Source organism: Brachyspira pilosicoli (genome assembly GCF_008016535.1).
Classification (GTDB): domain Bacteria; phylum Spirochaetota; class Brachyspiria; order Brachyspirales; family Brachyspiraceae; genus Brachyspira; species Brachyspira pilosicoli_A.
The window spans coordinates 1-57,671 of sequence record NZ_SAXY01000035.1 but is presented as its reverse complement, the minus strand read 5'-3'; the positions used below and the strand labels follow the sequence as shown (position 1 = coordinate 57,671).

The 57,671-nt window shown below is 29.6% G+C and carries 47 protein-coding genes, 1 tRNA gene and 2 pseudogenes (1 of these 50 running past the window's edge); 29 read left to right on the top strand and 21 right to left on the bottom strand.

Annotated elements, in window-relative coordinates:
• Nucleotides 1-579 carry the 3' portion of a UDP-N-acetylmuramate dehydrogenase gene (murB, locus tag EPJ72_RS05680; RefSeq protein ID WP_147731242.1) on the top strand. It extends 324 nt beyond the left edge of the window, so 579 of the gene's 903 nt are visible here — the last part of the coding sequence; its start codon lies off the left edge, out of view; it ends in the stop codon at nucleotides 577-579.
• Nucleotides 566-1,552 carry a radical SAM protein gene (locus EPJ72_RS05675; protein WP_147731241.1) on the top strand — a complete coding sequence of 329 codons (987 nt, stop codon included), beginning with the start codon at nucleotides 566-568 and terminating at the stop codon, nucleotides 1,550-1,552. Before murB ends, EPJ72_RS05675 begins: the two co-directional genes overlap by 14 nt.
• Before the next feature lie 18 nt (nucleotides 1,553-1,570).
• Here the strand turns inward: EPJ72_RS05675 and EPJ72_RS05670 are convergent.
• Nucleotides 1,571-1,645, bottom strand: a tRNA-Gly gene (locus EPJ72_RS05670).
• Nucleotides 1,646-1,788: 143 nt separating this feature from the next.
• Between EPJ72_RS05670 and EPJ72_RS05665 the strand changes: the two genes are divergently transcribed.
• The 4 genes from EPJ72_RS05665 (at nucleotide 1,789) to EPJ72_RS05650 (ending at nucleotide 4,465) form a co-directional block, all read left to right on the top strand.
• Entirely contained in the window at nucleotides 1,789-2,373 is a 585-nt protein-coding gene (locus EPJ72_RS05665; protein ID WP_147731240.1) for an OmpA family protein, read from the top strand.
• Between the two features lie 23 nt (nucleotides 2,374-2,396).
• Nucleotides 2,397-2,993 carry an OmpA family protein gene (locus EPJ72_RS05660; protein WP_147731239.1) on the top strand — a complete coding sequence of 199 codons (597 nt, stop codon included), beginning with the start codon at nucleotides 2,397-2,399 and terminating at the stop codon, nucleotides 2,991-2,993.
• A 90-nt stretch (nucleotides 2,994-3,083) separates the two neighbouring features.
• Nucleotides 3,084-4,187 (top strand): HEAT repeat domain-containing protein, encoded by a 1,104-nt coding sequence (locus EPJ72_RS05655; protein WP_147731238.1) that lies wholly within the window; start codon nucleotides 3,084-3,086, stop codon nucleotides 4,185-4,187.
• A gap of 5 nt (nucleotides 4,188-4,192) precedes the next feature.
• Nucleotides 4,193-4,465 (top strand): hypothetical protein, encoded by a 273-nt coding sequence (locus tag EPJ72_RS05650; RefSeq protein WP_147731237.1) that lies wholly within the window; start codon nucleotides 4,193-4,195, stop codon nucleotides 4,463-4,465.
• Between the two features lie 144 nt (nucleotides 4,466-4,609).
• Here the strand turns inward: EPJ72_RS05650 and EPJ72_RS05645 are convergent, their stop codons facing one another.
• The 6 genes from EPJ72_RS05645 to galT all read right to left on the bottom strand — a co-directional run bounded on the left by EPJ72_RS05645 (nucleotide 4,610) and on the right by galT (nucleotide 10,342).
• A complete protein-coding gene (locus EPJ72_RS05645) occupies nucleotides 4,610-5,314 on the bottom strand; it encodes a flagellar hook assembly protein FlgD (RefSeq protein WP_147731236.1) in 705 nt (234 codons plus the stop codon).
• Between the two features lie 42 nt (nucleotides 5,315-5,356).
• On the bottom strand, nucleotides 5,357-6,868 hold the full coding sequence (locus EPJ72_RS05640; protein WP_147731235.1) for a flagellar hook-length control protein FliK: 1,512 nt from the start codon (nucleotides 6,866-6,868) through the stop codon (nucleotides 5,357-5,359).
• A 119-nt stretch (nucleotides 6,869-6,987) separates the two neighbouring features.
• Nucleotides 6,988-7,596, bottom strand: coding sequence for a LemA family protein (locus EPJ72_RS05635; protein WP_147731234.1), 609 nt, complete (start codon nucleotides 7,594-7,596; stop codon nucleotides 6,988-6,990).
• An 85-nt stretch (nucleotides 7,597-7,681) separates the two neighbouring features.
• Nucleotides 7,682-8,335 (bottom strand): TM2 domain-containing protein, encoded by a 654-nt coding sequence (locus EPJ72_RS05630; protein WP_147731233.1) that lies wholly within the window; start codon nucleotides 8,333-8,335, stop codon nucleotides 7,682-7,684.
• Nucleotides 8,336-8,365: 30 nt separating this feature from the next.
• A complete protein-coding gene (locus EPJ72_RS05625; RefSeq protein WP_147731232.1) occupies nucleotides 8,366-9,361 on the bottom strand; it encodes a glycosyltransferase in 996 nt (331 codons plus the stop codon).
• A 6-nt stretch (nucleotides 9,362-9,367) separates the two neighbouring features.
• The gene (galT, locus tag EPJ72_RS05620; RefSeq protein ID WP_147731231.1) at nucleotides 9,368-10,342 is read right to left on the bottom strand and encodes a galactose-1-phosphate uridylyltransferase; all 975 of its coding nucleotides are present in this window, start codon (nucleotides 10,340-10,342) and stop codon (nucleotides 9,368-9,370) included.
• Nucleotides 10,343-10,476: 134 nt separating this feature from the next.
• Between galT and EPJ72_RS05615 the strand changes: the two genes are divergently transcribed.
• Both EPJ72_RS05615 and EPJ72_RS05610 read left to right on the top strand, forming a co-directional pair.
• Entirely contained in the window at nucleotides 10,477-11,580 is a 1,104-nt protein-coding gene (locus EPJ72_RS05615) for a hypothetical protein (protein ID WP_147731230.1), read from the top strand.
• A gap of 216 nt (nucleotides 11,581-11,796) precedes the next feature.
• Nucleotides 11,797-12,411 (top strand): hypothetical protein, encoded by a 615-nt coding sequence (locus EPJ72_RS05610; RefSeq protein ID WP_147731229.1) that lies wholly within the window; start codon nucleotides 11,797-11,799, stop codon nucleotides 12,409-12,411.
• A 94-nt stretch (nucleotides 12,412-12,505) separates the two neighbouring features.
• Here EPJ72_RS05610 and hydA read toward each other — a convergent pair whose 3' ends face one another.
• The gene (gene hydA, locus EPJ72_RS05605) at nucleotides 12,506-13,942 is read right to left on the bottom strand and encodes a dihydropyrimidinase (RefSeq protein WP_147731228.1); all 1,437 of its coding nucleotides are present in this window, start codon (nucleotides 13,940-13,942) and stop codon (nucleotides 12,506-12,508) included.
• 122 nt (nucleotides 13,943-14,064) lie between these two features.
• Nucleotides 14,065-14,969: pseudogene (locus EPJ72_RS13745) on the bottom strand (integrase core domain-containing protein).
• A 238-nt stretch (nucleotides 14,970-15,207) separates the two neighbouring features.
• Between EPJ72_RS13745 and EPJ72_RS05595 the strand changes: the two are divergent.
• A pseudogene (locus tag EPJ72_RS05595) lies at nucleotides 15,208-16,053 on the top strand (ankyrin repeat domain-containing protein); the annotation flags it as partial.
• A gap of 82 nt (nucleotides 16,054-16,135) precedes the next feature.
• On the opposite strand, the gene EPJ72_RS13410 reads toward EPJ72_RS05595, so the two are convergent.
• Together EPJ72_RS13410 and EPJ72_RS13405 are read right to left on the bottom strand one after the other, a co-directional pair.
• On the bottom strand, nucleotides 16,136-16,390 hold the full coding sequence (locus EPJ72_RS13410; protein ID WP_242004933.1) for a hypothetical protein: 255 nt from the start codon (nucleotides 16,388-16,390) through the stop codon (nucleotides 16,136-16,138).
• A gap of 45 nt (nucleotides 16,391-16,435) precedes the next feature.
• Nucleotides 16,436-16,957: a histidinol-phosphatase HisJ family protein gene (locus EPJ72_RS13405; protein WP_242004932.1), complete on the bottom strand. Its 522-nt coding sequence runs from the start codon at nucleotides 16,955-16,957 to the stop codon at nucleotides 16,436-16,438.
• 175 nt (nucleotides 16,958-17,132) lie between these two features.
• On the opposite strand from EPJ72_RS13405, the gene EPJ72_RS05585 reads away from it, so the two are divergent.
• A complete protein-coding gene (locus tag EPJ72_RS05585) occupies nucleotides 17,133-18,017 on the top strand; it encodes a restriction endonuclease (protein WP_147731226.1) in 885 nt (294 codons plus the stop codon).
• A 553-nt stretch (nucleotides 18,018-18,570) separates the two neighbouring features.
• Nucleotides 18,571-20,175, top strand: a complete 1,605-nt coding sequence (locus tag EPJ72_RS05580; RefSeq protein ID WP_147731225.1) for a peptide ABC transporter substrate-binding protein — start codon at nucleotides 18,571-18,573, stop codon at nucleotides 20,173-20,175.
• Between the two features lie 570 nt (nucleotides 20,176-20,745).
• On the opposite strand, the gene yqeB is transcribed toward EPJ72_RS05580, so the two are convergent.
• The 4 genes from yqeB to ssnA all read right to left on the bottom strand — a co-directional run bounded on the left by yqeB (nucleotide 20,746) and on the right by ssnA (nucleotide 28,659).
• Nucleotides 20,746-21,573 carry a selenium-dependent molybdenum cofactor biosynthesis protein YqeB gene (gene yqeB / locus EPJ72_RS05575; RefSeq protein WP_147731224.1) on the bottom strand — a complete coding sequence of 276 codons (828 nt, stop codon included), beginning with the start codon at nucleotides 21,571-21,573 and terminating at the stop codon, nucleotides 20,746-20,748.
• A 4-nt stretch (nucleotides 21,574-21,577) separates the two neighbouring features.
• Nucleotides 21,578-24,151 (bottom strand): selenium-dependent xanthine dehydrogenase, encoded by a 2,574-nt coding sequence (xdh, locus tag EPJ72_RS05570; protein ID WP_147731223.1) that lies wholly within the window; start codon nucleotides 24,149-24,151, stop codon nucleotides 21,578-21,580.
• Between the two features lie 108 nt (nucleotides 24,152-24,259).
• Entirely contained in the window at nucleotides 24,260-27,235 is a 2,976-nt protein-coding gene (gene ygfK, locus EPJ72_RS05565) for a putative selenate reductase subunit YgfK (protein WP_147731222.1), read from the bottom strand.
• 92 nt (nucleotides 27,236-27,327) lie between these two features.
• Entirely contained in the window at nucleotides 27,328-28,659 is a 1,332-nt protein-coding gene (gene ssnA, locus EPJ72_RS05560) for a putative aminohydrolase SsnA (protein WP_147731221.1), read from the bottom strand.
• A gap of 209 nt (nucleotides 28,660-28,868) precedes the next feature.
• Here ssnA and EPJ72_RS05555 point away from each other — a divergent pair, with 209 nt between their 5' ends.
• From EPJ72_RS05555 to EPJ72_RS05510, 10 genes are all read left to right on the top strand, one after another.
• Nucleotides 28,869-29,522, top strand: a complete 654-nt coding sequence (locus EPJ72_RS05555) for a helix-turn-helix transcriptional regulator (RefSeq protein WP_147731220.1) — start codon at nucleotides 28,869-28,871, stop codon at nucleotides 29,520-29,522.
• Nucleotides 29,515-30,708: a diaminopropionate ammonia-lyase gene (dpaL, locus tag EPJ72_RS05550; protein WP_147731219.1), complete on the top strand. Its 1,194-nt coding sequence runs from the start codon at nucleotides 29,515-29,517 to the stop codon at nucleotides 30,706-30,708. The genes EPJ72_RS05555 and dpaL overlap by 8 nt, the downstream gene beginning before the upstream one ends.
• Nucleotides 30,709-30,749: 41 nt before the next feature.
• Nucleotides 30,750-32,081: a YgeY family selenium metabolism-linked hydrolase gene (locus EPJ72_RS05545; RefSeq protein WP_147731218.1), complete on the top strand. Its 1,332-nt coding sequence runs from the start codon at nucleotides 30,750-30,752 to the stop codon at nucleotides 32,079-32,081.
• A 57-nt stretch (nucleotides 32,082-32,138) separates the two neighbouring features.
• Nucleotides 32,139-33,332, top strand: coding sequence for a knotted carbamoyltransferase YgeW (ygeW, locus tag EPJ72_RS05540; RefSeq protein ID WP_147731217.1), 1,194 nt, complete (start codon nucleotides 32,139-32,141; stop codon nucleotides 33,330-33,332).
• Nucleotides 33,333-33,460: 128 nt separating this feature from the next.
• The gene (gene arcC, locus EPJ72_RS05535; protein ID WP_147731216.1) at nucleotides 33,461-34,402 is read left to right on the top strand and encodes a carbamate kinase; all 942 of its coding nucleotides are present in this window, start codon (nucleotides 33,461-33,463) and stop codon (nucleotides 34,400-34,402) included.
• Between the two features lie 58 nt (nucleotides 34,403-34,460).
• Nucleotides 34,461-35,807, top strand: a complete 1,347-nt coding sequence (locus EPJ72_RS05530) for a uracil-xanthine permease family protein (protein ID WP_147731215.1) — start codon at nucleotides 34,461-34,463, stop codon at nucleotides 35,805-35,807.
• A gap of 31 nt (nucleotides 35,808-35,838) precedes the next feature.
• Nucleotides 35,839-37,974 carry a xanthine dehydrogenase family protein molybdopterin-binding subunit gene (locus tag EPJ72_RS05525; protein ID WP_147731214.1) on the top strand — a complete coding sequence of 712 codons (2,136 nt, stop codon included), beginning with the start codon at nucleotides 35,839-35,841 and terminating at the stop codon, nucleotides 37,972-37,974.
• Nucleotide 37,975: 1 nt separating this feature from the next.
• Nucleotides 37,976-38,461, top strand: a complete 486-nt coding sequence (locus EPJ72_RS05520) for a (2Fe-2S)-binding protein (protein WP_147731213.1) — start codon at nucleotides 37,976-37,978, stop codon at nucleotides 38,459-38,461.
• Nucleotides 38,455-39,300, top strand: coding sequence for an FAD binding domain-containing protein (locus EPJ72_RS05515; protein ID WP_147731212.1), 846 nt, complete (start codon nucleotides 38,455-38,457; stop codon nucleotides 39,298-39,300). The genes EPJ72_RS05520 and EPJ72_RS05515 overlap by 7 nt, the downstream gene beginning before the upstream one ends.
• Before the next feature lie 44 nt (nucleotides 39,301-39,344).
• Entirely contained in the window at nucleotides 39,345-40,724 is a 1,380-nt protein-coding gene (locus EPJ72_RS05510; RefSeq protein WP_147731211.1) for a uracil-xanthine permease family protein, read from the top strand.
• Between the two features lie 42 nt (nucleotides 40,725-40,766).
• Here EPJ72_RS05510 and yqeC read toward each other — a convergent pair whose 3' ends face one another.
• The 5 genes from yqeC to EPJ72_RS05485 form a co-directional block, all read right to left on the bottom strand.
• Nucleotides 40,767-41,951: a selenium cofactor biosynthesis protein YqeC gene (yqeC, locus tag EPJ72_RS05505; RefSeq protein ID WP_147731210.1), complete on the bottom strand. Its 1,185-nt coding sequence runs from the start codon at nucleotides 41,949-41,951 to the stop codon at nucleotides 40,767-40,769.
• 1 nt (nucleotide 41,952) lies between these two features.
• Nucleotides 41,953-42,822 carry an XdhC family protein gene (locus EPJ72_RS05500; RefSeq protein ID WP_147731209.1) on the bottom strand — a complete coding sequence of 290 codons (870 nt, stop codon included), beginning with the start codon at nucleotides 42,820-42,822 and terminating at the stop codon, nucleotides 41,953-41,955.
• 110 nt (nucleotides 42,823-42,932) lie between these two features.
• Entirely contained in the window at nucleotides 42,933-44,144 is a 1,212-nt protein-coding gene (locus EPJ72_RS05495; protein ID WP_147731208.1) for an FprA family A-type flavoprotein, read from the bottom strand.
• Between the two features lie 56 nt (nucleotides 44,145-44,200).
• Nucleotides 44,201-46,126: an acyl-CoA dehydrogenase family protein gene (locus EPJ72_RS13395; RefSeq protein WP_147731207.1), complete on the bottom strand. Its 1,926-nt coding sequence runs from the start codon at nucleotides 46,124-46,126 to the stop codon at nucleotides 44,201-44,203.
• Between the two features lie 52 nt (nucleotides 46,127-46,178).
• Nucleotides 46,179-47,528, bottom strand: a complete 1,350-nt coding sequence (locus tag EPJ72_RS05485) for a butyryl-CoA:acetate CoA-transferase (protein ID WP_147731206.1) — start codon at nucleotides 47,526-47,528, stop codon at nucleotides 46,179-46,181.
• Nucleotides 47,529-47,792: 264 nt separating this feature from the next.
• On the opposite strand from EPJ72_RS05485, the gene EPJ72_RS05480 reads away from it, so the two are divergent.
• A complete protein-coding gene (locus EPJ72_RS05480; protein WP_147731205.1) occupies nucleotides 47,793-48,623 on the top strand; it encodes an EFR1 family ferrodoxin in 831 nt (276 codons plus the stop codon).
• 46 nt (nucleotides 48,624-48,669) lie between these two features.
• Here the strand turns inward: EPJ72_RS05480 and EPJ72_RS05475 are convergent, their stop codons facing one another.
• Complete coding sequence (locus EPJ72_RS05475) at nucleotides 48,670-49,332, bottom strand: hypothetical protein (RefSeq protein WP_147731204.1); 663 nt, start codon at nucleotides 49,330-49,332, stop codon at nucleotides 48,670-48,672.
• 365 nt (nucleotides 49,333-49,697) lie between these two features.
• Here EPJ72_RS05475 and EPJ72_RS05470 point away from each other — a divergent pair, with 365 nt between their 5' ends.
• From EPJ72_RS05470 to EPJ72_RS05440, 7 genes are all read left to right on the top strand, one after another.
• Nucleotides 49,698-50,882 (top strand): acetyl-CoA C-acetyltransferase, encoded by a 1,185-nt coding sequence (locus EPJ72_RS05470; RefSeq protein ID WP_147731203.1) that lies wholly within the window; start codon nucleotides 49,698-49,700, stop codon nucleotides 50,880-50,882.
• An 83-nt stretch (nucleotides 50,883-50,965) separates the two neighbouring features.
• A complete protein-coding gene (locus EPJ72_RS05465) occupies nucleotides 50,966-51,742 on the top strand; it encodes an enoyl-CoA hydratase-related protein (protein ID WP_147731202.1) in 777 nt (258 codons plus the stop codon).
• 48 nt (nucleotides 51,743-51,790) lie between these two features.
• Nucleotides 51,791-52,630: a 3-hydroxyacyl-CoA dehydrogenase family protein gene (locus EPJ72_RS05460; RefSeq protein WP_147731201.1), complete on the top strand. Its 840-nt coding sequence runs from the start codon at nucleotides 51,791-51,793 to the stop codon at nucleotides 52,628-52,630.
• Nucleotides 52,631-52,750: 120 nt separating this feature from the next.
• Nucleotides 52,751-53,125 (top strand): group III truncated hemoglobin, encoded by a 375-nt coding sequence (locus EPJ72_RS05455; RefSeq protein WP_147731200.1) that lies wholly within the window; start codon nucleotides 52,751-52,753, stop codon nucleotides 53,123-53,125.
• Nucleotides 53,126-53,203: 78 nt separating this feature from the next.
• A complete protein-coding gene (locus EPJ72_RS05450; protein WP_147731199.1) occupies nucleotides 53,204-54,358 on the top strand; it encodes an ankyrin repeat domain-containing protein in 1,155 nt (384 codons plus the stop codon).
• A 129-nt stretch (nucleotides 54,359-54,487) separates the two neighbouring features.
• Nucleotides 54,488-55,210, top strand: a complete 723-nt coding sequence (locus EPJ72_RS05445; protein WP_147731198.1) for an outer membrane beta-barrel protein — start codon at nucleotides 54,488-54,490, stop codon at nucleotides 55,208-55,210.
• Nucleotides 55,211-55,439: 229 nt separating this feature from the next.
• A complete protein-coding gene (locus EPJ72_RS05440; RefSeq protein ID WP_147731197.1) occupies nucleotides 55,440-57,500 on the top strand; it encodes a hypothetical protein in 2,061 nt (686 codons plus the stop codon).
• Nucleotides 57,501-57,671: the final 171 nt, after the last annotated feature.

Genomic DNA, 57,671 nt, shown 5'->3' with positions numbered 1-57,671 from the left:
TTTACAGGTTTAGAGTTTTTGTATGGTCTTCCAGGAAGTATTGGAGGGGCTGCTTATATGAATGCTCGATGTTATGAACATTCTATATCGGAGTTTGTAGATAGTGTCGGCATTATAGATGACAATATTGAATATATGCATATAAAGGCAGATGAATGTAATTATGGTTATAAAAAAAGCATATTCCAAGATAAGAAATATATTATAATAGATGTAAGGCTAAAATTAAATAAAGGCTTAAAAAAAATAATTAAAAAAGATATGAATAAATATATAAGAGACAGAAAAAACAAAAATCAATATAAATATCCATCTGCAGGAAGCACTTTTTTGAATGATTATGAAACTAATATGATAGCGGGTAAAGTAATAGATTCACTTAATATGAGGAACACTAGGGTAGGGGGGGCTATCGTTTCACCTTATCATGCTAATTTTATTGTTAATTATAATAATGCTACGGGAAGAGATATTTTTGAATTAATGAAAAAGGTAAGAGAAGAAGTTTACACTAAAACAGGTATAAAGTTAAATGCTGAAGTACGTATTATAGGAAATGATGAAAATGAAGTTTTTTGATAAAAATTTTAATAGTTATAATGAAAAGCATTTGTATTATATAGATAGTGCTATAGAAAAAGCTAAGGCACTTTATGATAGCTGTATATGCTGTGGACATTTATGTAAAACAGACAGAAATAATAATAAAATAGGAAGATGTAAGATTTTTGAAGATACTAGTCATATAAAAGTAGCTTCTCATACTTTGCATTTTGGTGAAGAGCCTATGCTTGTTGGGAACACTGGAAGCGGAACAGTATTTTTTTCTAATTGCAATTTATCTTGTGTGTTTTGTCAGAATTATCAAATAAGCTCCGAAGGCATTGGGGAAGTTATAGATTTAGATAAACTATCCTCTTATTTTTTAGATTTAGAGAGAGAGGGTGCTAACAATATTAATCTTGTAAGTGCTACGCATGTAATTTACCCTGTATTAAAGGCTTTAAAAATTGCATTGCTTAATGGATTAAACTTGCCTATAGTTTATAATACAAATGGTTATGATACTAATGAATTATTAGATTGCTTAAATGCTATAGTTGATATTTATTTGCCAGATTTAAAATATTTTAATAATGATAATGCTATAAAATATTCTAGAGCTGAGAATTATTTTGATGTTGTAATTAATGCTATAACTATAATGAAAAATCAGGTAGGGGATTTGATTTTAGATGAAAATGATATTGCCAAAAGCGGCATAATAATAAGGCATTTAGTTTTGCCAAACAATGAATCTGATTCTTATGATATATTAATAGAATTAAAAGAGAGGGGTTTTTTAAATAGTTATATTTCTTTAATGTCTCAGTATAGCCCTGAGTTTACGGCAAAAGATTATGATAATATTAACAGAAAACTATATGTTAAAGAATATAATGAAGTATTAAACTTTGCATTAGATTTAGGTTTTGAAAATATACTAGGTCAAGAGATTGAAAGCAGCGAGAATTATTTACCAGATTTTAGAAAAGATAAGCCATTTGAATAAAAACAAATAAATAAAAAATGGAGCGGGCGAACGGAATCGAACCGTCATCTTTAGATTGGAAGTCTAAGGTAATAACCATTATACGACGCCCGCGATTAAAGTTTATTTATTATAACATACAGCTAAAAAAAAGCAAGTCTTTTATATTATTTTGATAATATTTTATTGATAATTTTACCAATTCATTATAATATGGTTTTACTGTTTAAGAATAATTTTAAATAACTGGGGTGAATATGAAAAAGGTAATATTAGTTCTATCATTTATTTTAACTACAGTAGTTGCTTGTTCTAGTACACCTAAGGCGACTACTCCAGAAAACACATCTGGTTTTAATACTCAATTAAATCTTCCAGATGGTGTTAGGGTGAGAGAAACTCCTAGAGGAAAGGTATTAGAGCTTTATGATCCTAAAGCTAAAAGTGATGTAGGTAAGCAGATAGGAATTTATGAAGTAAAATTCCAATTCGATAAAGCTGTAGAAATAGGAGAGTATAAACAAGCTTATAATTTGGTTTATACTATATTAAACAATAATTCTGAAATAAGAATTATGGTAGAAGGTAATTCTAGTAAAGAAGGTAAAGCTCCTTACAACTACAATTTGTCTGTAAGAAGATCTGATACTAGTTATAATTATTTAATAAAATTAGGCACTAAAAATAACAGACTTCTTAAAAATGCTTTTGGTGAGGGTCTTCCAGAATATCCTACTTTAGAAGCTAATAGAAGAACTGAATTTATAGTAATAATGAATGAAGCAGATTTAAAAAAGTATAATGACTTTGCAAAAACTGTCGATATTAATAAAGAAAATTAACATCTAAGGTTTTGGTAAAGATTATGAAAAAATTATTATTTATTTTTGCTTTATTTATTTTTATAATATCTTGCGGTACTACTCCAGAAATGGCGCCTGTTGAAAATGCAGAACCTGTTGCTTTAGCTGTAGAAGAAGAGCCGCAGCCTGTTGCTAATACTAATGAACTTTATTTGCCTCAGGGTACTTCTATAAGAGAGACTCAAAGAGGAAGAGTGCTTGAAACTAATCCAAAAATAATATTTGGATTTGCTAAGACTGCTATGCCTGCAAATGCTAATGCTGTTTTTGCTAAGATAATAGAGTTTTTAGATAAAAACCCTAATGTTAGATTGGTAATAGAAGGACATACTAGCAATAAAGGAATAGCTTATCCTTATAATTATAATTTATCTGTTAATAGGGTAAGAATTGCTAGGAATTATTTGGTTAATAATGGGGTTAATGCTGATAGATTAATTGAAAAACCGCTCGGCGAAGCATTACCAGAGTCTAATATTCAAGCTAATCTTAGAAGATATGAATTTGTAATTATTGAAAATCAAGCAGATTTGGATAAATATAATAGTTTTGTATCTACTCTTAATGTGAGAAAGGAAACTGTATATACTGGAAATTAATTGATTTTTATGTATATTAATAGAAATTTAACCTCCTTCTTTCTGTAACAAGAAATGAGGAGGTTTTTTAAATTAAAGGTATTATGTTGTATGAAACAATTTGTTATTTTATTTTTATTAATTATTTCTTTTAATTTAATTGCACAAGACACAAATCAAACTTCATCGTCACCTACTAATGAAGCTGCTTCATCAGGCTATGTTGTAAACGAGGAATTAATCAACACTTTCAAATATGGCACTACTTCTCAGAAAATATCTGCTATTTCAAGAATAAAAAAGACTAAAAATGAAAATGATATATCTGCCATGGTGGAATATTATCCTAATGAAAAAAATAACAAAATAAAAATAGAGATAATAAACTTTTTTAAACAAAATGTTAATGATAAAGGAAAGACTATAATAGATTATGCTATAGTAGATGAAGATGATAGTGTAAGAAAAGAGGCTTATTATTTATGTTCTATTTATCCTGATATAAAATATGAGGCAAATATTATGTCTTCTATTAGTAATGAATCTGGACTTATATTAGACAGTATGATAAATGCTTTAGGAGCTATTAAATCTACTTTAGCATCAGATTATTTGGCAGAAAAATATACTAATGATGTTATTGGCTCAAGTACAAAGATAGAGATATTAAGATATTTTTCTGAAACTAAAGATAGTAAGGGTGAAGTTATTTGTAGAAATGTTGCACAAAATACAGGGGAGCCTGCTTTAGTTAGATATATGGGAATAGTTGCTTTGGGTGCTTATCCTAGTGCTGAAAATTATGAGATATTACAAAAAATCTTAAAAGAGGATTTGCCTGAAGTTACTGCGAGAGTTATTTATATACTTCCAGAGTATAGTGCTTATGGGGACATTAAAACAGATATTGTTGAGGCTTGTAAAAATGATAGTGAATCAGTGAGAATATATGCTATTAAAGCTTTAAATGATTATAAGACAGAGGCAGAGATTCAGGAACTATTACTTTATAGGCTTCAAAATGATAATTCTGAAAATATTACTCTTGAGGTATTAAATCTTTATAATGATTCTATGCCTACAGGAGAGATGTTTGATGCCATTAAAAAATTAGCAGACTCTTCTGCAAACAAGAAAATTAAAGACAAAGCAAAATCGATAGTAGAAGGTTCTAATAATACAACAACAAAGGCAACTACAGCTACTGCTTACTAACGGTTATGATTTTAAAAGAGATTGTTAAAGAGTTAGAGATTATTTTATCGGATATTGCATTTTCTGGTATAGATAATATTGACAGTTCATTTGTAGGAAAAATAGAGCTTCTTGAAAAAAAAGCTATGGAAAATAAAATAACTAATCTTAGTAATTTATTAGATGATTTTGTAAGCTCAATTAAAGATTATAAATTAGAAGATTCAAGAGAGAATTTACAAAGAGTTTTTATAAATGTTTCAAAATTAGATTTTTACATAAAGAAAGCATCATATTAAAAACTATTTAAATTTTATTATTCTGGGGCTTTGCCCCAGCCCCCACTTCTTTTGGTGACCCAAAGAAGCAAAAGGACTGCATTTTTTAAGCTCAAATATAAATATTGCTTAATATATTAGATATATATTGTATTATATTAATTATTATTTCTTAATAGTTTTGTTTCCTATACTAGCTTTTTCTTCGTTTTGTTTATTATCTTCTTTTGCTGTCATCATAACAGAATTATTAACAACAGCATCAGCACCATTTCCATCATCTTCTGAAGGTCTTACTATTTGAGCTTTATCTGCTAATGATGATTTGAATATTTTAGTAGCTTCATCTTCGCTTTGATTTTCCATAATTGCAGTAGTTGCTGCAGATTCTGAAGCCATTAAATCGCCGCTAGAGTGTACTATCATAACATCTTCAGGTCTAACAGTTATAAGTCCGTTAGCTGTTCTAACCGCCAAAGCAACTCCAGTGTCATTTTCCATAACCATCTCAACAGGTCCTAAGAATCTGTTTCCAGCCTCGTCCATTACTTCCACACTTTTACCAAGCATAGAATAACCGCTTTGACTAGAATAAAATGTTTTCATAGATTCTAAGTTTTTATTAACTTCAGTCATTTGCTCTACAGAAGAAAACTGTGCAAGCTGTGCTATCATATCTCTATTATCCATAGGAGACAATGGGTCTTGATGGCTCATTTGTACTGTTAATAGTTTTAAAAAGTCATCTTTACCTAAAGAGTTTTTAGCAGGGTCTCTTTCAAAATTATGCTGCAAGTTAAAAGCTCCAACTTCTTGCTTTAATATTCTTATCTCCTTATCACTCATTCTTAATGCTTCTGCTGATATCATAATTTTTTATCTCCTAAGTTATTTTTTTTATTTAATTATTTTTTATATTAATAAGTTTAATTTTCTCTCTGGAACTATATTATAATTTTGTACGCTTACAACCTCTTCTTCTACGTTGTCTGCTCCAAAACCATTTAAATTATTATTATTGCCTCCAAACTCAAACTCTCCATTTTCATTAGGCATATCCTGCCTAAGCATTACATCAAAACCTTCTATATTTATTCCAATCTCATTCAAAGAACTAATGACTGTGTCTAAGTTTTTTGTAAATATGTCTTTTATCTCAGCATTATCTACAAATATTTTGCCCACTAAATTGTTATCAGCATCCATACTTATTTTTAATCTCACTTTACCCAAATATTCAGGATTAAGCGACATTAAAACTTCACTCTTACCATTATTAACAGCAACCTGTGCCTTCTCTACCAACTTTGACATCAAATCCTGAAATCTAATCATATTCTCAGCAAGGTTACTACTGTTTTGTGTTTTAGATACATTGTTATAATGATTATATCCTTTTAAATTAGAAGAAGAATCTTTCATGTTAATAATTGTAAGTTCGCTTCCTTTTTCATCTGATATAGTGTTATTTAAATTGTTATTAGCATTTTCTTTAGCTTCTTGTAATCTCATCTCTCTTTTATCAGCAGCATTATCATCATTACTTATAAGAGTTTCTGCAGAATCGTTAACTATTTCATTATTATTATTTTCTTCTATTTTTGCATCTCTTATGTCTTTTACATCTGCTTTTTCTATATTATTATTTTTAGCCGTTTCTTCTATGTTATCGTCTTTAACTTCTACCAACTCAAATATGTCTGATAATTTTTCAACATTGTTATCATTATTTTGATTAGATACAGCAATCTCTTCCAAACTTTCTAAAACTATTATTAAATCAGTAATTTCTTTTTTATCTTTTTCATCCAATTCTTCTAAATTAATGTTCTTTAGCTCTTCTTTTACATCTTCAATGTATTTAAGCAATGTAGATAATTTCTCTTCATTAACTTTATTATCTATATTAATATTTTTATCTATTTGTGCCTTTTTATCAGCCTTATAATTTTCTATTATGAGTCCTGCTTTATCAATTAATTTTTTTGCTTTTTCTTTAGAGGACATTATATCTTTTTTTATTTCATTATTATCTGCATTTTCAGTGCTTTCTATATTTTTATTTTCTTTGTTATCGTTTTCTGATGTTTCTACTTTTTTCTCATTTACAGTTTCTTCTAACTCACTATTTTTAACTTCATCTGTATTATTTTCAATGCTTTCTCTCTTTATGTTTTCAGTGCTATCAGCATTTTGAGAGTTTTCATCTGTTATATTATTTTTGTATAAACTATCTTGATAATTTTCTTCTTTTTCTATAGATTTGTTTGTAGCACTTTGAGAATAAATGTCCTCGCTATTTTGTGCTTCATCTAACATTTTAGCAAAACTATTATTATCATCATATAGATTATAAATTGTATTATTATTAGCAGATATATTGCTGTCATTAAAAGATAATACATTGCTAACTGATTTTATCATAAACATAACCTCTTAAAAAATAAAAATCATATCACTTTTATGTTCGGAAATATAGAAATTTGCTTTATAAAAAAATGCTATGCAAAAATTAATTAAAATATAATTTTAACAATAATAAATTATTGAAATATATGTGCTGTTTGAGAAATGATATTTGTACCTGTTTCAAATACTAAGAAAGGAAATTTACCCATAATGCCAGCTACAATATTTGAAGGAGGCATTGTTGATAATCTATTATATTCACTTACATGTGTATTATATGTTTCTATTGCTTTTTTCTCTTCTTGTATAATTGGTCTTATTATTCTTAAAGCTTCTATATAAAATTGATTTGTCCTTAAAACAGGATAATTTCTTGCTGTATAATCTATTTTATTGATATTTTCTTGTATTCTCGCTTGAACATATTGAAACTCTTGAAAAGTTAGAGGTTTTTCTATTAATTTATCATCTATCTCTATTTTGTTTAGTCTTATTATATAATTACTTAATGAACTTACTGTGTATGTATCTAATCTTGGTATTTTTGATATGGCATTATAATATTGTATAGAAGCTTCTCTTTTTTTTGAATAAATATTTAATATATTATTTAAATGTTCTCTTGATAACTTTTCTTCGGTTAGAATAGATTTTTTTATTGAAGTAGTAGTTACTATCATAAATATACTAATAGCTATAACATTAACTATAATAAATATAATAGCCACAATAGAACCCTTCATTACTTTTCCTTAAATATTTTTTGTTCAAATAATAAAACAATTATATATAAATAAAAGTAAATTGTCAAAAATAATATATATTGTACTATCTCTTTGAAGTTGATTTTATAACTTCTATATCACTTGAAATGTCTATAACATTATTATTATATATTGCATCTAATATCGTTTTTAATTTTTCTTTTATTGCTATAATAGAGTCCATTATATTATTTTTTAATTTTGTATTATCTTGTTCTATTTTTGATTTTTCTAAATCTATATATGTATTTATTATTTTTACTATTGTAGGTATATTATATTCAAGAAGTTTTTCTAATTCTTTTATTGCTATTTTATTACTAGCTGTATCTTTTGCAGATATGTCTATTATATTTTTGTAAAGTTCATTTAATTCTTTAATATTTTCTTTTATTTTATTATCTTTAATTTTTATTGATGTAATGTTTATAAGTTTACTATATTTTGAAGATTGTTTTATAATTTTAGAGTCTTTTTTATTATTAGAAGAATTATTAGTTAACTCTATTTTATTATATTTTTCATCAAACTCCTCTTCTGTCATAAATGTGAACTTTAATAAATCTATTACACAAAGAATAGTAGGTATAAAAGTCCAGAAGAATAAAACATGCAGTATTCCCCTTTTTGTTTGTCCAAGATAAAATTTTTGTATACCAATTCCGCCAAGCATTATAGATAATGCAGAATATATTATAGCATATGCTCTTTTTTTCATTTTTACTATTCTACCATATTTTATAATTTTTTAAGAGAATGATTTATATTTATTTATATTAAATTTCGTTACTCTCTTATAACCAGTTATAATTCTAAAAACTGCATAAAAAAATCCTAATCCATAAAACATATGTGTTATAAAAAACATAAAAGGATATATAAACACTCCTAGTAATTTATTTATAATTCCTTTATCTCTTATAGATTTTATTATTCCTGCTAAAATTGTAATTGCTGAATATAAAATAAATGGAATAAAATATATAGCTATATAATTAATTTTAGTATATAGATAAATAGTTAATACTATTGGCAATAATATAATATAAATGCTAAAAAAAGCAGGCAATGTAAATATTAAGTTTTTTTTACTAAAGTTTTTATAAAGCTGTTCAAACCTTCCTCTTCCGTAGTTAAGAAGCATTTTTATATATGATTTTAAATTTCCCCTAGGAGGTCTTCTTACTATTATTTCAGGGTCATACATTAGTTTATATCCTAAAGAAAGTATTTTATCAATTAATGCATTTTCTTCGTTTGGGTATAAACTCTCATCAAAAAGCCCCGCTTCAAATATCACATCTCTTCTTATAAATAAATTACAAAGTATTACATCTCTATCTGTTCCTTCTCTATATGTGGAAGAGTTTTTACTATATCTATTTGCAATTGGACCCACAGCATAATAAGAACGCATACAAGAATCAATATATCTCTCTTTTGCATTCGAAATAATATGAATAGCAGGTCCTCCAACTATTGCTACTTTTTCATTGCTTTCAAATATTTCTACAGCTCTTTTTATATTAAGCGGGTCCACAAGAGAATCATTATCTATAAAATATATAATATCTCCTGATGCTTTTTTTAAGCATTCATTTCTTTGTACGGTAGGGTGAGTACCTTCAGCTTGAAATATTTCTATATTATTTTTATTATAATCAGATAGATAAATTCCAACTAATGTACTTTCTATATTTTCACCTATTCTATGAGGAATAATAATAGTTACTTTTAATGACACTTATATTTACATCCCAATATTTCTAAAATAAGCAGTTCTTAAATTAGCAGCCATCTCTTCAGGACTAGTAGGGTTACAAGGAGCCCAAGCGCCTGTTTCTGATGAAGCATTGAATTTTTGTTTTTCTTTGCTTCTCATAGGAGGGAAGAACTCTATATGATAACGCCAAATATCATTGTAATTAAATCCATCATTTACAGGAGCACTATACATACACATCATATAAGGAAACTTCATATCAAATAATGTGTCTAATGTAGTAGTAGCTTTTTTCAAAGTATCAGCCAATGATAGAGATTCTTTTTCATTAAAATCATTTATTGATATAGCATTTCTTTTAGGCATAATCATAATACCATAAGGATATTCGGAAGCAAAAGGAAGAAAACATACAAAATCATCATTTTCAAATATGATTCTTCTTCCGTCTTCAATTTCTTGTTCTAGCATATCAGCAAATAGATTTTTATTTTTTATATTATAATAGCTTGAAGCCATATCTATTTTTCTTTTAATTCTTAAAGGTATCCAACTATATCCGTATATTTGACCATGAGGATGAGGCATAGTAACACCTACTACCTCGCCTTTATTTTCAAAAGGCATAATATATTTTATTTTTTTATTTTCAGCTATTTTTACCATTCTCTCTTGCCATAATTTAACAAGTTTTAATATATGTTCAACAGAGAGTTCTGGAAGAGTAGTGTTATGGTCAGAAGAATATAATATTACTTCGCATTTTCCTATAGAAGGTGCTGTTCTAAATAGTTTACCATTGTCAACATCATCTGGATAAGGCGGCTCAAAAGATAGTGCAGGAAAGTCATTATCATAACAGAGAACATCATAACTATCTGGTACTTTACCGCTTCCGGGACAAAAAGGACAATAGTCTTTAGGCATTTGCGGACGTGCCTGCCTATGACTTGCTATCATAACATAATCGCCAAGCAAAGGATTATAACGTAATTCTGCCATAATGAATATACTCCTAAAATCTTTATTGCTTATTAATTATATATCTATTTTTTATAATAAGCAAATATTTTGTAATTTATTTTTTATAATCATTATGATATAATGACGGCTATAAAAATTGAGGTTTTTTAATTATGAGAATTATAATAATATCTATTTTGTTATTTTTACAAATGTTTTTTGTTGTTTATGCTGATACTACAGTAGATTTTAGGCTATTTACAAGTTCTTATGCGTATAACGGAGAAAATACATATTGGAAAGAAACTAGAACAACTTTAACTTATTTTGAAAATTTTACAGAGGGTGCTTTTGATATAAAGTTTAATGATTTTATTACTTTAAGTGTAGGGGCATCTGTATTTTTTCCATTTACATTTGAATTTCCGCAAGGTATAAGAGTTTTTCCTATAGTTACAACTCAATTATCTAATGAATATATAGCATTAAGAATAGGCACAATGAAAGGCGGGCATAATTTACCAGCACCTATAAGAGACCCTTTAATGGATATGACACCTGTAGTACGTTCTACTCCTGATAATACTTTGATAGCTAAAGGACCAGAAGAGTATAAATATAATGAACCTTTCACACATGGCTATTATGAATATGGAGCATCTTTTGAGTGGTTTAAAGGCGGAAGAGGGGAAATATATATGAATTGGCAGATACAGCATAATGCTAAACATAGAGAGAGGTTTGATGTAGGGCTTACTTATGCTTTAGATTTTCTCCATAATATAGCAACTCCTTATTTTGGTGTTCATTATTGGCATAATGGAGGACATGAATATCCATTTGTAGAGGGCAGTCCTGCTATAACAGAAAATTATGTTGGTGCTATTGGTATTAATAGTGAATATTTATCAATACTTTATATGGCCTCTTATAATTTGGTTGATAGAGATAATATAAAAGGACAGTTTGGTCATGCTTTATTTTTAAGAGGTAATATAGATGTTATGACATGGTTTAAAATAGAGCCTATAATATTTGTTTCTGGATGGTATATTAATAAAAATCATAAATTCATAAGTGTAGAAGGAGACCCGTTCTATAGAGTGCCGTTTTATTTTGGTTTGAACCTTACTAAAGATTTTGTATTTGATAATGGTATAGTATTGAGTTTGGGTTTTGTTAATGGATTATTTTTAACAGAAGAAAATAAAGTAGGTATAAGGTATGACCAAACATTAAAATTTGATTTTACATATTTAGTTCCTATAAAACAATAAATATTTTATGTTTAGCATTTAACCATTGTTTATGCTACATATTTATAATAATTTTTTATAGAAGAGCATTGACAGCATAATTGTTATCAATGCTCTTATTTATTTTTAAGTTTATTAGTATTTTTTACTATCTTTTTTTATAATTCATATTATACTATTTTATATATATTATTTATTGAGATTAAATTAACTGTGTTTTAATTAAAGTTTTATGTTATGCTAAAATTAAAAGATATTACAAAACCACCGCCACTACCATCCATTGAACAGATTGAATATTATTTAGCAAAGTGGTATAAATTAGAAAGTTATAATTATCAGGAAAAAGCTTTAAATAAATTATTTTTTGAATTATGCCCTGATAATAAAAGTATAGAAAATATATTACTAAAAACAGTTGCTTTAAATGATTTTTATAGTACAAATATATATAGTATTTTTGAAGTTGCTAAACATATAGAAAGTTTGAATCATATAGAAAATAAAAGTTCTATAGATGAAAGATTAAATATTGGAGATATAACTTTAGTAGATGATATAAAAAAAGTAAAAATAAAAGATAAAGAAAAAAATTTTTATTCATTTGCTTCTAAATATTGTTCTCATCATAAACCTGCATATTATCCAATATATGATAAATATGTTGATGCTGTACTTATATATTTTAGAGATAAAGATAAGTTTTACAACTTTCAAAATAAAGATTTAAAAGAATACTGTAAGTTAAAAAATATACTTTTTGAGTTTATTAAATTTTATAAATTAAATGATTATTGTCTTAAGCAAATAGATAAATATATATGGCAATTAGGAAAAAAACATTTTAAATAAAATTAATTTTTATATTATATTAAAAAAATTATTATTAGATTAATATAAAAAAGCAGCTATTAAAATATAATAACTGCTATTAATTTATAGTTTTTTAGTTACAGTCAATATCCACATAATCACCCAATTTAAAATGCTTACTAAAATCAGCATATTTATCTAAAGTTTTTCTTTTTATAAATTTTCCATGTCCTTTACTGCCTACAAACTTATTATTTTTGCAGACAATTTGTCCTCTTGATATAACTGTATCAATAGAGCATAAAAGCTCAATTCCTTCATAAGCGGTATAATCACAAGCCCCATGCATATTTGATTTTGTTATAACAGATTTTTTGTTAGGGTCTATTATAGTGATATCAGCATCGGCATTCGGAATAATTGCTCCTTTCTCTGGATAAAGCCCATATATTAAAGCAGGATTATAACATAAAGTTTCAACGAATTTATTTATGCTAATTCTTCCTTTCATAACGCCTTCAGAGAATATTAAAGGATATCTCTCTTCAACTCCCCCCGCACCATTAGGGCATTTAGTGAAATTATCTTTTCCTTTTATTTTATCTGTTTCATAGTTAAAAGGACAATGGTCTGTGGCTATTACTTGAATATGTCCGTCTGCAATAGCTTTCCATAATCTGTTGCAGTCTTCCTGTTTTCTTAATGGAGGAGACATTACAAATTTAAGTCCGTCTTCTCTGTCATATTCTTTATCAGTTAAAACTAAATATTGAGGACAAGTTTCTGAAAAAATATTTTTGTGTCCCAAAGCCCTAGCATTAACTATCTCATCAACACTTTTTGCTGCAGAAGTATGAACTATATATACAGGAGCATTTCCCGCTATAACAGATAAATGTATAATCCTATTAACTGCCTCTGCTTCTGCTTCAGAAGGTCTGCTTATAGGGTGATAATGCGCAGAAGTTTTTCCCTCTTCAACAAATTTCTTTTTTAAATATTCTACTACATAATGATTCTCAGCATGAAAAGCAGAAACTCCATTAAGCTCTTTCATTTTTTTAAGTACACGCACAACATTATCATCTTCTATTTTGTAATTGTAAGTTAAATATAATTTTGTACTTTGCAAACCTTCCTCTTTTGCTAATACTTCAAGCCCATTAAGAACATCTTCATCGACATGCTGTAAAACTCCGTGAAAACTATAATCAATAACAGCCTTTTTGTCAGCAAGAGTATGATAATATTTTAATTGATGAAACACATCACAGTCTTTAGGTCCAAAGCCCATATGATCAACTATAGTAGTAGTGCCTCCGCAAGCAGCAGCAACTGTTCCAGTGTAGAAATCATCAACAGCTCTTCCAATTCCTACATCTATATCCATATGCGTATGAACATCAATTCCTCCGGGCATTACATATTTGCCTGAAGCATCAATTATTTCTGCCCCGTCGCATTTTAAATCAGCACCTATTTTAGATATTTTTTCATCTTCTATTAATATATCAGCCTTATAAGTTTCTGAAGCATTAACTATAGTACCATTTTTTATAATAATTTTCATAGCACTTCCCTATAATAAAATAACAATTTAATTATAATAAAAATTTTATTAATATCAATTTATAAATTAATATATTATAGAAATTAAAGAATTATGATGCACGGGAGCCAAACATATTGCAGTTAGGAATTCCTTAATTTATAAAAGTATAGCATAGGTGTATCATAATTTAAAGCAGAATGTATTCGTTTATAATTCCAAAAATGATTATATTTTTGTATGTTTTTATTTGCTTTCTTTAAGGTTAATTCTTTAGTACAAAAATCATAAAATTCTTTTTGGTCTTGTCCTTGTGTACTCTCTACTACGCCATTATACCAAGGTGATGCAATTGGACTATAAACCCTTTTAATATAGTTTTTCTTACAAAATATATCTAATGGGTGTTCAGTATTAAATGAATGTTTACGGTAAGTAAATTCTGTACCATTATCGCTTTGAATACAATGTATTCTAAAAGGAAAATAATCTATAAGCCGTTTCATAAAATCAATGGTACTGTATGGACTTTTTTCATCGTATAAATATCTAAAGCTCATTCTTGTAGCTACATCTACAGCAGTAAACTGATAATAGCGTATTTCACCAAAAAAGCATATTTGACATCTATTTGTACCTTTTCCCCTGCCTCCTTGATATAAATCGCATGTTTTCCTTTATGCTTTCTATTAATTTTTTTCTTTTTGCTCCTATACAAATTATTTTCTTTTAGGACAGTTTCTATAGCTGTTGTTCCTACTTTAATGTCTTCTAACTCTAATTGTTTTTTTATTTTTAATTTACCATAACCATATAATTTTCTTATTTCAATTATTCTTTTAATAATCTTTTTATTTTTCAATTTATTTTTATTAGTTTTAGGTGCAGTAGATTTAGGTTTTATAATAGAATAAGTTTCTAATTGTGTTTTCCAATAATAATATGTTCTAATACTAATCTTATATTTTAAAGCTAATACTTCTTTATTCTTAACTTTATTGATTTTTAGAACTATCTTTTTTCTTTGATTTGAAGTATATTCTTTCATAGGTATTCCTTTTGTTTTATTTTAATTAATTAAATTATAAGGAATACCTGCTTTTTTTAAACTAAAAAAACGTGCAATATCTATGGCTCCTAAACAATTAAAGAATTATGATTATATTGACTGTGAATATTTTGTAATATATAATCAAATTGTATATATGGGGGTATATATGAAAAAAGTATTTATTATATTATTCTTGTTTAATATTCTTTTATATTCCAAAACTTTAGATGAATCGTTATTTTCCGCTGTAGAAAATAATAATATAAAAAAAGTTAAATCATATTTAGAGCAAGGTGCAAACTGTAATGCATTAGATTCTTATAATAGAACGGCTTTAATAAATGCTTCTGTAAGCGGATATGATGATATAGCAAAACTGCTCATAGAAGAAGGTACTGATGTCAATATTCAAGATAAAGCAGGTGCTACAGCATTAATGTATACTGCTAGAAATACAAATTATGAAATGGTTGAATTTTTATTAAAAAATGGTGCTGATGTAAACTTTTATAAAGGAGGAAGTACTGCTTTAATATCAGCATGTGAGTATAGTCATGAAAGAAATATAGATGTAATAAAATATTTAGTTTCAAAAAATGCCAATATAAATGCCCAAGATAATGAAGGAGACACAGCTTTAAATAAAACTCTTGATACTTTAGATGAAGGCAGTATTGATATACTAGACTTTGAAATAGCTAATTTTTTAATAGAGCAAGGTGCTGATGTAAACATAAAGAATAAACGAGAATATACTCCTTTGATATATCTTGGCATGGGTGAAGGTAATTTTAATAATAAAAGTTTTCAGGAATATCGTATAAAATTAGCTGAAGTTTTATTAGAAAAAGGGGCAGATATTAATGCAAAAGATTATAATGGATACACTTCTTTAATTTGGGCTTGTTCATCATATGGCTCAAGGTTTGCTGAACCATATGTTAAATTTCTAGTAGAAAAAGGAGCCGATATAAATATAGAAAATGATTATGGAGATACTGCTTTAGATATAGCAGAACATCTTAAACTTAGAAAAATTGTAAGTATTTTAAAAAAAGCTCAAAGAACTCAAAGAAAATAGAAAGTAAGTTATTATAATTAAACTTTTAATTTTATAGTTAATTTATTGTAAGAAAGTTATATTAATATTTTTTAATAATTATTTATAAATCATGAAACTGTGGTATCATTTTACTGTAAGTACAAAATTGTTTAAAGCCTATATTTTTTAATATTTCTTTTGCTTCATTGATATTAAAACATAAGTGAGAAGGCTGATGGCTGTCACTTCCTATAGTTATAATATTTCCTCCTAATTTATGATAGAGTTTTAATATATCAACAGAATGTGTTGTATCTTTTAAACCATATCTAGTATAAGAAGTATTTAATTCTATTCCTTTGCCGTCTTCTATCACTATCTTTAGTATCTCTTCTACAATAGGTTTTACTTTTTCAAATGGTTATATTCCTTTTTTGTCATAGCGAATAATTAAATCTAAATGCCCTAATACAGAATAATTTTTAATTTTTTTTACAACTTCAAGTATTTCTTTATAATATGCTTCATTATATTCTTTTTGTGTTTTATCTTTTTGAAAATCCTGCGTCCAAAATTCTTTATTGTCTACCTGATGAACAGAAAATATAATAAAATCAAAATCATATTTTTTTAAAAGTTCTTCGTATTTTTGAATAGTAGAAGTTTGTATTCCGCATTCAAGCCCTGTTTTTATATCAATTTGTTTTGAATATTTTTCTTTCATTTTGTTAATATCTTCTATATATTTTGGATAATTAACATTTGTAATTGTATCTTTATCTTTTATTTCTATTTCATCCCAATCTTTTTTTATGCCATAGTCTACATGGTCTGTGATGCAAATATCATTTATGTTTAGTTTGATAGCATCTTTTATAACATCTTCTAATGGATAGTTAGAATCATCACTAAACTCTGTATGTACATGATAATCTACAAGCATATTAATAAGTCCTTTTTATTTAATAATTAATTATATCATTTATGCAGAAAAAATAAATTTGTTAATGTGAAAAAATAAAGAATATGTTTTTGAAGTTTTGTTAAAAAAATTATTATCTTGTAAAAAATTGATTGTTGAAGTATGATTTTTTAATAATGCTTTCGGAGTATATATTATGGCGCTTTTGAAATACAGAGATTATGATAAATATGTTCTTAAATGTTTGTATAATGCAACAGAACCTATTGATATAAACTATATTTTTAATATTGTAAAAGATTATACTAATACTTCAGATGAAGATTTTAATTTATTACATAAAAATGGAAATTATAAATTTAAAGATAGAGTGCATTGGTCTTTATTTTATTTAAAAAAAGCAGAACTTTTAGAAAATGTAGATAGAGGCAAATATATAATTACTGATTTCGGAAAAAAGTTCTACGAAGAAAACCCAAACTTTGATTTCAAAACTCTAAAAGAAAAAACTCCATATTTAGAAAACAGCAAAAGCCATGATAATGATGATGATGACATAGAAGAAGATGAAAACAGAAGCGAGGTTGAAAAGAGTATTGAAGAATATTATGAGGGTGTGGAAAAAGATATATTAGACAGATTGCAGCTAATGGGTGAGAGCAGTGTTGATAAGGGAACAAGGTTTGAAAATATATGTTTAGATTTGCTTGAGAAAATGGGCTATGGTAAAAAATATAGAACAGGCGGAAGCAGCGATAGGGGAATTGACGGAACACTTACTATGGATAAATTTGGTTTTGATATAGTGGGCGTACAATGTAAATGCTACAGAGAAAATAATAAAGTTAATGACACAGAAATAACAAAATTTGCACATGGTCTTAAAAATGTTAATGGCATAAGCAGAGGAATTTTTATTACCACTTCAGATTATACTCCCCAAGCAAAGAAGGTTGTAGAAGAGTTAAAAGACATAAAAATAATTCTTATAAACGGATATAAGCTTGCTAAATACATGCGTGAATACGAGGTTGGAGTAAAAGTATTAGAAACAAGAAATATATATGATATTATTATTTAAAAATTATTTATATACTAAAGGTTTGTATTTTATCAAAAATTACTTTTTTATCTTTTTATTATTTTCGGGGACTAGCCCCCGAACCCCCACTTCTTTTGGTGACCCAAAGAAGCAAAAGGACTGCATTTTTTCTAACTAAAATGGAGGTATTACCTTACACTTAATACATATTCCAAATATATAAAGCATAAAATATATGCATTTTTTGGTTCTTTTTGCTGCGGGAAAAAGAACAATAAAAAATATACAAAATTTTTTAATTTAATAAAAAATCTATAATTTGAAATTAATTGTTTTTATATAAATACATCATAGCAGTAAGCACAGCTTAGCCCAAGTTTTTATTAAGTTTAAAATTTTATAGTACGCACGATTTATTTTTATTATTTAGTATGTCAATTAATAAAAATTACACATTTATATTTTTAAATCTGCTTACCGTGCGAAAAATTTAATTAACATAACATAGTTGACATAATTATATATTTGGTTATTATATTTTAAAAATTAAATAAAGTAATATTAATAGTATATATAGTATAAAGAGAATAATATGATAAAGAAAGTTATAATAATTTTGCTTGCAAATATATTTTTATTATCATGTTCTAATAGTAAGTCATCTAATGAAGGAATAGTGGTATCAGTAGGAGGAATGCCAAGCAGTTTAGACCCAGCATTTGCAAAAGGCATAAATACAGCAGTTTACATAACACATGCTTTTGAAACCCTTACTAAAAGAGATGAAGACGGTACTATAATTCCTGCACTTGCTGAAAGCTGGGAAGCTATGAGTAATAATACAGTTTATATATTTCATTTGAGAGAAAATGCTAAATGGTCTGACGGAAAGAGATTAACAGCAAATGATTTTGTATACACTTTAAGAAGATTGATAGATCCTAAAGTGGCTTCTCCATTTTCTTTGGGCTTTGATATAATAAAAAATGCACATTCTATAATGTTGGGAGAGAAGCCATTAGAAAAATTAGGAGTTTATGCTTTAGATGATTATACTTTAAAAATAGAGCTTGATATACCGCTTCCTTATTTTGAGGAGGCTATGGCTAGTGATATTGCTTCTCCTGTGAGAGAAGATATTATAGAAGCTTATGGAGAAGATTGGGAATTAAGTAAAGAACATTATATAGGAAACGGTCCTTATATAATTACAAAATATGATAAAGCTGTAAAAATAGTAATGGAGAAAAATCCTTATTATTGGGATAAAGATAATGTTAGGGCTGAAAAAATTACTTTTGAGTTTTTAGAAGATGTTAATACTGCAGTTGCGGCAATTTATGCTGAGAGTATATTATTTTATCCAGAGGCACCAGAAAATGAAAGAGCTTCTTTAATAGAGCAGGGGATAGGAAGAGAAGTTGACATAACATCAATAGCTTACTATATGGTTAACTTAAAGAGAAGACCTTTTACTGATCCTTTAGTAAGGAGGGCATTAGCACTTGGCATAGATAGAAATTATATAGTAAATAATGTTTTAGGAGGAGGAAGGGTAGCAGCTAATGGTTTTGTTCCTATTAATGTAAAGAATGGTACTAATAATTTTAGAGATAATGCTCCTGAATATTTTTCTCTTAAAGAGAGCGATTATCAAAAAAATATTGAAGAAGCTAAAAAACTTCTTGCTCAGGCAGGATATGGAGATATAAAAAAATTCTCTATAATAGAGTTAATTACAACAACTAATCCGTCTTCATTATTTGTGGCAGAAGCTATTCAAAATATGTATAAAAACAATTTAGGTATAGATTTAAAACTTAGATATGAAGAGCCAACAAGTTATTTGCAGTCTATAAAAGACGGAAGTTTTCAAATGATTAAGGCTAGTACAAGTGTTGCTTACAATCAAGCTACTGGTTATTTAAGACTTTTTCAGCTTGACGGTTTAGGAAATGACGGTGGATATACTAATGAAGTTTATGATTATTTAGTTGATGTTGCTATGACTAATTCCAATGAAGATATAAGAATAAAAGCAGCTTATGATGCAGAACGTATACTTATACAGGAGGATATGGCTATTATTCCTATATATTATGATAAATCTACTGTTATGCAGAGTAAAAAACTTAATGGTGTGAAATATGATATTTTTTCAATATATGATTTTAGAAATGCTTATATAAGTGAATAATAATAGTATTTTAATTTATAAAGAAATTTTTTATTGGCATAGAAGAAGCTTATATCCTTCGGATACGCTTCGCGAAGGACCGCATTTTTATGAAGTATAGATATAAACATATAGTGTCATTATATATATTTTTTAGATATAAAATTTGAATACTTGCACTTTTTGCAACTTTGACGAAGTCCGCACAGCGACCGAAGGAAGTGCCTGTGGTGCGAAGGCGGGAAAAAGTTGAATAAAAAATTATATTCTAAAATATAGTTATTTTTATACTGAAAATTTTTAATTTTTTTTGTTAAATATTTATGGTGGCTTTGCCCCCTGCGAAGCGTGCCCGTAGGGTAGCACCCCACTTCTTTTGTTGCCACAAAGAAGCAAAAAGGCTGCATTTTTATTATAAATTTTATAATTTAATTGTACATTAAAAGGCACTCCCCCGCACTTCTAAGAAGTTATAATTAAAGCATAACATTACCGTGCGGCAAGGTGGTACAGCTCGTACGCGGGAAAAAGAACAATAAAAAATATACAAAATTTTTTAATTTAATAAAAGAATCTATAATTTGAAATTAATTATCTATTATATAAATACATCATAGCAGTAAGTACAGCTCCGCCCAAGTTTCTTGCCTTGTCTGAAATTGTAAAGCAATTATCATACTCATATTTTCTTGGGTCAATATCAGCTATTTTTAAGCCCTTACGTACTTTAAAACCATCTCTTATAATGCCACGCAAAAGCCCTTCAAAAGGTGCTATTACTTCTATTTTTTTGTTGTCGTTGTTTATATATGCTATAACTTCTTTTTCTCTTACAAAATCGCCTATATTTTTTATGTTTTCAATAATGCCGTCAGAGTTTGCATGTATTACTCTTTCAGCTTCTTTGCCTCCAATATTTCCGGGTATTCCTGTGTTGGGTATAGCTTCACCATCTAAATACATTCTTCCAAGATTGTGCCCACGTATAGTTTCTATAACAATATCGCAGTCTTTACCAGCAGTAAAACCAGGTCCTAATGCTATAGTATATTTTGCCATAGATTTATTAGTGCCTAGATTTTTTTTAGCAATTATAGCATCAATTAAAAATGTTGGTTTTATGTGATTTAATATTTCACAGTTAGGGTCAATAAGAATAGGAATCTCTTTATAATCTTTATTTGTAATTATATTAAGAGCTTCTTCATAGCTTTTAATAAGTACAGCTTCAATATCTTCAACTTTTGTTTTACCATCATAAACAGCTTCAGATAATGCAACCTTTCTTCTTATAGCAGAGGGGTGCTGCGTCTCTAATATAATAACTTTGAAATGAGCCTTATATAGAGAGTACACAACACCAGTAGCTAAATCACCAGCTCCTCTTACAATTACAAGTTCATTGTTAATTAAACTCATATAATTATCTTGAATAAGGAGTATTTTTAAGCGGCAATTCTGTTTGGAACTCGCCGTTAAATTTATAATATGCCAAAGCAACAGCAGGAGCAGTAGGTATACTTGAAATCTCTCCTATACCAGTAGCACCATAACCATAAGGAACACCTTCTTTTTCTATAATAATAGATTCAACATCAGGAGTCTTGTCAGCTCTAAATAATCCCAAAGTACCAAATTTTACTTTAGGCACACAATTTTCAAGCGGGAATTTCTCTGTTAAAGCATAGCCCAAAGACATAACAACACCGCCTTCAATTTGTCCTTCTAAAGCTATAGGGTTAATTGCTTTTCCTATATCATGAGCAGCAACTATTTTTTGTATTGTGCCGTCTTCATTAAGTATGCATACTTGTGTAGCATAACTATAAGCCACGTGAGAAACAGGATTAGGTTTGTCCACTCCCATTTTGTCAGTTATTGTGAGCCATTCTCCGTAATACTCTTTTCCTTCCAAGTCTTTTAAAGTTTTGCCAGAATCTAAATCTTTTTTAAGCTCTTCACAAGCTCTCTTACAAGCCTCACCTGTAATAAGTGTTTGTCTTGAACCAGAAGTAGTACCAGAATCTGGAGAAGTTGCAGTATTAGGCTGATGAACTATTATCTCATCATCATTCAAATTGAGAGTTTCACCTGCTATTTGATAAAGCACAGTAGCAATACCCTGTCCAATACAAGAAGCAGCAGAATATACATTAACTTTTGAGTCTTTTACTAATAAACGAACTCTTCCAGTATCAGGAAGTCCAACACCCACACCAGAGTTTTTCAAAGAACAAGCTATACCAACATATTTGTTATTGTAGAATATATCTTTAACAGCCTCTAATGTTTCAACAAGACCGGTAGAATCATCAGCTATTTGATAGTTAGGAAGCACCTGACCAGGACGAATAGCATTTCTATATCTTATTTCCCAAGGATCCAAACCGCACATCTCAGCAAGCAAGTTTATGTTCATCTCTGTAGCAAAACAAGATTGAGGAACCCCAAAACCTCTGAATGGTCCAGTAGGTGGGTTGTTGGTATATATTGATTTACCCTCTATATCTATAACATGATAATTATAAGGACCAGCAGCATGCGTACAAGCTCTTTGAAGTACAGGTCCGGATAATGAAGCATAAGCACCAGCATCTGTTATTAAAACTGCTTTCATAGCTGTAAGTATGCCGTTTTCATCGCATGCAGTAGTCATATCTATGCTCATAGGGTGGCGTTTTGGGTGCCAGTTAATACTTTCCTGTCTTGTAAGTTTGAATTTAACAGATCTCTTTGTTCTATAAGCCATTATAGCAGCATAGTGCTGAACGCTCATATCTTCTTTACCGCCGAAACCGCCTCCTACATATTTGTTTTCTACTACAACTTTTTCAGGATCTATTCCCAAAGCCATAGATACTTCTCTTTTTGTATCATAAACGCTCTGATCGCTTGAATATACAAATATACCGTCTCCATTAAAAGGCATAGCAACAGCAACCTCTGCCTCCATAAATGCATGCTCTGTCCAAGGAAGTTCATAATGCCTTGTAACTTTATATTTTGATTTTGCTATTACTTCATCAGCATTACCTTTAACTAATCTTTCATGAGTAAGTAAATTGCTTTCTCTATCCTCATGAACTAAAGGAGCTCCTTCTTTCATAGCTTCTTCTGGATTTTTTACTAAAGGAAGCTCTTCATATTCTATTTTTACTAAATCTCTAGCCTTTTTGGCAGTAGCTTCATCTTCAGCAACAATTAAAGCTAAACCATCAGCAATAAATTTTGTAGTTTCACCTTCACCAATAAGAACGTCCCAGTCGTGGAAAATATGTCCAATCTTTTTTGCCCCCGGTAAATCTTTAGCAGTAATTACATCAACAACACCTTTTAAAGCTTTTGCTTCACTTACATCAATTTTTAATATTTTAGCTCTAGGGTATTTAGTTCTAACAGCAACACCATGAAGCATACCCTCTAATTCTATATCATCACAATATTCGCCAATACCAAGTGCTTTCTCTTTGGCATCAACTCTGATAATATTTTTGTCGCCTAACTTTACCTTTCCTTTATATTCTTTAACATCAATGTTTTCTCTAATCATTTTAGCTGCTAATTCTATAGCATCAATAATTTTTTTGTAACCAGTACATCTGCAAATATTATTTTTTATAGCAGCAACAATTTCAAGTCTTGTAGGGTTATTATTTTTATCAATTAACCCCTTAGCACATATCACCATGCCCGGTATACAAAATCCGCATTGCACAGCACCTGCAGCTGCAAAAGCATGAGAATAAACATCTTTTTCTCTTTGAGTAAATCCCTCTATAGTTTGTACACTTTTTCCTTGAAGTCTTCCTATAGTTTGTATACAAGATTTAGTAGGTTTACCATCTATTAAAACAGTACAAGTTCCGCAAGCCCCTTCAGAGCATCCGTCTTTTACTGATTTACATTTGCAATCATTTCTAAGAACATCCATTAATTTTCTATCAGAGTCAAAACTCATCTCTTTGCCATTAATGATAATCTTGACATTCTCTCCCATATATATTACCTCCAATTTTAATAATATATTAATAAAATAAACATAACAAAGGGAATATAAAAATATTATTTCCTTTGTTATGTTATATAACAATTAGTATAAAGTCAATTATTTTAATATTAAATACTTATAATTATTAAATACGCTATCAACTATACTATAAACTCCATTAAAGTTTTTAGAACTTCCAGCTTTATAAGATTCTTCTTTACCGTCAATTCTAAGTTTAGCATTACCTTCTTTATCTAAGAACAAGAAACCGTCATTTTTAGAGTTTTTCATATCATCTGCAGTATCAAACAATGTAAACTTATCTTTATAAGGAGCAGAACTGTAAGGACAGAATGTTTCACAGTTTCCGCATTCATTACACATATAGTCAACGTGTATAATTTGTGATATTTTATCTCCGCCTTCAACTTTAATAGAAACATTTGCTCTGTTAGGACAAACTTCAGTGCAGCTTTCACATATATAATCACAAGTTAAACATCTTGTAGCTTCAGGGTCTTTTGATACTTCTTTTAAGTTACCTTTTTTACCGTAAGAAATCTCTTCAGTAGAAACAGAAGGTAAATCAGTAGCAATTGCTTTACCTAATATAGCTTCAGCGACAACTCTAGCATCTCTTATAGCCTCAACTATAGTAGCAGCTCCATATAAACCATCGCCAGCAACATAAACATTTTTGATAGATGATTCATTATTAGCATTGCATTTTGGCTTTCCTTTATCATCAACATCTATGCCGTTAGATTTGTAGAAATCAGATTCAATTTGTTCCCCTATAGAAGCTATAACACTATTAGTAGTAACTTCAACTGTTTCATTAGTTTCAACAACGTTTCTTCTGCCTTTTTCATCATAGTCAGATAATTCCATTTTTTTGCATAAAAGTTTGCCGTTTTCTAATTTAACAGGTGTAAGCAGCTCCATAAACTCAACACCGTCTTCTAAAGCCTCTTTTAACTCTTCTTCTAAAGCAGGCATATATCTCTTAGTTCTTCTATAAACTAATCTAACATTTTTTACACCCTTATTTTTCTTAGCAGCACGAGCAGCGTCCATAGCAGTATTACCGCCTCCAATTACTACTACATCTTCACCTAAAGCAACATTTCCATTAGTTTTATTGAACTCTTCTAAGAACTTAAGAGCATTCATAGATTCGCCAGCCTCAAGTTTTAAAGGCATATTCTTATGAGCACCTATACAAACAACAGTATAATCATAATTTTTAGCAAACTCTTTTATATCTTTTATCTCTTTGCCAAGTTCAAATTTAACCCCCATTTGTTTGCATAAGCTAACATCATTTCCAATCTCTTCAGCTGTGATTCTAAAATTAGGTATAATATTAGCAACAACACCACCAGCTTTTTCTCTTTTGTCAAATACAGTAACTTCCATTCCTGCACGAGCCAAGAAGAAAGCAGCAGAAAGACCAGCAGGACCAGCACCTATAACACCAGCTTTTTTGCCTATAGAAGGAGCAGGCTTTAATGTGCTTATTACTTTACTATATCCAGATTTAGCAGCTTCTAATTTGCAAGCTCTAATACTAACAGGCTCTTCATAGAATTGTCTAGTACATTTATCCATACAAGTATGAGGGCACAATATACCAGTAGCAAATGGAAGAGCATTTTTTTCTATTATTACTTTGAAAGATTCATCATATTTACCTTCAGCGTTAAGTCTTATATAAGTAGTAAGGTCTTGATTGATAGGGCAAGTTTCCATACAAGGAGCTATATAACAATCAACCAAAGGCACTTTTTTATTAACTTTTCTGCTTGCAAGAGGTTTAATAGGTTTAATGTGATGTTTGCTTTTTTTACCCCATTCAACAATTTTTTCTGTTTTAGCAACATCTACTTTTGTAAATGCTTTAGGCTCTTTGAGGTTTTTAGCTATTTGCTCTCCTCTTTGATATCCGCCTGTTTTTAAGAAAGTAGTAGCCATAGTTACAGGCCAGATTCCTGCATCTATTACATCATTAATATTAAAATAATCACAACCGCCAGAATATGATATTCTTAATTTTCCGTCAAAATCTTTACTTAATCTTGAAGCTACTGTCATAGAAAGAGGGAATAAAGACTTACCAGACATATACATCTCTTCAGAAGGCAATTCTTTTTGCTTAACATCTACAGGGAATGTATTAGTAATTTTTACACCGAATGCAAGTGAATTGTCAGAAGCTAATTTTTGAAGTCTTTGAAGCATAGGAACAGCATCGCTATACTGCAAGTCATCATTAAAGTGGAAATCCGTAAATGATATATAATCATAACCCATTTCATCTAAAGTTTTTCTAGCATAATCGTAGCCTAAAAGAGTAGGGTTACATTTAACGAAAGTGTTTAATTTTTTTTCTGTAATTAGATATGAAGCAATTTTTTCTATTTCTGTAGGAGGACAGCCGTGAAGAGTGGATAATGTAACAGAATTACAAATATCAGCATTAATTTTATCAATATCTTCTTTTTTGAAGTTTTTAAATCTGCTTATATTATTAGTAAGCCACTCTTTACATTCTTTGAATATAGGAGTGTTAGAAGCATCTTTCATACCTTCTATAAAATTATCAATTTTTTCAGTTTTAATGCCGTCATAATCATAACCAACAGACATATTAAACTGAAAACCGTCCATCTCTCCCAAATCCCATTCTTTAGCAATTACTTTTAAAGCAACCCAAGCCTTAACATATTCATCAAAAGCCTGAGGTACATAAAGTTCAGTAGACCATTCGCAGTTATAACATTCATCATTCGCAGTAATACAAGGTTTAGCAACGCATTTGCTTAATTCTTCACCGTCCATTTTTTGTACTGTTTTTAGTTCAAAGAATCTGCTTCCAGTGTAGTATGCAGCTATTATATTTTGAGCTAATTGAGTATGAGGTCCTGCAGCAGGTCCTATAGGAGTTTCTAATTTTCTTCCAAAAATTTCATAATATTTAGCTTTATCAGCTTTGAATGCCCTTGAAATACCAAATACCTTACCAGATTTTTTTTCTTCCAAAACCCAATTCATAAGGTTTCCAAAAGGAATAGGGGTCATTACATCACTCATTATAATCCTCCAATTATTAATTAATACTGTTTTAAAAAATTTAGAGTAATGGAGCAAAAATATACCCAATTACTTAATATAATATATTTTAATTATTTGTTAATCTGTTTCCAAAGTTTAGCAGATTCTTCTCTTATTTTAGCATAAGCAGCTTCTTCATCAATTTTTGTAAGTTTTCTATCTCTCATTAATACTTCACCATTACAAACAGTAGTGTTAACATGTCCGCCGTTAATGCCAAATAATATATGTCCGTTAATGTTTTTATCGCTTAATTCTGTGTAATTTTTATAATCTACAATAATAATATCAGCAGCAGCTCCCTCTTTTAGTACACCAAGAGGAGTATCGAAATAACGATTAGCCATTTTAGCATTATTTTCAAATAGCATTGTAGGTATTTCACCCCAAGCAGCATTAGGATCGCAAAGGCTATGTTTATGAAGTACATTAGCTACTTTATATGATTCTGTCATATCATGAGTATAACCGTCTGTACCTAAACCTGTTAATATACCTTTTTTCATTAATTCCATAGTAGGAGGGCATCCGCAGGCATTACCCATATTAGATTCAGGGTTATGAGAAGTCATAGTGTCTGTTTCTTTTATTAAATCCATTTCATGAGGATTAACATATATACAGTGTACTAATATAGTTTGAGGGCCTAAAACTTTGAAATCATAAAGTCTGTCAACTATTCTTTTGCCATGTTCTTTAAGACAAGCATGTAAATCTTCTATACCTTCAGCAACGTGAATATGACATCCTATGCCTTCAGGTAAATCTTTCATACAAGCTTCCATAGTTTTATCAGAAATAGTGAAAGAGGCATGCATTCCCATCATAGCCTTAATCATATCAGTTTTATCAGCCATAGCATGCTTAATAAAGTCAAGATTTTCTTTAACAGAAGCCTTGGATTTAGCCTCTCCGTCCCTGTCTGACACTTCATAGCATAAAGAAGTACGAACTCCCATAGTTTTAGCAGCTTCTTCTATAGCAAATAATGAGCTTTCAATATGTCCAAAGCTAGCATGGTGGTCAAATACTGTAGTAACACCATTTTTAATAGATTCTATATAAGTAGCCATTGCACTTTGTTTAGTTTGCTCTAAAGTAAGATTTCTGTCTATAGTCCACCACATGCCGTCTAATATTTCTAAAAAGCCTTTAGGGTTATAACCATTAATACTAAAACCTCTAGCCATAGCAGAGTAAATATGTTCATGTACGTTTATAAATGCCGGCATAATAATGCTTCCTTTTGCATCTATAAACTCAGCATCCTTATATTTTGCCTTTAAATCTGAAGTTTTTCCAACTTCTTTAATTAATCTTCCGTCACAAAGAACTGCTCCATCTTCTAAAAATGGTTTAGCAGAATCTCTTGTTATTAATTTACCGCCGCCTATTAATAGCATATATTCCCCCTAAATTTCATATTTTTATAATTTATTATCTATATTTTAATAGGATATTAAAAAAAGCGGATTTGTCAACGAATTTGTATAAAAAATAAAAAATTTTTAGATTTTTTCTTGAAAATCTAAAAAAAAATTAGTATACTATAAACGTATCAATTAATGAAGTTATAGATTTTAAGTATATAGTAGCTTTTTATAGGATATTTATGAGTTCTAATATAATACTAGAAACTTTAGTAAGCGTAGCACATGGCATAGCAAGGCAATTTGGTAATAATTGCGAAGTTTGTATTCATGAACTAAAAGAGGAAGATTTAGAGCATACAATTCTTTTTATCATTAATGGCGGGGTTACAGGAAGAAAAGCAGGCGAAGGTGCTTCAAATGTAGTATTAAAAACTATAGAGAAGCTAAAAAAAGGAGAGCCTATAGTTGACCATTTATCTTATCTTACAAAAGCATCAAATGGAAAAATATTAAAATCTTCAACTGTATTTATAAAGGATATGGAAGGAAAATATAGATATATACTCTCTATAAACTTTGATATAAGCAGTTTTATTCCATTTAAGAATGACTTAGATTTATTAATTCAAACAGAAGATAAATCTAAACTAGAAGAAATACCAAACAGTGCTCAGGAGCTTATGGAAAAACTTATATTAAAAAGTGAGAAATTGATAGGAAAGCCTGCTTCTATAATGAGTAAAGATGAAAAAATAAAGGCTATTAAATTTTTAAATGATTCTGGAGTATTTTTAATAACAAAATCTGGGGATAAGGTATCGAATCATTTTGGAATAAGTAAATTCACTCTATATAATTATATAGATTCAAAAAAGGAGGAAGTAAATGAGTGAGCTTAAATGGGCAGAAAATAAAATGCCTAAGTCAGATGACAAAAATTTACCAATAATGTCTATTGAGGAAGTAAAGAAAGCAAAAGCATTTCATCAAAGTTTCCCTCAATATACGCAAACACCATTATCAGAATTAAAAGAAATGGCAAAATATTTAGGTTTAGGAACTATCAAAGTAAAAGACGAGTCATACAGATTTGGTCTTAATGCTTTTAAAGTATTAGGCGGTTCTTATTCTATGGCTAAATATATAGCTCAAAAAATGGGAAAAGATGTAAGCGAGTTTCCTTATGATGTACTTACTTCAAAAAAATTAAAAGATGAATTTGGTCAAGCTACTTTCTTCTCTGCTACAGACGGCAACCATGGAAGAGGCGTTGCTTGGGCTGCTAATAAATTAGGACAAAAATCAGTAATTTTTATGCCTAAAGGCTCAACAGAAACAAGATTAAAAAACATTCAAGCTGAAGGAGCTACTGCTACAATAGAAGAATATAACTATGATGAATGTGTTAGAAAAGCTGCTGCAGAAGCTGCAAAAGTGCCTAATGGTGTAGTTGTACAAGACACTGCTTGGGAGGGCTATGAAGAGATACCTGCTTGGATTATGCAAGGTTATGGTACTATGGCTTTAGAGGCAGATGAGCAATTTGGCGAAAGACCTACACATGTATTTGTACAGGCTGGAGTTGGTTCTTTGGCTGGTGCTATGGTTGGATATTTTGCTAATAAATATAAAGATAATCCTCCTATAATGGTTGTAGTAGAGGCTGAAGCTGCTGCTTGTTTATATAAAGGTGCTGTGGCTGGCGATGGTAAAATAAGAATAGTAGAGGGTGATTTAAATACTATTATGGCTGGACTTGCTTGCGGTGAGCCTAATATTACTTCTTGGGATATACTTAAAAATCATGCTGATTGTTTTATTGCTGCTGAAGATGTAGTTGCTGCAAGAGGTATGAGAATGCTTTCTGCTCCATTAAAAGGAGACCCTCAAGTGGTATCTGGTGAATCTGGAGCTGCTCCTTTCGGTGCTTTGGCTACTATAATGCTTAATGATGAATATGCTGAATTAAGAAAGAAATTAAAACTTGATTCTAATTCTAAAGTATTATTATTCAGCACAGAGGGAGATACTGACCCAATTAGATGGAAAAATATCATTTGGGAAGCAAAAGAGAGATAATAATTTTTTTATAATATATATAATTTTAGGGAGAAATAAAAATGAGTGCTATTACAAAAGAACAATTTGAACAAATAAAAGCAAAAGCAGAAGGCTATAAAGCTGATATGACTAAGTTTTTAAGAGATTTAATTGCAATTCCTAGTGAATCTTGCGAAGAGAAAGGTGTAATTGAGAGAATTGCTGAAGAGATGAAAAAAGTAGGATTTGACAAAGTAGAAATAGATCCTATGGGTAACGTATTAGGTTATATGGGTACAGGTAAAACTTTAATAGGTATAGATGCTCATATAGACACAGTTGGTGTTGGCAACAAAGACAACTGGGAATTTGACCCTTATAAAGGTTATGAAAACGATATCGAAATAGGCGGAAGAGGTACTTCTGACCAAGAGGGCGGTATAGTTTCTGGTGTTTACGGTGCTAAAATAATGAAAGATTTAGGTCTTTTAAGCGACAAATATCAAGTTGTTGTCGTTGGTACTGTACAAGAAGAAGACTGCGATGGTTTATGCTGGGAATATATCTGTAAAGAAAGCAAAATTAAACCTGAATTCGTAATTTCTACTGAACCTACTGACGGCGGTATTTATAGAGGTCAAAGAGGAAGAATGGAAATAAGAGTAGATGTTAAAGGTATTTCTTGTCACGGTTCTGCTCCAGAAAGAGGAGATAACGCTATTTATAAAATGGCTGATATACTTCAAGACATTAGAAGTCTTAACGAAAATGATGCTAAAGATTCTACACCTATCAAAGGTTTAGTAAAAATGCTTGAAGAAAAATATAACCCTCAATATAAAGAAGCTAATTTCTTAGGCAGAGGTACTGTAACTGTTTCTCAAATATTCTACACTTCTCCAAGCAGATGTGCTGTTGCTGACTCTTGTTCTATATCATTAGACAGAAGAATGACAGCTGGCGAAACTTGGGAAAGCTGCTTAGAAGAAATAAGAAACCTTCCTAACGTTAAAAAATATGGTGCTGAAGTATCTATGTATAATTATGAAAGACCATCTTGGAAAGGTTTAGTTTATCCAATAGAATGTTACTTCCCAACTTGGGTAATACCTGAAGACCATGCTGTAACTAAAGCTTTAGAAGAGGCTTATAAAGGTCTTTATGGTACTGAAAGAATTGGACCTACTCCAGAAATAGACAAAGAAAGAAAAGCTCGTCCGCTTACTGATAAATGGACTTTCTCTACTAATGGCGTATCTATTATGGGAAGAAACTCAATACCTTGTATAGGTTTTGGTCCCGGTGCAGAAGCTCAGGCACATGCTCCTAATGAAAAGACTTGGAAACAAGATTTAGTAAACTGTGCTGCTTTATATGCTGCTGTACCTACTATTTATTGTGCTAATAAATAATTAAAGATTAATTAATATTAATTAAAATAAAAAAAATAAAAATAAAAGGATGAAAATATGAGTATACAAAAATATATTTCAAAACTCGATAGCCTTGAATTTGGAAAAATGTATAAAAATGACTTTTTCCTTACTTGGGACAAAACTTTTGATGAATTACAAGCTGTTTGGACTGTTGCTGATGCTTTAAGATTTTTAAGAGAAAGCAATGTATCTACTAAAGTATTTGATTCTGGTTTAGGTATTTCTTTATTCAGAGATAACTCTACAAGGACTCGTTTTTCTTTCGCTTCTGCTTGTAACCTTTTAGGTTTAGAAGTACAAGACTTAGACGAAGGTAAAAGCCAAATAGCTCACGGTGAAACAGTTAGAGAAACAGCTAATATGGTATCTTTTATGGCTGATGTTATAGGTATCAGAGATGATATGTATATTGGTAAAGGTCATGAATATATGAAAGAAGTTTCTGAGTCTGTAAGACAAGGTTACAATGACGGTATATTAGAGCAAATCCCTACTTTAGTAAACTTACAATGTGACAGAGACCATCCAACTCAAATGATGGCTGACTCTTTACACTTTATCCACGAATTAGGCGGATTAGAAAACTTAAGAGGTAAAAAAGTTGCTATGACTTGGGCTTATTCACCTTCTTACGGTAAACCTCTTTCTGTACCGCAAGGTGCTGCTGGTTTATTCACAAGATTAGGTATGGATGTTGCTTTAGCTTATCCAAAAGGTTATGAACTTATGCCTGAAGTTGAAGCTATTGCTAAGAAAAATGCTGAAGCTGCTGGTGTTAAATTAACTATTACTAACAACATGGACGAAGCTTTCGAAAATGCTGATGTTGTTTATCCTAAATCTTGGGCTCCTTTTGCTGCTATGCAGGAGAGAACAGACCTTTATGGTAAAGGCGACACTGACGGAATAAAAGCTCTTGAAAAGAGATTATTAGAGCAAAATGCTAAACATAAAGATTGGTGCTGTACTGAAGAAAAAATGAAGAAAACTAAAGACGGAAAAGCATTATACTTACACTGCTTACCTGCTGACATTAATGATGTTAGCTGTAAAGAAGGTGAGGTTGCTGCTTCTGTATTTGACAGATATAGAGTACCTCTTTACAAACAAGCTAGCTACAAACCATATGTTATAGCTGCTATGATTTTCTTAGCTAAATTTAGAGATCCTCAAACTGTATTAAGCAAATTAGTTTCTGATGGAAAACCAAGAGTATTTGGCTGCTAATAATTAAAAAATATAATGGTAAGTGTCTATAAATAATAGTGCTTACCATTTTATATCTTTAATATTGTGAAAATAAGAACTTTTTTATAATATTAAAATTAAATTAATTTTGTTTTTAGGATATAAAAATGGAAAAGAAAAAAAGAATAGTTATTGCTTTAGGCGGAAATGCTTTAGGAGATACTCTTGCAGAGCAAATGCAAGCTGTAAAAATAACTGCTAAAAACATAGTAGATTTAGTAGAAAGCGGATGCGAAGTAATAGTAGCTCATGGTAATGGCCCTCAAGTTGGTTTCATAAACAATGCTATGAATGAATATACTAATAATCATAATACAGGAAACCCTATACCTTTATCAGTATGTGTTGCTATGAGTCAGGCTTATATTGGTTATGACTTACAAAATGCTATTATGGAAGAATTCTCTAATAGAAATATTACTGTTCCTCCAATAGCTACATTAGTTACACAGGTAGTAGTTGATGAAAATGACCCTGCTTTTAAAAACCCTACTAAGCCTATAGGTCGGTTTATGACAAAAGAAGAGGGTGAGGCTAAGGCTAAAGAATTAGGCTGGACAGTAAAAGAGGATGCGGGCAGAGGATATAGAAGAGTTGTTGCTTCTCCTAAACCTGTTGCAATTGCAGAAAGCACTGCTATTAAAGCTATGCTTAATGAAAAGGCTTTAGTAATTTGCTGCGGCGGCGGCGGAATACCTGTAATAAGAATAGGTAATCACTTAAAGGGTATGCCTGCTGTTATAGATAAAGATTTTGCTTCTGCTGTACTTGCTAAAGAACTTGATGCTGATATGCTTATAATTTTAACTGCTGTTGAAAAAGTAGCTATTAACTTTGGTAAGCCTGATGTTAAATGGCTTGATTCTATGACTGTTGAAGAAGCTAAAAAACATTGCGATGACGGACAATTTGCTCCGGGCTCTATGCTTCCTAAAGTACAGGCTTGTATGCAGTTTGCTGAGGCTACTGGAAAAGAAGCTATGATTACTTTACTTGAAAAAGCTAAAGACGCTATTAATGGAAAAACTGGTACTAAAGTAGTGAAATAAAAAAATATATTTACTATAATAATAAGTATATATAAATTAAAGAGGAGGATCATGATTTATGGAAGGAAATAAATCTAATTCAGAGTTAGTTTATCAACTTGAAGGCCGTCCAAGTATAGCTGTTGCACTTCCTTTAGGGATGCAGCATGTAATGGCAATGTTCACTTCAAATTTGGCTCCTATATTAATTATTGCAGGAGTATGCGGTTTATCAGGAGCTGATACGGTTGTTATGGTTCAATGTGCGATGTTTGTATCAGGGCTTACAACTTTTATTCAGCTTTATCCTATAAAACTTGGAAAGAACAGACAAATTGGGGCTAATCTTCCTATAGTAATGGGTACATCTTTTGCTTTTGTACCAACTGCTCAAAGTGTCGCTGCTATGGGCGGTATAGGAATGGTATTAGGCGGTGCTATGGTAGGAAGTTTAACAGAAGTTATAATGGGTTTTTTCTATAAATATATACGTAAGTTCTTTCCGCCTTTGGTTGTTGGATGTACACTTGTAACTATAGGTGTAAGTTTGCTTAATGTTGGAGTTGGTTATTTTGCTGGCGGGGTTGGATCTCCTGATTATGGTTCTCCTAAAAATTTAGCGATGGGTTTTTTATCTTTATTTGTTATTATTATACTTCAGAAATTTGGTAAAGGTATTATCAAAAATTCTGCTATTTTAATAGGTCTTGTTGTAGGATATATAGTTTCTGCTTTCTTAGGAATGGTTAATACTCAGCCTATATCTGAGGCATCTTGGTTTAGAGTTCCTCTTCCTATGCATTTCAAAATTGAATTTTCTTTGCCTGCTATAATAAGCTTTGCTGTTCTTTATATAACTTCAGGTCTTGAAACTATAGGAAATACTTCTGGTATTACAATAGCGGGATTTGACAGAGAAGCTACCGAAAAAGAAACTTCTGGTGCTATATTAGCAGATGCTTTAGGTTCTACAACTGCAGCATTTTTTAACTGTCTTCCAAATACTGCTTTTGGACAGAATGCAGGAATAGTATCTATGACTAAAGTTGTTAATAAATTCTGTATAGCAACAGGTGCTTTCGTTTTAATGTTATGCGGTTTCTTTCCTAAATTGGGTGCTATATTCTCAGCTATACCTAGCTCTGTATTAGGCGGTTCTATAATAACGGTATTTGCTATGATTTTAATTAATGGAATCAAGATGATAGCTAAAGCTGGTTTCAGTGAACGCAATATTATAGTAATGGGTATTACTTTTGCTTTAGGACTTGGAATAGCAAATCATCAGGATGCAATAGTAAGTCTTCCTAGTTATGTGAAATTTATATTCCATGACACTGTTTCAGCAACTTGTATTATATCTATTTTAGCAAATCTTATATTCCCCGCTGATAAAGAGAGTAAGCCAGAGGATTATAATGCATAATTAGTATGCAAGTTTTTAAAAGGATATATAAATGGAAACTTTTATTAAAGAATTAAAAAACTCTGTTCCTAGGGTAGATGCCTTAGACAAAATAACAGGGAAAACTAAATATTTGAGTGATATAGACTTTGGAAAAGATATTCTATATGCAAAAATAGTTTATTCTACCAAAGCCAGAGCTAAAATATTAAAAATAAATATACCAGAACTTCCTGAAGGTTATTTTACTGTTGATTATAAAGATGTTCCTGGTAAAAATATGACTACTATGGTAGTAGCTGATTGGCCGCCATTTGCAGAAGATACTGTAAGATATATTGGAGAGACGATACTTCTTATTGTAGGACCTGATAAAAATATAGTATATGATATAGCTGAAAAAGTAAAAATAGAATATCAAGATTTAGAGTCTGTATTGAATATTGAAGATTCCAAGAAACTGCTTGGAGGTGCAATATACGGCGATAACAACATATTTATTTCATTCAATGCTGGATATGGTGATGTAGATGAAGCTTTCAAAAAAGCAAAGACTGTAATAGAAGAAACTTATTATACACCATATCAAGAACATTTATATATGGAAGTTAATGGTGCTGTAGGTGTATGGGAAAATAATAAGGTATCAATTTATTCATCTACACAATGTCCATATTATGTACGCAAAGCAACAGCTCCTGTACTTGGGGTTGAAGATGACAATTTAAGAATAGTTGCTCCTCCTATAGGCGGCGGTTTTGGGGGTAAAGAGCATTATCCGGATGTATTATCTGCGGTTGTGGCAGTTGCTACACATAAAGCTAAAAAAACTGTAAAACTTATATTAGACAGACAATTTGATATGGCTTATAGTGTAAAAAGACAGCCTGCTCAAATAACTACTAAAGTTGCACTTGATGAAAACAATAATATTATTGCACTTGATGTAGTATCAGATATGGATGCTGGTGCCTATGAAGCTAGTTCAAGAGTTATAATGCAAAGATGTACATATACTGCTGCTAACGTATATAATTTCCCTAATGTGAGAGTATTAGGAAGATTATATGTTACTAATAATGTACCTAGCTGTGCTTTCAGGGGATTTGGGGCTCCTCAAGCAATATTTGCCATAGAAAGAACTATGGATAACATTGCCAAAAAAATAAATGTTGATCCTATAGAACTTAAAAAGAAATATTTCGTTAAACAAAATGACCCAACAATAACGGGCGGAATATTTCACGATAATATAATACTTCCTAAAATGCTTGATTTAGCTTTAAAAGAATCTGATTACGAGAGAAAATCTAAAGAATATAAAAACACTATGTATAAAGGAATAGGAATATCTTGTTTCTTGCATGGATGTGCTTTTACTGGAAGCGGTGAAAGAGATATTATTAAAGCTAAATTAAAATTAAGAAAAAAAGGCAAAAAAGTAACTATACTAACTTCAAACACAGAAATAGGTCAGGGTCTTCATACTACATTTAGAAAAATAGCTTCATACAATTTAAATATTCCATTAGAAGATATTGATATAGCTGAATATGATACTGACATTGTTCCAAATACTGGTCCTACTGTAGCTTCACGTTCTGTGATGATAGTAGGATATTTAATACAAGAGGCTTCTAAAAAATTAAAAGAAAGATGGAACGAGTCTTATGAAATAGAAATAACAGAAGACTATAAACACCCTACACATTTAGTAGATTGGGATACTAATACTTTAAGGGGAGATGCTTATCCTAGCTATGGACTTGGAATAAATGTTGTTGAAGTAGAGATAGATAAATATACATTAGAAGTAAAGATTGTAGGAGTATGGGCGGTATTTGACTGCGGATATCCTATAGATGAAAAGATAGTTGAGGGACAGATAAAAGGAGGAGTTGCTCAGGCACTTGGCTGGGGAGCTTTAGAGAAGATAGTAAATAAAGACGGAAGATTCCTTCAAGTAAAGATGTCTGATTATATGATACCTACTTCTTTGGATTTGCCTGAAATAAAAACTTATATAATGTGCGAGCCTTATCAATATGGACCATTGGGGGCTAAGGGAGTAGGGGAGATAACTTTTGACGGTGCTGCTAGTGCTTATGCTTCTGCTATGGAGAATGCTTTGAAATATCATTTTACAAGCATACCTATATTACCAGAAAATATTGCGGAGGTGTTGTAATATGGCTATAAGTTTTACTGTTAATAATAAAAAAATTAATACAGAGTTAAATCCGCTTACTAGATTAATAGATTTTTTGAGAGATGAATTAAAACTCACAGGCACTAAAGAAGGCTGCGGAGAGGGCGAATGCGGAGCTTGTGCTGTTTTGATGAATGGTAAAGTTGTTAATTCTTGTTTAATTCCTATAGCTTTATGCGAGGGAAAAGAAATTCTAACTATAGAAGGTTATACAGAAACAGAGAAAGGAAAAATTGTAACAAAGGCTTTTATTGATGAGGGTGCTGTGCAATGCGGTTTTTGTACTCCTGGAATGGTGATGTCAACAGAGGCTATTTTGAATGATACAAAAGGGCATCCTACTGAAGAAGAGGTTAGAAGAGGGCTTTCTGGAAACTTATGCAGATGCACTGGCTATGACCATATAGTTAATGCTGTATTAAGAGCTTCTGAAATGGCTTCAAAGGAGGGTAAAAAATTATGGTAAGTACTTTGAAAGCTAAAAATATTAATGAGGCATTGGAATTAAAGCTAAAATATAATGCAATAATTTTTGCAGGCGGCACAGATTTAATGGTTGAGCATCTTAGAGGAAGCAATTTAATAGCTAAATTTGAAAGGCCTCTGTTATTTATAAATGAAGTAAATGAATTAAAAGGCATAAAGGAATATGAAAATAATATTATTATAGGGGCATTAACTACATTTGATGAAATAATTAAATCGCCTTTAATTCCTCAAGTGTTAAAGGACAGTGCTTTGGGTATAGCAGGTCCTCCTATAAGAAATATTGCTACTATTGGAGGAAATATTTGCAATGCCTCTCCTTCTGCTGATAGCTTACCTTCGCTTTATGCAATGGATTCAGTGCTAATATTAAAAAGTAAAGATTCTAAAAGAGAAGTTAAAATAAAAGACTTTATCAGTGGTGTAAGTAAAACTACAATAAAAGATGATGAAATACTTACTCATATAATTATACCTAAAAAAAATTATGAGTATTCTTTTTATAAAAAAATAGGCACAAGAAAAGCAAACGCATTATCTAAACTTGCTATATGTGCCTTAGTTTGTAAAGAAAATGATAAGTATAGATTTAAAATAAGTTTCTGTACTTTAGGAATTACAGTTACAAGAGACGAATCTATAGAAGAGAAATTTATAACATCAGATATTGATGATTGGAAAAATAACATTAATTCTATACAAGAAGCATATTCTGTTATTATGAAGCCAAGGGATAGTGCGAGGTCAACAGCTTTGTATAGAAAAAAATGTGCTTTAAATTTAATAAAATATTTTATAGAAGATATCTGTAAAAAATAGTTTATTAATTTAAATAAAATAATTTATAAAAAATGGAGAGAAATATGAGTATGAATGAAAAAACTCAAGATGCTTTGTTTCAGTATGAAGCTGTTCCAAAGATGACTCAAGCTTTCCCGCTGGCTATTCAGCACGTAGTTGCTATGATTGTTGGTTGTGTTACTCCTGCTCTTATAGTATCATCTGCAGCTGGTCTTAAAAGCGGAAGTCCTGAGCAAATATTGTTAGTTCAATCTTCATTAGTATTTGCTGCTATTTCTACAATAATTATGGTTTTTCCTATACCTATAACTAAAAACTATCATATAGGTGCTAGACTTCCTATGATTATTGGAGTTAGTTTCGCTTATGTATCTACTATGCAATCTATTGCTAGAGGTCCTGAAGGTGCTGGTCTTGGTGTTAGAGGGCTTGCAATTATCTTTGGTGCTCAAGTAGTGGGCGGTATTGTAGCTATAATATTTGGCTTTGCTGTTGAAAAAATTAGAAAATTATTTCCGCCTCTAATCGCTGGTACAGTAGTATTTACAGTTGGTCTTTCATTATATCCTACTGCTGTCAGATATATGGCTGGCGGAAGTACTTTATATAGTATAAACGGTGAAGTTGTTCCTTTTGGTTCTTGGCAGTATTGGACTGTTGCTTTTATCACTCTTATTGCTGTTATTTTCTTCAATCAATTTACCAAAGGATTTTTAAAGTTAGCTTCTATACTTATGGGATTAATTATTGGTTATATAGCAGCATTTTTCTTTGGTATGATTAATTTTACAAGTGTTATTAATGCTGGTATTTTCCAAGCTCCTAAACTTATACCTTTTGGAATAGAGTTTGACCCTTCTGCTGCTATTGCTATAGCACTTTTATTTGCTGTTAACTCTGTTCAAGCAATAGGAGACTTTTCTGCTACTACTTCAGGGGGTATGGGAAGAATGCCTACTGATAAAGAATTAAAATGCGGTATCACTGCTTATGGTATTACTAATATATTATCATCTGTATTTGGTTGTTTGCCGACTGCTACTTACAGCCAAAACGTTGGTATTGTTGCTACTACTAAAGTTGTTAATAGAATAGTATTTTTAATTGCTGCTATTATAATATTAGTTGCTGGTTTATTCCCTAAATTCTCAGCTTTACTTACTACTATACCTTCTTGTGTATTAGGTGGTGCTACTATAATGGTATTTGCTTCTATTGCTATGACTGGTATTAAATTGGTATTTACTGAAAATATGGGTCATAGAAATACTTTAATAGTAGGTCTTGCTGTTGCTTTAGGTATGGGTACTGTTCAAGTTGGAGGAGCTTTAGATACTTTCCCTGCTTGGGCTAAAACTGTATTTGGAAGCAGCCCTGTTGTTATAGCTACTTGTGTTGCTATAATACTTAATGTTATTCTTCCTAAAGAAGAAAAAAAATAATTATATAATTTTAGACAATGGGATTTTAAAGCCCATTGTCTTTTATTTTAAATCTTCTCTTTTATCTACATCTATTAATTTCATTTCATCTATTGTATATAAAAAAGTGTCATTGATATTTTTTTTTATAATTTTTGATGCTCCTTCATCATCTTCTAGTTTTAGAATATCATCAATATATTTAGAAGAAAAAATTGCAGGGTTAGAAACTCTTTTTTTTGTAAACATAGCTCCTATATTTTTTTGGCTAAAGCAAAAATACTTTATCATATTAAATATATCATCGCTTCCTAAAAAAGGCATGTCGCATACAAAAAAAGAAAAATTATCACAGCTATCTTTTATTGCTTCTTTTAATCCAATTTTTATTGATGAGCTTATTCCAGCATTATGATTGTTATTATAGATAGCAGAATAATATTTATTTTCAAACTCTTTATTTATTATTTCATCATATATGCTTACAACAATTATAGATGTTTCTAAGTTTTTTAACTTTTTATCTTTTTTTAATAGTTTTATTACATCAGATATTTTATTAATTGTGTTTTCAAATAATGTTTTATTATTAAGAGAATTAAATTTATGAAGTAATTTGTTGCCGTTAAAACGTTTGCTATTTCCAGAAGCAAGAATTATAAATGCAGTTTTTTTATAATTAATATTTTTGTTTTGTGTAAAATCATTTAAATATAATTGAATATCGCTGCATTTATTTTTAAGCTTATCTATATAATATTTGTTTGCAATAAATTTAATAGTTTCTATATCTACAATTTTATTTTTATCTATTTCTTCGCATAAATTATATCTAAAACAAACTTCGCTAAATTTTCTATTTAAAGCATGAAGCCCCATCACTACAACTATTTTAGAAATTTTGCCTAATAATATATTTGGTATAACAGGCTCGTTTTCATTAGGTATTTTTATAGGATAATGTTTTGCTCCATCAGCTTCTATTAATATAATATCAGCGTATTTAATAGCATTATTTAATTCTTCATCTCCAGCATACATTAGCTTTTTTTCATCATATTCTTTCCCAAGCACTATTATATTTTTATTGTCAAATGAATGAGAATTAATATTATCAGTATATTCATTAGGTTTATAAATTTTGGTTGTAGTAGTTATAATTACTTTTTTGTCTTTATAACTTTTTGATAAGTTTTCTATATATGTAGTCTTTCCGCCAGCACCGCATACTAATATTATTTCAGGCATATTACTCTTTTTTTATTTTCCTTCTATTTTCAAATATTGCTCTTTTTAATATTAACTCTGCTGCTATACTTACAGCTATCTCTTCTGTTGACTCTGCCCCTATTGGCAAGCCTATTGGAGCATGAACTTTATCAATCATTTCATATGTATATTTTTCTTCTTCTTTTAATTTGCTGTGAAGTGTTGTAATTTTTTTATTGCTTCCTATCATTCCAATATAGTAGGCTTTTGTTTTTAGAGCATTTTTTTCTACTATATAATCATAGCTATGTCCTCTAGTTACTATAATTATATAATCTTTTTCTGTGATATTTATTTTATTAAATACATTCTCATAATCATCTACTATTATTTTGTATGCATTATAAAATCTCTCTTTATTTGCAAACTCTTCTCTGTCATCAATTACAATACAATTAAATGATAACTTATTAAGTATATCAACTAAATCTAATGAAACATGCCCAGCTCCAAATATATATACATTGCTATTTTTTTTATTTTCTTCCTTTAATAGATTTTCTATAATTTCTTTGTTGTTTTTGGTTATATATTTAAAATCAATTTCTACATTTCCTCCGCAAAGCATACCAACTCCGCCGGATTCTTCGTTTGTGAGAGAATAATTTTTTTTGTAATCTGATTTTTTTTCTATCAGTGCGAAAGCATCATTTAAAACTTTAAACTCTAATATTCCGCCCCCTATGGTAGAGAGAGTTTTTTTATTATTGTTTTCATCAATATATGCAATCATCATAGCATCAGAAGTTCTAGGAGATGAACCGCTAGATTTTATTATATTTATTAGTATTATTTCTCTATTTAGTTCTAATAATTTAATAGCTTCATTTAAAGTATTTTTTAGTGTCATATTATATTATCTCTTTTGTTTAAATATTTTTTCATTATATATGTAAACAATAAAAAAGTCGACCGCAAAAATTACGGCCGACTTAATATGCTTTTTAAGTGATTTTAATCTTATTTCATAGATTCAACTATAGCATCAACTAAACCATCAATCTCACCAATATTAGCATCTTTCATAGAAGAAGAAACAGATACTTGAGGATCAAGGATTTCGCATTGTTTTAAGTTGTTTTCAATGAACTCTTGCATCAAAGCACCAGATTTAGGAGCCCAAGAACCATTTTCTATGATAGCGAACTTACGTTTTTGAACATTAAGAGCTCTCATATCATCTAAATAGTTATGCATAGGAGGATAAATATTCAAGTTATAAGTAACAGAAGCAAGTATAACATGGCTATATTTAAAAGTTTCAGAAATCAAATAAGAAACATGAGTACTTGAAACATCATACATAACAGTGTTAGTAAGACCTTTTTCAGCTAATTTAGAAGCAACAACACCAGCCATAGCTTCAGTATTACCGTACATAGAAGCATAAACGATTAATACACCTTTAGTTTCAGGCTCATAAGTACTCCATTTATTATATTTTTCAAGAATGTAGCCTAAATCTTTTCTCCATACAGGACCATGCAAAGGACAAAGCATTTTAATTTTGTCTATTATACCGCCAGCTTTTTTAAGCAAATGCTGTACATGAGGGCCATATTTACCAACGATGTTAGTATAATATCTTCTAGCTTCATCAAGCCATTCTCTGTCGAAGTTAACTTCATCAGCAAATAGTCTTCCATCTATAGCAATGAAAGTACCGAAAGCATCAGCAGAGAATAAAACACCATTAGTGCTGTCAAAACTAACCATAGCTTCAGGCCAGTGAACCATTTGAGCGGCAATGAAGTGAATTTCATGCTTACCAAATTTTCTAGAATCACCTTCTTTTACCTGTATTTTTTTGTCATCAGTAATAGTGAAACCAAATTGATCCATAAACATGAATGCTTTTTCAGTAGAAATAACTCGAGTTTCAGGGTGACGAATTAATACTTCTTCAATAGAAGCAGCATGGTCAGGTTCCATATGGTTAATTATCATATAATCAAGTTTTTTACCGTTTAAAACATAATCTATATTATCTAAGAATTGTCTGCAAACTGCCCAATCAACAGTATCAAAAAGAACAGTTTTTTCATCTAATAAAAGATAAGAGTTATAAGAAACCCCTCTAGTTAAAGGGTGAACATTTTCAAATAGAGCCAAACGATGTTCATTAGCTCCCACCCAATATAAATCTTCAGTAACTTTTCTAACGCAATGCATTAAATTTCCTCCTTTGTTAGTTTATCAAAATTAAGCATTTTACTTAATTATATTATTTACGCCTTAATGAAGTTAGCTTTTTCTTCACTACATTCAGGACATACCCACTCTTCTGGAAGAGCAGTAAAGTCTGTACCTGGAGCTATTTCAGCTTCTGGATCTCCAACGAATGGATTATACTCATAACCACAACCAGAACAAACATATATTTTTGGTAATTCCATAACTTTTTTAGGTACGATTCTTTTAATTTTTTTGTAAGGTACTTCAGCAGGTTTTTTAGCAGCATCTCCGCCTAAAGCAGCAGTAAGTAAAGGAAGTATTTCAGTAACATCACCAACAATACCATAATCAGCATTTTTGAATATTTTAGCAGAAGCTTTCATATTGATAGCTACTATGATAGAAGCGTTTTTAATACCTTTCAAATGTTGGTTAGCACCAGAAATACCGCAAGCAATATATAAGTTACCATTGAATTTTTGACCAGACATACCAACATATCTATTGATAGGTAAGTATCTCAATTCTTCAGCAACAGGGCGAGAACAACCAATAGCAGCACCAGCAGCTTTAGCTAAATTCTCAACAAGTTTCATATTTTCTTTACTTCCAATACCTTTACCAGCAGAAACAACTCTTTCAGCATCAACTATAGGCGTATTAATGTCAATACCAACAGAGAAGTCGATTCCATCTTTTTGTAAAGCAGCAACAAGAGCATTAACTTTATCTTGAGCAGAACCTTCTTTGAATATGATATTTCTTCTTTCACCAGTGATAGGACCTTTTTTAGCCATAGGGCCAACAGCAACAGCAACAGGAGATTTAGGCATTTTACCTAGTATAGAAGCAGAAATAACAACTCTTTGAATTTCGTTAGTACCTTCATAAATTGTACAAATCTTAGCATCGCGGTAAGCTCTCTCAACCATGTAAGCACCTTTAATATAACCGTTACCACCATGTATTTGAAGAGCATCATTAACAACTTCCAAACCTATATCAGAAGCATACTGTTTAGCCATAGCAGCTTCCATACCATAAGGTTCATGTTTTTCTTTAAGATAAGCAGCACTATATATAAGAAGTCTTGCAGCACGTAATTTAGTAGCCATATCAGAAAGTTTGAAAGCAATAGCTTGTTGCTGAGCTATAGGACGACCAAACTGTATTCTGTCTTTAGCATATTCTAAAGCAGCTTCATAAGCTCCTTGTGCTATACCTAAAGCTTGAGCAGCAATACCAATACGTCCGCCATCAAGAGTTTGCATAGCAATTTTAAAACCTTGTCCTTCTTTACCAAGTAAGTTTTCTTTAGGAACTTTAACATCAGAGAAAAGCAATTGAGCAGTAGCAGATGAACGTATACCAAGTTTGTTATAATGTTCACCAAACTCAAAACCTTCCCAACCTTTTTCTACTATGAAAGCACTAATACCTTTAGTACCAATACCAGGAGTAGTAACAGCAAATACTACATAAGTATCAGCTTTAGGAGCATTAGTGATGAATATTTTTTCACCGTTTAATATGTAGTGGTCACCATTTAATACAGCAGTAGTTTCTGTACCGCCTGCATCAGAACCAGCTTCAGGCTCAGTTAAACCGAAAGCACCTATTTTTTCTCCTTTAGCTAGAGGAGTTAAATATTTTTTCTTTTGCTCTTCAGTACCAAAAGCAGCTATAGGATAAGAACCTAAAGAAGTATGAGCAGATAAAATTACACCAACACCGCCATCAACTCTTGAAAGTTCTTCTACTGCTATTGCATAACTAATAACATCTAGTCCAGCACCGCCGTATTCTTTACCATATGGTATACCCATAATATCCAATTTCTTTTTACCCATTTCTTTTACAGCTTCATCTGGGAATTTATTATCAAGGTCAAGCTCTACAGCTATAGGTTTTACTACTTCTTCAGCCCAAGCTCTGACCTTAGCACGAAACTCTTCGTGTTGTTCAGTTGTTTTAAACATTTGCTTCTCCTTTTTTTATTAATTTGTTTTATTATGAATTAAGATAATTTTATTATTTATTGCTGTTTCTCCAGATATTGCATTCTTGAGCTTTTTTAATTAAATCTTCTCTAAAGTCTGGATGAGCTATAGAGATTAAAGCTTCAGCTCTTTGCCAAGTAGTTAAACCTTTTAAGTTTACTTTACCATATTCTGTAACAACATAATGAGTGTTGGCCCTTGTATCTGTTATAATAGTACCATTAGTAAAGCTAGGAACTATTCTTGATTGTAATTCACCATCCTTACCTTTTACAGCTGATGATAAACAAATGAAGCTTTTACCGCCTTTTGAAAGATAAGCACCCAATACAAAGTCTAATTGTCCGCCAGCACCGCTTATATGTTTGAATCCTGTTGATTCAGCACTTACTTGACCAAATAAATCCACTTCAACAGCATTGTTTATAGACATAAAGTTATCTATAGAAGATATTACTCTCACATCGTTAGTATAATCTACAGGAGCAGACAAACATTGAGGATTATTATGAATAAAATCATATAACTTTTTAGTACCAGCACCGAATGCATAAGTTTGTCTTCCTTTATCTATATTCTTTTTACTTCCAGTGATTTTACCAGCTAATGATATATCAACAAAAGCATCAACATACATCTCTGTATGTACACCTAAGTCTTTTAAATCAGATTCTGCTATTAATGAACCTACCGCATTAGGCATACCGCCAATACCTAACTGTATACAAGCACCATTAGGTATTTCTTCTACTATAAGTTTTGCTACAGTTTTATCTACCTCTGTAGTAGCACCGCCTCCGCCTAATTCTACTATAGGAGGATTATCTCCCTCTACTATCATATCAACTTGATTAATATGTATAGATTCTCCTCCAATATAACTAGCACCTAAACAGCGAGGCATATTTTCATTTACTTCAACTATAACACATTTACATCTCTCTATCATAGCCTGCATATGTGAAGCATTAGGGCCATAACTGAAATAACCATTCTCATCCATAGGGCCAACTTGAAACATTGCTACATCTATACCGCGAGGCAAATCTCTGTAATATCTAGGCATTTCAGAATAACGAATAGGATCATAAAAACAAAATCCTCTTGATATTGCTTTTCTTTCTATACCAGACATATGCCAAGAGTTCCAAGTAAAATGTTTTTCTGGATTAAGAATTTTAAATATTTGAGGCTCCCAGCATAATATACCTCCTCTAATATTAATATCTGTTAAATCAGGCATTCTTTCTGCTAATGCTTTATCTAATTCTATTGGAGTGGCTATTACCCAACCATAGTCTATCCAATCACCAGATTTTACAACCTTAACAGCTTCATATGGAGAGGTTAACTTCTCATTATAAAGTTTACTATAATCCATAAGATCTCCCACTAAAATGATTTTTTGATATACTATAGTATAGTAAAATAAATTTTAATTGTCAATCAAAATTTAAAAGATATTATTTTTAAATTTATTTATCTATAATATTATGCATTATTATGTTAATTTTATATTTTTTTATTTCACAAAAAATACATTTTTATTTTTTATTTTTAGCTTTTATTTGTTTTTTACTTGACTTACACACATTTATTTACATAATTATTATATAATAGATAAAAGTACTATGGGGGGTATATTATGATAGTAAAAAAGGTATATGCTGTATATTATAGTGCTACAGGTACTACTCAAAAAATAGCTTCTTTTATAGGAGAAAATGTCGCTAAAAAACTTAATGTTGAGTTTGAAAAATATAATTATAGTTTACCTAAAAGAAGAGAGAAAGTACTTGAGTTTAAAGAAAATGATTTAGTAGTATGTGGAAGTCCTACCTATGCAGGAAGAGTGCCGAATATAATGCTTCCTTATTTAAAAAATAATATTAAGGGAAATGGTGCTTTGGCTATACCTATTGTGCTTTTTGGTAATAGAAACTTTGATGATGCTTTAATTGAGCTTAGAAATATATTGGAGTGTAATGGCTTTCATACTATAGCGGGGGCTGGATTTGTTGGGGAGCATGCTTTTTCTTACACTTTAGGAGCTAATAGACCTGATGAAAAAGATATGCAGATTGCTTTAGATTTTGTAGAAAAAATAGTAGAGAAAATAAGAACTGTAGAGAATATACCTGCAGAACCTATTAAGGTGAGAGGGAATGAACCTATTCGTCCTTATTACACTCCAAGAGATAGGCACGAACATGCTATTGACATATTAAAAGTAAAACCTAAAGTTAATTTATCAAAATGTACCGATTGTAAAATATGTGCTCATGTTTGTCCTATGGGTTCTATTGATTTTAATGATGTAAGCAAATATGTTAGTATATGTACAAAATGTGGTGCTTGTATAAAAAAATGCCCGGAAAAATGCAGATATTATGATGATGAGGGATATTTATACCATCAGCATGAATTAGAAGAACAGTTTGAAAGAAGAGCTGAACCTGAAATTTTTTATATGTGATTTTTATAACTTATCATTTTATATAAACATATATTTTAATGATAAGTTATAATTTTATTAACCTCTTAATATAATAATTTCCAACATCAGAAAAATTGCAAGTTTGTGAAGTAATAGACCAAGAAACTCTTAATTCATTATCAGCATAAACCATATCACTTATATTTTCCGGAATTAATATTTCATTTGCATTTGCAATATTTAATAATTTGTTTGCAAGTATCATAGGTTCACCTACACATACTACTTCATCAAATAAAACTTCAGTATCTGATACCTGACAAAAGCATAAATTTCCCATAGCAATAGATATATTTGCATAATATTTATTTGCTTTTAATGTTGTTATTAATTCTTTGGCACAGCTATATGCGTCTTTTAATATATCGCTGTAAGTTGTATTTCTAAATTTAAAATTATCTGAAAATACTGCTACTATATATTGAGCTGATATTTGATCAACTTTTCCGCCATATTTATTGCTTATTATAGGCAATGATTTACTATAAAAGTTTTTTAAATATGAATTAATAGTTTTTTGTTTTAATGTGTTTATAGCTCCATATAGATTGCATAGTTTTAATGATAATACCACAGAAGAAGCATTTGTATTTTTTATATAATTTTCTCCTTCATTTATGCTAAAAAATACTTTTTTGTCTGTAAAATTTGATAGATATTCTTCGTATTGTGCTTTTCCTATTATCATAAAACTTATCCCAAATGAACTATTATTTAATTATATTTTAATAATATATAATATAAATAATAATATTTTATATGTCAATAATAAAATACAAATTTTATACTATTTTATTATATTATAATAATATTATATCACATTATGTTAATATTATTTTTTAATCATATTGACATAATGTGTAGTTTAAAAAATATATTATTTATATAAATTTTATAATGACTTATAATGATATTTGTAGTAAATAATTGTACAATAAAATTTATTTATGTTATTGAATTAATAGGAAAAATATACTATACTAAAAATAGCATATTATAAAAAATTCAAAATATATAAGATGTGAATAAATTATTTTTGGGGAGATTTTTATTATGGCTAAAAAAGTAGTAATAGCTAGTGCTTGCCGTACAGCTATAGGAAGTATGGGAGGCTCATTAAGTACTGTTCCTGCTGCAGAGTTAGGAGCTGTAGTTATTAAAGAAGCTTTAAAAAGAGCTAAAGTAGAACCTAATCAAGTTGATATGGTTTATATGGGCTGTGTAATACAGGCTTCTCAAGGACAAAACGTTGCTCGTCAAAGTTCTATTAAAGCAGGTTTGCCAGTTGAAGTTCCTGCTATGACTCTTAATGTTGTTTGCGGTTCTGGACTTGATGCTGTTAATATCGCTGCTAATATGATACTTGCAGGCAATGCTGATATAGTTGTTGCAGGCGGTACTGAAAATATGTCATTAGCACCTTATGCTCTTAAAAAAGCTCGTTATGGTTACAGACTTGGTCATGATACAATATTAGATACTATGGTTCATGATGCTTTAACTGATGCTTTCCACAACTATCATATGGGTATTACAGCAGAAAATGTTTGTGATGACTGGAAACTTACTCGCGAAGAATTAGATGAGTTTGCTGCTAAATCTCAGCAGAAAGCTGTTCAAGCTCAAGAGTTAGGTAATTTTACAAGAGAGATTGTGCCTGTTACAATAAAAACTAAAAAAGGCGATATAGTATTTGATAAAGACGAAGGTCCTAGAGCTAGTATAACAGTTGAAAGTTTAGCTAAATTAAAACCTGCTTTCAAACCAGATGGTGGTAGAGTTACTGCTGGTAATTCTTCTAGCATTAATGATGGGGCTGCTGCAGTTGTTGTAATGAGCGAAGATAAGGCTAAAGATTTAGGAATTAAGCCTATGGCTACTTGGATTACTGGTGCTTTAGGCGGTGTTGAACCTAGAATTATGGGTATAGGACCTGTTGCTGCTACTAAAAAAGTAATGGCTCGTACTGGTTTAACTATTAAAGATTTCGATATTATCGAATCTAATGAAGCTTTTGCTGCTCAATCTATTGCTGTAGGAAGAGAGCTTGGAATAGATGTTGATAAACAGCTTAACCCTAATGGAGGAGCTATAGCTTTAGGCCACCCAGTAGGTGCTTCAGGATGCAGAATACTTGTTACTTTGCTTCATGAAATGGATGCTAAAGGTGCTAAGAGAGGACTTGCTACTTTGTGTATCGGTGGTGGTATGGGTTGTGCTACCATTGTAGAAATGTAATAATTTTGCTTTGCAGGTTTAGAGAAAGTTTTCTAAACCTGTTTTAGTTATTACAATATAATAATAAATTTAAGGAGAGATTAATGGATTTTATAAAGTATGAAGAGAAGGGTATGATTGCTGTTATAACTATTAACAGAGAAAAAGCTCTTAATGCTCTTAACTCTCAAGTTTTAGATGAGCTTGATAAAACTTTAGATGCTGTTGATGTAAATAATATAAGATGTTTAATATTAACAGGTGCTGGAGAGAAATCTTTTGTAGCTGGTGCTGATATATCTGAAATGAGTAAGGCAAGCAAAACAGAAGGCGAGGCTTTCGGTAAGAAGGGTAATGATGTATTTAGAAAGATAGAAACTTTCCCTATACCTGTTATTGCTGCTGTTAATGGTTTTGCTTTGGGCGGCGGATGTGAGATAGCTATGAGCTGTGATATACGCATTTGTTCTGATAATGCTTTATTTGGTCAGCCTGAAGTGGGACTTGGTATCACTCCTGGTTTCGGCGGTACTCAAAGACTTCCTAGATTGGTAGGTGCTGGTATGGCTAAACAACTTATATATTCTGCTAAAAATATTAAAGCAGATGAGGCTTATAGGATTGGTTTAGTTAATGCTGTTTATCCTCAAGCTGAACTTATGGCTCAAGCTGAAAAACTAGCTCAAACTATTGCTAACAATGCTCCTATTGCTGTTCGTAATTGTAAAAGAGCTATTAATAGAGGGCTTGATGTTGATATGGATACTGCTATTGTTGTTGAAGAGAAGTTATTTGGTGATTGTTTTGAAAGCGAGGATCAGAGAGAGGGTATGGCTGCTTTCTTAGAAAAAAGAAAAGTTGAAAAATTTGTTAATAAATAATATATTTTTTAAAATTATAAAATTTTTTATAAAAAAGGAGAAATTAAAATGAAAGTTGGTGTTATTGGTGCTGGAGCTATGGGTTCTGGTATTGCCCAAGCCTTTGCTCAAACTGAAGGTTATGAAGTTTGTTTATGTGATATTAAAGAGGAATTTGCTGCTAATGGTAAAGCAAAAATTGCTAAAAGTTTTGAGGGAAGAATTGCTAAGGGTAAAATGGAAAAAGCTGATGCTGATAAGATTTTATCTAAAATCTCTACTGGTTTAAAAGAAATTTGTAAAGATTGTGATTTAATTATTGAAGCTGCTTTTGAAAATATGGAAGTTAAAAAAACTACTTTCAAAGAATTACATGAAATTTGTAAACCTGATTGTATTTTCTCTTCTAATACTTCTTCTCTTTCTATTACTGAAATAGGTTCTGGTATTGGAAGACCTATTGTTGGTATGCACTTCTTCAACCCTGCTCCTGTTATGAAATTAGTTGAGGTTATTTCTGGTATTAATACTCCTAGAGAAGTTGTTGAAAAAATTATTAAAATAGCTCAAGAAATAGGAAAAACACCTGTTGAAGTTAATGAAACAGCTGGTTTTGTTGTTAACCGCATACTTATTCCTATGATTAATGAAGCTATAGATTTATATTCTATGGGAGTTGCTTCTGTTGAAGGTATAGATAATGCTATGAAACTTGGAGCTAATCATCCTATGGGTCCTTTGGCTTTAGGTGATTTAATTGGTCTTGATATTGTACTTGCTATTATGGAAGTACTTCAAAGAGAAACTGGTGACCCTAAATATAGACCTAGTGCTTTACTTAGAAAAATGGTTCGCGGTGGTTTACTCGGACAAAAAACTGGTAGAGGTTTTTACAACTATTCTAAATAATTAATATATAGTTTGTTTGTTTGCGAAGGGATTAATTTTAATCTCTTCGCCTTTTTTTTATTTGTAATAATTTTAAATATAGTATACTATTTTTATATTATAAAATAAGGACATGTAATTATGAAATATAATGAAATAAATAATGAAAGTATAGAAAAATTAATGGATATTTTTTATGCTAAAATTAGAGTGCATAAAGAATTGGGAGCTATATTTAATGAGCATGTTGGAATTGATGATGATTCTTGGGAAAGACATAAAGAAAAAATTGCTAAGTTTTGGAAAACTATGCTTTTAAATGAAAAACTTTATATGGGAAACCCTGTGCAGCCGCATATTAATCTTATGCCTTTTGATATAAAATTATTTGATACTTGGCTTGATTTATTTAAGGGGTGTCTTGATGATGTATTTGAAGAAGAGGCTTCTAATCATTATTATGAGGTAGCATGTAATATTGCTAAAAATTTTAAGGCTGTGTTATTTAATCAATAATTTTTGTTTTTAAATAAATAATTTTAAAATATTATGTTAATATGTTATAATATCTTTAAGTTTATTACAGGATATTTTATGCGTATTATTCTACTTATATTTTTTATAATGTTTAATCTTCTTTATTCTCAGGATTATAATGAAGAAGAGCAAAATCCACCTATAGATATTCCTATAATTAAGGCTATTGCTGAAGATGATGTTAATAGTTTAAAAAATATTATTAATAATGGAGAGAATTTAGAGATTAGAGATGAGCAGGGTAATACTCCTTTAATATGGGCGTCACTTTATGGAAATGTTGATATAGTAAGAGTGCTTATTGATGCTAATGTAAATATAAATAATACTAATAATTTTGGAAATACTGCTTTGATGGGTGCTGTACTTGAGGGGCATTATTCTATAATTAAACTTTTAATTGATAATAAAGCAGATATTAATATAAAAAATAATGATGGCTGGTCTGCTTTGATGTGGTCTTCTGTGAGGGGAGATATCAATATTTTTAATTTGCTTATAGAATATGGGGCTGATATAAATGTTGCCGATATAAACGGAAATACGCCTTTGATGATAGCTTCTGATTCTGCTTATATAGATATTGTTGATAGGCTTATAAAATTAAAAGTTGATGTTAATAAGGCAAACAATATTGGAGATAATGCTTTACTTATGGCTTCTATATCGGGGAATGTTGATATTGTGAGAAAATTAATTGCGGCAGGAGCTAATGTTCATTTTAAAGGGGCTAATGGGGTTAGTGCTATAATTTATGCTTCTAGATTTGGAAGATTAGACATAGTAAAAGAACTTATAAAAAATAAAAGTAATGTAAATATTGCTGCTTCTGATGGTACTACTCCTTTAATTGCTGCTTCTATAGATGGTTATACTGAGATAATAAAAGAGTTATTAAAAAATAAGGCTGATGTTAATAAAACTAATGACTTAGGATATAATGCTTTAATTATAGCTTCTATAGAAAATCATATTGATATAGTAAAAGAGCTTATAGTATATAAAGCTAATATTAATGATGTTACAGAAGAGGGATATACTGCTTTGATAGGTGCTGCTACTGCAGGAAATTTTGATATTGTGAAGATATTAGTTGATGCTGGAGCGGACATTAATTACAAGTCAAAGTCAGGGGACAGTGCTTCAAGCATTGCTAAGAAGAAGGGGAATTTAGAAATATTTGATTTTTTAAATAGCATTTCCAAAAAATAATTAAAAAAACTTTACTTTTTATTAGTTTTTAGTAAAAAATATTTACTTTTACTTGACATTTAATTTACAATTTGCTATAATAAATAATGTCCTTCATTGATATACATAATTAAAAAAAGGAGATTATTTATGAGAAAGCTATTTCTATTAATTTTTTCATTATTTTTAATTGGGTCATATAGTATTTTTGCTGCAGATTTAGGAATTGGCATAGTAGTTCCTCTTGGGGCTTCTATATCACAAAGTTTAATCACTCATAAGGCAGGAGTAGACACTAAAGATGGTGCTTTAAGTACGGCTGCTGGTTTTGAATGGGGGGTTGGTATTACTCCTGGTTTTTATAAGGATTTTGATGATTATATGGGCTTTTCTTTGGCATTAGATTTGGCTTATCATAGAGATGTTTTTGCATACAAAGAAAGTGTTGCTGCTGGAAATAATTCTTATTCTACTGTTAATACTTCTTATAATTTTGATACTATATCTATTGGTCTTCTTCCAAAGCTTAATATAGCAAGATTTTTTATAGGGCTTGGTGGAGGAGTTAAGATTCCTATTGCTTCAAGTGAAACTACTAAAAAATATGACGAACAAACTCAGCAATTAGTAGATGCTAATAATAAATATAATTTTAATAACACAAAAAACAAGTTTGATATGTTTGTGATACCTTATATAAAACTTACTGTTGATTATTTATTTTTCTTTAATAAAGAAGCTGCATTCGGACTTGGAATATATGCAGGATATGATTTTGGTCCTTCATTTAAGGCTGATGATAGATTTAGCAAAAAGTCTTTGGGTGCTTTTGATATAGGGGCACAAATAAGTCTTTATTTTGTAGATAATTAATCCCCTTTATATAAAATTTTTATAAAAAATAATTTAATGTTTCAAGGTGTGTGCAATAAAAATGCATGCACCTTTTTTTATTGACATCTATTAATTTTTTTAGAGCTATTTAAAATTACTTTATAGTTTCATAATCTCTAATGTAATTTTATTTTTGACAAAATATAGTTGTTTATGTATATTATAAATAGTTGTATTATAGAAGAAAAAATATTTTAGGTTATTCATAATGGCTTCAAGTGAGAATAAAAAAAATAATAATAAACAAATTGATATAAAAAATAATGATATAAGATATATAATTGAAAAATATAGCTCTGACATATATGATGATTATTATATTCTTCATTCTCTAAAAAATATAGTAAAAAAAATTAATACACTAAAAGAAAAAAATAATAATATAAAAGTATTATTAGTATCAATAAATTCAGGAAAGCATAAACAATTAAAAAGAGGAAAGTATAGATATATAGAAATAGAGTTTTATGAAGATTTAAGTTATAAAGAAATATATCCTGATGATAAAATGGTTCATGATTGTACAGATGATATTTATTTATTTTTAGAACTATATAATAATTTGAAGTCTTATGAACAATTTAGCCATACTTATATATATGAAATGATTAATAAAATAATAAGCCCTTATAAATTAATATATAAAAATAATGAAGAAAGAAATTATAAAGATATTATAGAAGATATAAAAAATAATTATTTTGAGCTTATCATCAAAGAGAGAGAAATTGATAGATTGAAGAAAGTTATGCAGGAGTATTTTGATGATAATAATAAAAAAATTACTAATTCTATTCTTCCTTCATATAGATTAAATAATAAATATAAGAAAGATAAGAAAAAAGATACGAGATACTATACATTAGAAAGTGTAATAGTTTTAGATGAAATATTAAGAATATATAAAAGCATAAAAAGCACAGATTTTGTATTTATTAGAAATATAAGCTATTTAGATGACACTGAAGAGATAGCAAAAGAGATATTTAATTTTGATAAAATACTAAGTCCAAATATGTATACTATTGAAGCTGTAAAATATGTAAAAGAAATTTGTTTAAGTATTAGCAATGATAAAGAAAGACAAAAAGAAATAAATAAAATTAATATAAAAAATATATTTAATATATTTGAAACTATACAAATGAAAGATTTAGAGAATACTATATTTTATTTGTATGATACAATACTTAGTCTGATAAAAGATATAAGAGATAATAAAAACTATAATAATATAATAGAAGAAAATGAAGAATTACAAAAAGGCATTTTATATTATGACAGTGTTTTTTATTATTTAAGATATTTTATAGGGTATTTATTTACTGATAAACAAATTATAAATGAAGAAGAATATATAAACATAATAGAGCTTTACATTTATAAATATAATACACTTAGAAATCATAATATTTATAGGTTTTACAAATTTTATTTAAATAATGAAACGGCAAAAAAATATAATATAAAAGATTATGGTACTATTAACTATAATATTTACTATTATCGAGATGAAGAAAAAATAATTAAAAGATATTCAATATATGATTATAAGGAAATATATATTTATTATTATAAGTTTATATTGATGAGTATTGCATACAATATTGTAGGCTATCATAGAGATGAAAAATATTATATAAAAACTAGAATAAAAATAAAAGAAGAGAGAGAAAAAAATACAGGTAAAATGACATTTAATTTGGAAATTATATATAAAGAAGAATTTAAAAAAATAAAAAATGATATTAATAAGTTTAATAGAATGCTTAATAATTTATATTTTTTTAATATTATTGATTATGAAGAGTATAAGAAATATGATTGTTATAAACTTTCAGAATTAATAAATTATATTTGCGGTTTAATTGAAGATGAAGAGAAATTTATAAGTATAGAAAAAAATATAAAAAAACTTGAAGGCTATAAATTAATAAAAAAAGAAATTACAAAAATAAAAAGCACTGTTTCTGAGTTTGAAAAAGTTATTGAATATTTGCATAATATTATTAACAATTTCAATTCATCTAAAGACATAAGAATAATAAATTTATTAAATTTTATTTTCTATCAAATTAAAGATAAATTTGATGATGCAGAAAAAAATATAAAACAATTTAAAGTATACAAATTAATAAAAAAAGAGATAGAACTAAATAATAAAAAATTAGAATATATTCGCAATTCAGATAATAGACTTGTTTCAAAAGTACTTGACAAATCAATTTATAGTTTCAAAGAAGTAAGAATTATGTTAATATATTCGTAAAAAAGGATTTTATAAAAATGATTGATTGTCAAAGTGTGATTGGCTTAAAAAAACATATTTATTTCTTTTAGAAGAATTAAGAAAAGTATATAAAGGTTTTAATAATGGCAGACCAAGAAAACTTTCTTTGGAAACTATGCTTTTTATCACTTTTATATATTTTAAACAATA

What these genes read in the sequence shown, in the direction of transcription:
- EPJ72_RS05655 (WP_147731238.1), top strand. Translation starts at nt 3,084, where the DNA reads ATGAAACAATTTGTTATTTTATTTTTATTAATTATTTCTTTTAATTTA.
- EPJ72_RS05480 (WP_147731205.1), top strand. Translation starts at nt 47,793, where the DNA reads ATGATAGTAAAAAAGGTATATGCTGTATATTATAGTGCTACAGGTACT.
- ygfK (WP_147731222.1), bottom strand. Translation starts at nt 27,235, where the DNA reads ATGAGTGATGTAATGACCCCTATTCCTTTTGGAAACCTTATGAATTGG.
- EPJ72_RS05525 (WP_147731214.1), top strand. Translation starts at nt 35,839, where the DNA reads ATGGAAACTTTTATTAAAGAATTAAAAAACTCTGTTCCTAGGGTAGAT.
- EPJ72_RS05630 (WP_147731233.1), bottom strand. Translation starts at nt 8,335, where the DNA reads ATGAAAAAAAGAGCATATGCTATAATATATTCTGCATTATCTATAATG.
- yqeC (WP_147731210.1), bottom strand. Translation starts at nt 41,951, where the DNA reads ATGCCTGAAATAATATTAGTATGCGGTGCTGGCGGAAAGACTACATAT.
- EPJ72_RS05460 (WP_147731201.1), top strand. Translation starts at nt 51,791, where the DNA reads ATGAAAGTTGGTGTTATTGGTGCTGGAGCTATGGGTTCTGGTATTGCC.
- EPJ72_RS05455 (WP_147731200.1), top strand. Translation starts at nt 52,751, where the DNA reads ATGAAATATAATGAAATAAATAATGAAAGTATAGAAAAATTAATGGAT.
- galT (WP_147731231.1), bottom strand. Translation starts at nt 10,342, where the DNA reads ATGGCAGAATTACGTTATAATCCTTTGCTTGGCGATTATGTTATGATA.
- EPJ72_RS05530 (WP_147731215.1), top strand. Translation starts at nt 34,461, where the DNA reads ATGGAAGGAAATAAATCTAATTCAGAGTTAGTTTATCAACTTGAAGGC.
- EPJ72_RS05485 (WP_147731206.1), bottom strand. Translation starts at nt 47,528, where the DNA reads ATGGATTATAGTAAACTTTATAATGAGAAGTTAACCTCTCCATATGAA.
- ygeW (WP_147731217.1), top strand. Translation starts at nt 32,139, where the DNA reads ATGAGTATACAAAAATATATTTCAAAACTCGATAGCCTTGAATTTGGA.
- EPJ72_RS05520 (WP_147731213.1), top strand. Translation starts at nt 37,976, where the DNA reads ATGGCTATAAGTTTTACTGTTAATAATAAAAAAATTAATACAGAGTTA.
- EPJ72_RS05495 (WP_147731208.1), bottom strand. Translation starts at nt 44,144, where the DNA reads ATGCATTGCGTTAGAAAAGTTACTGAAGATTTATATTGGGTGGGAGCT.
- EPJ72_RS05645 (WP_147731236.1), bottom strand. Translation starts at nt 5,314, where the DNA reads ATGATATCAGCAGAAGCATTAAGAATGAGTGATAAGGAGATAAGAATA.
- EPJ72_RS05440 (WP_147731197.1), top strand. Translation starts at nt 55,440, where the DNA reads ATGGCTTCAAGTGAGAATAAAAAAAATAATAATAAACAAATTGATATA.
- EPJ72_RS05465 (WP_147731202.1), top strand. Translation starts at nt 50,966, where the DNA reads ATGGATTTTATAAAGTATGAAGAGAAGGGTATGATTGCTGTTATAACT.
- EPJ72_RS05580 (WP_147731225.1), top strand. Translation starts at nt 18,571, where the DNA reads ATGATAAAGAAAGTTATAATAATTTTGCTTGCAAATATATTTTTATTA.
- EPJ72_RS05635 (WP_147731234.1), bottom strand. Translation starts at nt 7,596, where the DNA reads ATGAAGGGTTCTATTGTGGCTATTATATTTATTATAGTTAATGTTATA.
- EPJ72_RS05510 (WP_147731211.1), top strand. Translation starts at nt 39,345, where the DNA reads ATGAGTATGAATGAAAAAACTCAAGATGCTTTGTTTCAGTATGAAGCT.
- EPJ72_RS05650 (WP_147731237.1), top strand. Translation starts at nt 4,193, where the DNA reads ATGATTTTAAAAGAGATTGTTAAAGAGTTAGAGATTATTTTATCGGAT.
- EPJ72_RS05665 (WP_147731240.1), top strand. Translation starts at nt 1,789, where the DNA reads ATGAAAAAGGTAATATTAGTTCTATCATTTATTTTAACTACAGTAGTT.
- EPJ72_RS05585 (WP_147731226.1), top strand. Translation starts at nt 17,133, where the DNA reads ATGGCGCTTTTGAAATACAGAGATTATGATAAATATGTTCTTAAATGT.
- hydA (WP_147731228.1), bottom strand. Translation starts at nt 13,942, where the DNA reads ATGAAAATTATTATAAAAAATGGTACTATAGTTAATGCTTCAGAAACT.
- ssnA (WP_147731221.1), bottom strand. Translation starts at nt 28,659, where the DNA reads ATGCTATTAATAGGCGGCGGTAAATTAATAACAAGAGATTCTGCTAAA.
- EPJ72_RS05640 (WP_147731235.1), bottom strand. Translation starts at nt 6,868, where the DNA reads ATGATAAAATCAGTTAGCAATGTATTATCTTTTAATGACAGCAATATA.
- EPJ72_RS05610 (WP_147731229.1), top strand. Translation starts at nt 11,797, where the DNA reads ATGCTAAAATTAAAAGATATTACAAAACCACCGCCACTACCATCCATT.
- EPJ72_RS05500 (WP_147731209.1), bottom strand. Translation starts at nt 42,822, where the DNA reads ATGACACTAAAAAATACTTTAAATGAAGCTATTAAATTATTAGAACTA.
- EPJ72_RS05615 (WP_147731230.1), top strand. Translation starts at nt 10,477, where the DNA reads ATGAGAATTATAATAATATCTATTTTGTTATTTTTACAAATGTTTTTT.
- EPJ72_RS13395 (WP_147731207.1), bottom strand. Translation starts at nt 46,126, where the DNA reads ATGTTTAAAACAACTGAACAACACGAAGAGTTTCGTGCTAAGGTCAGA.
- EPJ72_RS05445 (WP_147731198.1), top strand. Translation starts at nt 54,488, where the DNA reads ATGAGAAAGCTATTTCTATTAATTTTTTCATTATTTTTAATTGGGTCA.
- arcC (WP_147731216.1), top strand. Translation starts at nt 33,461, where the DNA reads ATGGAAAAGAAAAAAAGAATAGTTATTGCTTTAGGCGGAAATGCTTTA.
- dpaL (WP_147731219.1), top strand. Translation starts at nt 29,515, where the DNA reads ATGAGTGAGCTTAAATGGGCAGAAAATAAAATGCCTAAGTCAGATGAC.
- EPJ72_RS05555 (WP_147731220.1), top strand. Translation starts at nt 28,869, where the DNA reads ATGAGTTCTAATATAATACTAGAAACTTTAGTAAGCGTAGCACATGGC.
- xdh (WP_147731223.1), bottom strand. Translation starts at nt 24,151, where the DNA reads ATGGGAGAGAATGTCAAGATTATCATTAATGGCAAAGAGATGAGTTTT.
- EPJ72_RS13405 (WP_242004932.1), bottom strand. Translation starts at nt 16,957, where the DNA reads ATGCTTGTAGATTATCATGTACATACAGAGTTTAGTGATGATTCTAAC.
- EPJ72_RS05675 (WP_147731241.1), top strand. Translation starts at nt 566, where the DNA reads ATGAAGTTTTTTGATAAAAATTTTAATAGTTATAATGAAAAGCATTTG.
- EPJ72_RS05450 (WP_147731199.1), top strand. Translation starts at nt 53,204, where the DNA reads ATGCGTATTATTCTACTTATATTTTTTATAATGTTTAATCTTCTTTAT.
- EPJ72_RS05475 (WP_147731204.1), bottom strand. Translation starts at nt 49,332, where the DNA reads ATGATAATAGGAAAAGCACAATACGAAGAATATCTATCAAATTTTACA.
- EPJ72_RS05545 (WP_147731218.1), top strand. Translation starts at nt 30,750, where the DNA reads ATGAGTGCTATTACAAAAGAACAATTTGAACAAATAAAAGCAAAAGCA.
- EPJ72_RS05660 (WP_147731239.1), top strand. Translation starts at nt 2,397, where the DNA reads ATGAAAAAATTATTATTTATTTTTGCTTTATTTATTTTTATAATATCT.
- yqeB (WP_147731224.1), bottom strand. Translation starts at nt 21,573, where the DNA reads ATGAGTTTAATTAACAATGAACTTGTAATTGTAAGAGGAGCTGGTGAT.
- EPJ72_RS05515 (WP_147731212.1), top strand. Translation starts at nt 38,455, where the DNA reads ATGGTAAGTACTTTGAAAGCTAAAAATATTAATGAGGCATTGGAATTA.
- EPJ72_RS05470 (WP_147731203.1), top strand. Translation starts at nt 49,698, where the DNA reads ATGGCTAAAAAAGTAGTAATAGCTAGTGCTTGCCGTACAGCTATAGGA.